This is a genomic window from Acinetobacter sp. D009 (genome assembly GCF_038562025.1).
Lineage (GTDB): Bacteria > Pseudomonadota > Gammaproteobacteria > Pseudomonadales > Moraxellaceae > Acinetobacter > Acinetobacter pittii.
The window spans coordinates 2764446-2822116 of the sequence record NZ_CP151886.1 but is presented as its reverse complement, the minus strand read 5'-3'; the positions used below and the strand labels follow the sequence as shown (position 1 = coordinate 2822116).

Sequence of the window (57671 nt, the reverse complement as noted above, 5' to 3'; positions counted from 1 at the left end):
CGGCATTATTGCATTGTTACCTGTTGAATTGATCATGAATATGGGTAGCGGTGCAGGTTTCGCAATGGTTTTTGCGCTTCTTATTGCTGCGATTCTCTGGAACTTGGGTACTTGGTTCTTGGGTATTCCTGCTTCTAGCTCACATACCTTGATTGGTTCAATCTTGGGTGTGGGCATTATGAACCATCTATTGAGTGCATCGACTGGGGTAACGACCAGTGGTGTTGATATGGATCAGGTGATTAAAGTCGGTAAGGCATTATTATTTTCACCTTTAATTGGTTTCGCTTTTGCAGCGATTGTATTCTTGTTGGTTAAAACTATTTTTAAACGCCAATTAGAATTATTCCAGCCACCTGAAGGGAATAAACCACCACCAGCAATCATTCGTGCAATTTTGATCTTTACCTGTACAGGTGTGAGTTTTGCACATGGTTCTAATGACGGTCAAAAGGGTATGGGACTCATCATGCTGATTTTGGTTGGTCTAGTGCCGTTGGCTTATTCATTAAATAAAAATCTTGATACTCAGCAAGTTCAATCATTCCATCAGCTTTCTTCTCAAACTGCCGTATTTTTGAATCAAAATCAGCCAGAATTAACCGATGAAAAAGCACGTGTTATTCTGACTAAATATATTCAAACCAAACAGCAAACTCCAGAAGTTGTGCCTGCATTGGCAAGTATGACTGATCACTTGGGTGAGCGAGTTTCTAGCTATAGCAACTTAAAAGATATTCCTGAAGCTGCAATTAGCGAAATTCGTAATGACATGTATTTAAGTACCACAACGTTTAAGCGTTTGGATAAAGCAGAGGCTTTACCAAAAATGGATGACTCACAGAAAAAGCTTGTGAAAGAATACCGTAGTAGCTTAGATTCATTCTTACAATACATTCCGACTTGGGTAAAAGTGGCTGTTGCTTTAGCACTTGGTCTAGGCACAATGGTGGGTTGGAAACGTATCGTTGTGACTGTAGGTGAGCGTATTGGTAAGCACCACATGACTTATGGTCAAGGGATGTCTGCTGAGCTTGTTGCAATGAGTACAATTGCAGCTGCTGATGGTTTAGGTATGCCAGTTTCAACAACACACGTTTTAAACAGTGCTGTTGCGGGTACGATGGTCGCGAATAAATCAGGTTTAAACTTTAATACTGTGAAGACAATTCTCTCTGCATGGGTATTTACTCTTCCTGCAACAATCTGCTTGTCAGGTGGTTTGTACTGGTTATTCTTACAGTTTGTATAAAAGCATTTAAAAAATTAAAGCCACTGTTCACAGTGGCTTTTTTATTTGTTTAGTTTTTAAAGTTGAGACTATTTTTCATGTACATTCATCTATAAATTAATAAGTTGTTATAGGCCATCAAACAGCTTTATAGGTTGGGCTTAAAATTTTATATCAGGATATATTATGAATGCGGTTCAAATACATCAGCTAAAACAACAATTTCCACTTATTGAAACACTTCAAGCCTATCAAGAAACATTTTGGTTTACACCTCATCGATATCCTTTAAAAGAAGCTTTAGAAAAAGTTGGACTAACTGCTAAGGATGTAAGTGAAGCAGAAGCAAGACTAGCGCGTTTCGCACCTTATTTGGCAAAAGTATTTCCTGAAACTCAAGCACAACATGGAAAAATTGAATCAGATATTGTTGAAATTGCTCATATGCAAAAAGCACTTTCTTCAGCAAAACAAGTACAGCTTAATGGAACATTCTGGCTGAAAAAGGATAGTCATCTACCTATTTCAGGCTCCATTAAAGCACGTGGTGGTATTTATGAAGTGCTCACACATGCTGAAAAACTTGCCATGCAGGCAGGGTTACTCAAACCAGAAGATGATTATAGTAAATTAGATCAAGATTCATTTAGGGCATTCTTTTCTAAGTATCAAATTGCAGTAGGTTCTACGGGCAATCTTGGGCTTTCTATTGGTATTATGAGCGCCAAACTCGGCTTTAGAGTTACTGTTCATATGTCGGCTGATGCTAGACAGTGGAAAAAAGACAAACTACGTTCACTCGGCGTTAACGTTGTAGAATATGCCAGTGATTACGGCGTAGCTGTTGAAGAAGGACGAAAAGCCGCAGAGCAAGATCCACACTGCTTTTTCATTGATGATGAAAACTCAACAACATTATTTTTAGGTTACGCCGTTGCAGGAATACGCTTAAAACAGCAATTTGAGCAAAAACGCATTAAAGTCGATGCTGAACACCCATTATTTGTTTATTTGCCATGTGGCGTCGGTGGTGGGCCTGGTGGGGTGAGTTTCGGACTAAAACTGGCTTTTGGTGAGCATGTACATTGCATCTTTGCAGAACCAACACATTCGCCCTGTATGTTACTTGGTGTCCACACAGGTTTGCATGATCAGATTTCAGTTAATGACATTGGCATTGATAACGTTACTGCGGCAGATGGGCTTGCGGTAGGGCGTGCTTCAGGTTTTGTCGGGCGTGCTATGCAACAATTAATCGATGGCTACTACACCATTCATGATGAACGTTTATATGAGCTCATTGCGCTTTTAAATCAAACTGAGAATATTCAGCTTGAGCCTTCTGCAGTAGCAGGCATGATGGGGCCATATTATCTACAGACGAGTCCTGATTACTTGGCTTTACACCAATTTACAGCTGAGCAGTTGCAACAGGCAAATCATGTAATATGGGCAACTGGAGGTGGCATGGTGCCATCTGATGAAATGCAAAAATATCTATCACACTTTCAAGGTAAATAAAGACACTTTAGAAAAAAGCCCAATTCTAAGATTGGGCTTTAATCAAATTATCTTTTAGATGATTTTCTAAAAGGGAGTTTCTCGGTAGCAAAACCATAAATTGCCGCAAAAGGCAGGGCAGTTCGTGCTAAATAAGCGACACGCCATAATCCACCATGATTGGCACCTTCCATCATAAGTTCAAGCGGATGGTCTAAGACAGTTTCAGGATTCGCCACAGAAGACTCATTTCTTAAGTCATGAATCCAGAGCGCCGCCATAATGGCATTGGTGGTTTCAGGGCTAAATGCTTCTACATCGAAAAGTTCTGCGCCATTAAAAGCTGCTTTCAATAATGGATTTTTAGTCACTGAATGAGTGGTTGTCGATGGTGCAATATTAATGCTGACACGTTGTCCTTGATGGCGGGCCAAAATAGCACGCCATTGTTGAATACGTTTTGCTAAAGCATAGTTTGGACCTTGTTCAACCACTAAGCAGTCGGCAATACCATAAGTTTTTCCATTTTCACATGTAACCAAGTCTTGGTATGGCGCTTGAAAAAAACGATTGAGCGAAAGAGCAGAAACGCCTTTTACTGCCAATTTTTGCATTTTTCTGCGGGATTTAAATTTCTCTTGAGCAGCCTCTGCAACTTCTTTTGGTACTGCATAAACATCGGTTGGAGTACACATAAACATAAGGCTTGTATCAGGCTTATGCTCGCTCACAAATTGCATAATGCTATCCATTGCCATGGAAACGCGGACATGCTTTTCACCATCTAAATAGGCGATTGCTGCCAAATCTAACTTTTGTGGAAACTGCACCAGCCACTGCGCTATTTCTGGTAATTGAGTCAGTAAATTTGCACCCAGCTTATCTTTTAACTCCGAAGCTTTTGCTGACGAATCAACGGCTTCAACACATGGTGCAATGAGTGTTGCATTCCCTTGTTGAATCGTATTTAAGATTTTGCCCCAGACTCGTGAGTTTGGTAAATCTACAGCAACAATATTTGCTTTCCATTTGGCTAACCAAGGCAGTGGTCCTGCTTCTGAGGCTGCACCAAACAGCACCATCGTACGGTCAGACAAATCGAACCATTCAGGATGAGCAATAGCTTCACGAAGTGCTTTTGCATGACTTGGCTCAATAATACCAGCCTCTTCCCAGCGTTGAATTTGGTCCAGTAAGCTTTGTCCACTCAGCTTTTGTCCTTTGTAAGGAACATACCACTCTGGTGCTGCCTCACTTTCACCTTTAAGTTTTACTGTATAAAGAGGAGTAGATGAAGCAATATGAACGGCATCTTTTAAAAGGTAGTGTTTACCATCACGATAATAATCAAAAATATGGTGAGCTTTATGCAACCCTTGCTTCGCAATAGTAATTGGGTTGTTGATATTAGAAATCCCTTGTTTAACAAGAGCTTTAAAATATAAAGGATAGTTTTTTCGCCAGTTTTTTTCATTCAACACTTGTTGTGCGGTTTTATTATCTACAATAGATAAAGCCTCTGACAAAATCTCTTGGCCTGTAAGAGATGTACTTTGTTTTTTTGTTGAGGCGTGTACCGGAAATTGTAGACCTTCGACTTGACTTGTGCTGGACATAAAATATCTCGTTTATACGACTGGGTTAATATACATGTGTATACATTATCTATGCCAATGAAAGGAAACGAGTGGCAATAACTGACAAAATAATATTGATTATTTATGTGATGAAACGTGAAAGAGAAAGTTATTATGATAAATTCATCTCATTTTGGCCTTAATTTTTTTCACATTTTTAGAACATTTTTATAGACTTACGTTACATAAATGTTTATTTTGTATTAAGCAAATACATCAGTATTAACCTGAAGGTAAAATGTTCAAAATGTATCAATAATAGAGATACAGAAATGATTAAAAACTAGACTTTTTTCTTAAGCGGTAAGAAAAGTCAAACGGAATAAGAAAGAATTGGGGTGAAACTAGATAGAAGACAACGTAAGATTGTCTTTTAAAAATCTTGGGGATATGGTGATTTTTTACACCATAATTTTCTAGTTTCATCCCATCTATTTTTGGGCTGGAACCCTCCATTTAGTATTCAATTCATCACTTGATTGAAGCCTGTTTCTTTAGAGTAACTTCAAAATTACTTTAAAAGAGGGTATTTCTAACAACGTCCTTTTTTAGCTTGTCCTGGTGGGCAAAAGCCTCCTGGATGTCCGTAATATGGTGAATCAGGGTCAATCACAATACTACCTTCAGGTGTATGAACCGCACAGGCTGATAGTGACATTGTGAAAATTGCTGCGGCACAAAGAAGTAAAGTTTTCATCTTGTTCTCACTTTTTTATCATTCTCATTTGTACTATAAAAATATTTTGATTATTTTTCGACCTAATTTTGGTTAAAAAATATCTTTAATCAGTCGAATTAAGAAGAAATTAAGGAGACCGTAAAATAGTCCGAAATCCAACATGTGTTGCAGCTAAATCAAAATCTTGTGGATAACGGCTACTGCTACGATAACGTGAACAATAATTTTGTGCACAAAGAAAAGATCCACCTTTAATTACATATTGAGTGCTGGTGATTTCTTGTTGACGTAAATCAGAATAATTTCCCATATGCTGGTCATGAGCACCTTGATAAGGAGAAGATGTCCATTCCCATACATTTCCAATCATATCAAATAGTTTGAATTTATTTGCCGCAAAACATCCAACGGGTGCAACACCTTTAAAGTGATCTTGATTTAGGTTTTGAAAAGGGAATTCGCCTTGCCAGTAATTGGCTTGCGGATGTTGATGTTCATCAGTAGGGGCCTGATGTAAAGGGGTATCAGTTTTTGAATTGGCTTTAGCTGCATATTCCCATTCTAGTTCTGTTGGTAAATCATGTCCTAGCCACACTGCATAATGTTCAGCATCATTTTTACTTACATACCTTACAGGCTCCTTAGGATTTGCTATAGCTCCAGTACCGCCGTTTGGCGTTTTCCATGTATACCCTGATTTTAGCTGCCACCATTGCTGTGAGTGATGAGGGTCTGGTGAGAAAACAGCAGCCTGTTTTTGTTTTTCGGCATCGGTAATATAGCCAGTTGCTTTTACAAAACTTGCAAACTGAGCGACCGTAACTTCAGTTTGGTCAATCCAAAATCCTTTGACTTCGCGCTGCTTTTTTCCAAAATTAAGTTCATCGGGATAGGCCTTTTCAGAACCAAAGTTAAAATCTCCATCGGCAATTAAAACCATTCCTGCTGTAGGCTGTTTGAGCCAACCCTGAGGCAGACCACTATAGTTTTGACACTTTTCAATAGACCCTAAATCAGCTAAAGATGTTTGCTGTTGCGTCGAAGGCCTAGATTCAGAAAATTTTGAAGATTGGCTACAGCCCGTCATAATAGACAGGCTGATTGTGGTAATTAAAAATGGCTTCAATTTCATTTGGCGTTATATTCCTGCACACCATTTTTTTCAGTATATTTTTGATAGACCGATAAGAGTTCTTGAACTTTTGCAGGATAAAGCTGAGCAACGTTTTGTCTTTCACCGCGATCTAATTTAATGTTGTATAGCTCCCAAGTCCCTGTGCCTAATTCAGGCCGCCCTTGAAGTGCGATTTTCCATTCACCTTGTTTTGCATATTTGCTGCCATGTAACTCATCGGCAAAGCTAAAATTTGCAGGGCGAATAGTATCGGTTTTGTTTTCAAGCAAAGGTTTCCATGAAATTCCAGATGGCGTATTAATGGCCCGGCCATTATATTGACCTTGTGGTACTGGAATATGAGCATATTCTAGTAAGGTAGGGAAAACATCGAGTACAGATGCAAAGCTATGATTTGTCTCTTCCGCTTTTTTCTGATTTGGTAATTTCACAATAGCAGGGGCAGTCGTTGCGCCTTCGCCCGCTGTATCTTTCCATAAGTGGAAAGGTGCGGCACTGACTTCGGCCCAACGTGGCCCGATATAGTGGTACGAACTAGGTGTACCTACGTTTGCTACAGAGTTATCAAAACCAGATTCACTGCCATATCCGCCACGTACAAAACCTTCTGCACCATTGTCTGAAACAAAGAAAATTAAAGTATTGTCATAAAGATTATTTTGTTTGAGATATTGAATAATGCGGCCGACATTGGCATCAAGATTTTCTACCATACCCGCATAGATTTCCATCTTACGAGCTTCTAGTGCCTTTTGTTCGGCTGTTAACTCATCCCATTTCCCATATTTTTGTGGAGCATTTTGAGTCGCAATTGGTTCTGCTGCATCAAAGTTTGCAGGAATAATTCCAAGCTGTTTTTGTCTAGAAATGCGGGCATTACGAATTGCATCGTAACCTACATCATAAACTCCGCGATATTTTTCACGATATTCGGCTGGGGCTTGAATTGGCCAGTGAGGCGCCGTATAGGCAGCATAAGCAAAGAACGGTTTGCCACTATTTTTGCCTGAATCTAAGTAGCTGAGTAATTTGTCGGTAAAATAGTTGGTAGAGAAAAAGTCATCAGGCAATGCCGAAATTGGAATAATTTGCCCATCTTCTGTATAAGTTGAATTTCGTTTAAAGGCACTTGGAGCTTGTTTAAAATGATGGTCTAAACCTTGTAATAAGGTAAATGAATGATCAAAACCCTTAGCATGTGCATTGCTTTCAGGGGTTAAGCCTAAATGCCATTTACCACTAATATACGTGCGGTAACCATTGTCTTTAAGTACTTGGGCAATCGATAAAGAACGTTCGTTTAAATAGCCTTCATAACCTGGTTGTCCCTTCAAATGCTCTGGGGTGAGTTCCGCCATTGCACCGATACCAGCTAAATGATGATCAGTACCGGAAATGAGTTGAGAGCGTGTTGGAGAACAAGTCGGGGCAGTATGATAATCCGTTAAAAGGCGACCTTCTTGAGCCAAACTATCAATGTTCGGGGTGTGAATTTCGCCGCCAAAGGCCCCTAAATCTGAATAGCCTAAGTCATCAGCCATAATAAATAAGATATTCGGTTGCTTAGGCGTGCTTACGACATTTTGTTGATTATCGTTGTCATTACATCCAGCCAGAGATAAGCTAAATAAGGCAATAGAAAGGCTAGATAAAATTGCTTTGTACTTCATTGTATCATCTGAATTATTAAAAGAATTGGCACGAGTTTAATCAGATGGTTTTTGCAAACAAAACAAGGAAATGATCAAAGAAAATCAGAAAAAAGACTGAGAATTTATGCAGATAAATAAATCAGAAAAATAGAAAAGCCCATAACGGGCTTTTTCTTAGATTTATATGCTTCAGAAAGGAAGGCGAGTAAGTTGGTCTAAGAAATGTGGAATAACTTTAGGTTCAAGTAAAATGGTTACGATGATTCCGTAAGCTGCCCCCCATAAATGTGCACTATGGTTAATATGGCTATTACCGCGCTTACCAGCCCAAATACTATACGCCACATATAAAATTGCAAAAATAATAGCGGGTACAGGAATGAAAAATACAAAAATCAGTTTCCATGGCTGGAACAAAATATAAGCAAATAAAACTGCTGAAACAGCACCAGAAGCGCCTAGGCTTGCCCAATTCGCATCATTTTTATGTTGTAAATAGCTTGGCAAAATCGCGAAGATTAAGCCCCCTAAGTAAAACAACACAAAACCCATGTCGTAAAAATATTGGCGATAAAAGCTTTCAATAATACTGCCAAAGAAAAATAGGGTAATCATGTTGAAGAGTAGATGTGTTCCATCAGCATGAATAAAGCCATGAGTAATGAATCGATCAATTTGTCCACGTTGCATTGCAGGCGGCCAAAAAATCAATCGGTTCATTACATTTTGATTGCTAAAAGCAAGTAAAGAGATAATGACCGTAATAATAATAAGAGTAACTGTATGGTTAAACGGCAAATGCAACATAAGAAATATTTAAAAAATGATCAATACTGAGGTCAATAATGCCATTAAAAACTTAACTTGAAACCCTGTTGTGTATAAATCCGACAAATTTAGTTGATTTTTTTTAAATCTACCTCATCTTCGGTTAATATAAAGGCATCAGCTTGAGGAATATTGTTATGTCGACTGAGAACACCAACACTGCTGTTGCAGAAGAAATTCCAAACCTTTTGATTACACCATCTGCACAAGAGTATTTGCACGATTTATTAACGAAGCAAAATACTCCGGGAATTGGCGTTCGAATTTTTGTTGAGCATCCGGGTACGCCACGTGCCGAATGCTGTATGGCATATAGTGCGCCAGAAGAAGTGATTCCGACGGATTATAAACAGGACTATCCTGATTTTCCTGCGTATATTGATGCGCCATCTATTCCTTATCTTTTAGATGCCGTAATCGATTACAACAAGGACCGTTTTGGTGGTCAGCTCACTTTCCGTGCTCCAAATTCTAAAGTTCCACGTGTTGGTCCAGATGCTTCGATTGAAGAACGTATTACTTACATTCTTCAAGCAGAAATTAACCCAGGTCTTGCAGGGCATGGCGGAAATTGTAGCTTGGTAGAAGTACAAGATGATCCAGAACACGGTTTAACTGCTGTATTGAAATTTGGTGGTGGTTGCCAAGGTTGTTCAGCAATTGATGTTACTTTGAAACAAGGTGTAGAAACTACTTTAAGAGAGAACATTCCTGAGCTTCAACGTGTGGTTGACCAAACTGACCATACGCAAGCAGAAGGTGCTTATTTCAAATAATCAAATTATTTGAAAAGTGAAATAAAAAAGCCTCGCAATGAGGTTTTTTTATGGTCTTGCAATTGAAAATAATTATCAATATTATTTATTTTTGTATTTAAATTTGTTACATTTGTTTAAGCAAAACTTAATATTTATTCATAATTTAATGTGTTGGAGTAGGGTATGACGAAGAGTATTTTCCAATCTGTATTATCAATTTCGGTACTTACAGTAATGTTTCCTGTGGCTTATGCTGCTGAAAGTGAAAATATTTTAGTTGATTCTTCCATAAAAAATAAAAAAGAAAGTGAAGTGGCACAATTAGAAAAAATTGTCGTAACAGCAAGTGGTTTTGAACAAAATATAAAAAAAGCAGCAGCTTCTATTTCTGTTTTAACTCAAGATGAAATTAATAAAAAAGCATATCGTGATGTAACTGATGCACTTAAAGATGTACCTGGTGTGGTTGTTACAGGTGGTGGAAGCTCATCTGATATCAGTATTCGGGGAATGGGAAGTGCATATACCGTTATTATGGTCGATGGTAAGAAAGTAAATACACGTTCTGTGCGACCAAATAGTGATAATTCAGGTATTGAACAAGGTTGGTTACCGGGAATCGAAAGTATCGAACGTATTGAGGTTATTCGTGGTCCAATGTCTGGGTTATATGGTTCAGATGCGATGGGTGGTGTGATTAATATCATCACTAAAAAAGTTGCAGATGTTTGGAACAGTTCTGTTAAGTTAGATACAACAATTCAAGAAAATAATAAATCTGGAAATCTTTACCAAGCTAATACTTATGTGTCGGGACCATTAATTAAGAATTTACTTGGATTAAAAGCCAATGGTACATTTTCACAAAGAGATGAAGATGAAATTATTGGTGGTTACCACAAACAAAAAATTCGTGCAGGAGGGGCGACTTTAAGTTTGACTCCTAATGATCAACATACCATTGAGCTTGAATACCAGCGTTCTATCCAAAATCGTAATGCCACAATAGGTAAAACAGTTTCACCAATTCAAACTGGACGTAATCCACCAGCAGATTCATTAACAGACTATTACCGTACAGAATATAGCTTAACGCACCGTGGTGACATCGGTCCTGTAAAGACTCATTCTTATATTCAGCGCGAAGAAAATAAGAATCCATCTAGAAATATGGAAGCTGTAAATACTACATTTAACACGCTTAACCAGATCACACTCGCAAATCATGCGCTTAGCGTGGGCGGAAGCTATTTAAAAGAAGAATTAGACGATTTAGGTAACCAGTTAAAAGTGGGTGGTTCACAACAACCTGTTTCTAATTTAGATCGTTATAGCTGGGCGTTATTTGCAGAAGATGCATGGAATATTATTGATCCTTTCACTTTAACAATGTCATTACGAATGGATCAGGATGAAAAATTTGGAGATCATTTCAGTCCTAAAGTATATGGTGTATGGACTTTAAATGATAACTGGATTATTAAAGGCGGCGTATCAACAGGTTATAAAACACCTGCACTACGAGCGACCGTAGCCGAATGGGGGCAAGCTACAGGTGGTAGCAGTTCTGCTGGAGTGATTGTTGGTAATCCAAATTTAAAACCAGAGAAAAGTACTAACTATGAGCTGTCATTCGCGTGGGATAATTTAGATAACTTGAATGCTGGCTTAACGATTTTTAATAGTGAATTTAAAGATAAAATTACAGAAGTTAGAACGTGCTCAGGAGATGCAGGTGCTCGCGAATGTAAGTGGTTAGGTCTAGATTTTGATTTTGTGAGTCAACGCACAAATGTAGATAAAGCCAATATGAGAGGTGTTGAAGCGACATTTGGTTGGTTAATTTCACCAGATTTAAAAATGAATGCCAATTATACGTATACCGATACTGAACAAAAAAGTGGTCAATTTAAAGGTCAACCTTTAAATGAAATGCCGGAACATATGTTTAATACTACTTTGGATTGGCAAGTTAATGACTTAGTCAATATGTGGAGTCGCTTGAATTTCCGTAGCAAAACTTCTGAATATTTAAGCCGTACCTCAATGGCTGAAGGAAAGCCTGCTTATGGACTGGTTGATGTTGGTATGAACTATAAACCGACTGACAAAATCCAAGTTGCGGCAGGCATTTATAACTTATTTGATAAAGACATTGATGTAGCAACTTATAATTATGTCTTAGACGGACGTCGTTATAATTTAGGTATTATTTATAAATTTTAAATAGTTAAATAACAAAGGCGCTTTAAGCGCCTTTGTTATTTAAGATATCTAATGCTTTTTCAGAATAATAAAACTTTTCTAGATAAACACGAGCACGGCGTCTTAAATGTCCAGTTGTGACTAATTGTTGTAGTACAGGTACAAGCAATGCGGTCAGTTCATGCTTCACTAAACTTTCGTCAATATTGAGGTCACGTAGTAACAAGTGAAAATTACGTTCCTGATTACGTACATACCAAGTGTAAATGCCATCATGTACTTGTTGTTTTAAATAATAGGTTTGACGAATGTGGTCCCAGATTTCATGTCCTAAACCTACTGTTTTTGTTAGATCTTGAACTTCTATATAATTTTTTAAAACAGACAGCGGCATCGTTTTAACTTTATGCCAAACATTTGCCTGAAAATGGTAGAGCTTATCATTGTCAAAATGTTGATTTAAAACCCGCTCACTCATCTGGCTCAGTTTTAAAATATTCTTTTGCAAATAATGATTAATCGTATCGTCCAGATTTGAATCAGTTACTGTTTCTAAAACAGATTTACCCATTTTCATGAAACGACCTACACCTGGTACACGCTTTGACATTGATTCATCTAAATAATCATGCATTGTTTGCTGAATCAGTTGCGTTAGCAGGGCTGAAAAGGCAGGGTTATTCACAATCGTTTTAATCAGCTTTTTACGGTGCTCTTCCTTACTTGCAACGTACTGTGCAATTCGGTCAATCGTTAAAACAGGAATAACGTCTTCAACAGTTGTTGTATCATTTGCAGGATGAATCAAAGCAAAGCGAATATGTTCAGCAATTTGTTCAATCAGAAAATCAGAAGCAGGCGTGTCTAAAATCTGCTTTTGAATCAGCTGTTGAATCGGTTCAAAAGTCCAAATGTGTTGTAATTGCCGACTTCCCAACCAATGATAAAACTGCTCAAACTCTTGTTGAATCACCTGAGTCTGAGCAAATTGCTCATCTAAAAAATCTAGATGAGCTTCAATAAGTTTTTCAATGAGGGGTTGGGTAGACATAAGGTCTCACAAATTAAAAGTTTTATTTAAGGCGTAGTCGTTTTTAAAGACTGGTTTGCTTCTACTTTCAATAAAAACGGTACATATTGTTGAATGACCAACTGTTCAGCTTCCAATATTGGCATATGGCCTACGTTTTCCAAAATAACGGGAGGCTCAGCCTTCTTTAAAAGCCGTTTCAGTTCATTTGCGACTTCTACATTAATAATTTTATCTTGTTTACCCCATAAAATGAGCGTCGGTGCATCAATTGTTTTGGTAAGTACGGCAAATGAATCTGGCGTATAAACCTTATTAAGTGCAATCAGTTGATCAACCAATTTTTGTGTTTGAGGCGCCTGATCAATCATCAATTTTTCTTGAGCTTGCAAAAACTCTTTAGGAATAAACGGAGGATTAAACATGGTTTGTTTTAATAAATAATTAAAGTCACCTTTTTTAGACACTAAAAGCTGTTTTAGGTAAGCAGGATCTTTTAAATAAATTGTGTTGGCTGAGCGAAAAATACCGCCGCTATCCACCAAGAATAGACTTTTGGTTTCAAATGGATATTGTCCAGCATAGAGTAGGGCAATAGATCCGCCGAGTGAGTGCCCAGCAATATGAATTGGACCTTTTAAATTTGCCGCCTCAACAAACCGACGTAACTTTTCAGCAAGATTTGGTACCGAATAATCGAAGTCTTGGGAAACGATAGTTTCGCCACTACCTGGCAAATCAGGAATAATGACATGATAATTTGTGGTGAGATAACGAGCCACTCGGTTCCAGTTATCACGGCTACCCGCTAAACCATGAATAAGGAGTAAAGTCGGTTTTGTTGTAGAGCCGCCTTCGCTATATGACCAAGTCACATCACCGACTTTTAAGCTTTTGCTTTGTAGGCCTGCCCAGCTACGTTCTTGCTGTAATACATTCTGGAATGTCACATCAATATTATCGGCTGCCTGTGTTTGAGAAATACTCATCACTGACAATACGCTACAAGCCAAAGTCAGTGCGGTAGCAGTTTTTTTCATAGAGGCCTTAATTGATGTGGACAGCCTTGTCATAGATTTCATCCTTGAAGCTTAAGCGAGTTTGAAAAATTATTGAAAAACTTTGCCAATGAGTCATTTGCCAAATGTTTGGAATGAAGAAAATTATAGTCAATCCGAGAACCAAAGTATGTCTATTTTTTCACTAAACAGTAGCGAATATGCAGTGAGCTCTACATTAAAGCAGGTTAAGTATTTTTAATTTTTTTCATAGAAAAGGATTTATTTTTTGTCAGTGACATTCAAATTTTGACACATTAAAATGATTTCCAACCTTGAAAAAACAATGGAAATATAAAATGCCTACTGCGCAAGAAGTTTTAGATCGTCTGAAAGCCGGTAATCAACGATTTGTAAATGGAAATACTTCCCTTGCAAAAACCTTATCTCATCAAGAACGCGCTGAAATGGCAAAGGATCAAAATCCGTTTGCAATTGTACTTGGCTGCTCAGATTCTCGTGTTCCAGCAGAGATGGTATTTGACCAAGGTCTTGGTGACTTATTCGTAATTCGTGTAGCTGGTAATGTGGTTGCACCTTCACAAGTCGGTAGTGTTGAGTTCGCAGCAGAGCGTTATGACTGCCCAGTTGTAGTTGTATTAGGACACAGCCATTGTGGTGCGATTCAAGCAACAATTGATACGTTAATGAATCCTGATCACCCGCCATCATCTAACCTAATGTCGATTGTGAACCGCGTTCGTCCATCAGTTGAAATTTTAATGCAGACTGATTTAAAAAATGATTTGAAAAAACTTTCATGTCATGCGGTACGTTCAAACGTTTTTGCTTCCGTAAATCAATTACGCCATGGTTCAGCGGTGTTAGAGAGCCTGATTGCAAAAGGTGAATTAATTGTTGTCGGTGCAGAATATTCACTAGAAACTGGTGAAGTTACTTTTTTTGATTTCTGATCATATTAAAAAAGAATACTTAAAGATAAAAGGTGCCTATAGGGCACCTTTTATATATGGGTAAGCTAAATTAAGTAGTTTTGACTGCGCTTGAGCATTGGGATGAATTAAATCATTTTGCATAAGCTGTTTTTGACCAGCAACACCATCTAGAAAAAACGGTAGTAGTTTCACCTGATATTTTTGACTTACAACTTTATAATTATTTTCAAAAGCTTTGCTATACGCAGCCCCATAATTTGGCGGAATCTTCATGCCAAAAAGAATAACTTTGGCTTTTTGTTTCTGGCTTAATTGAATGAGCTGATCCAGATTTTTTTGAATCATTTGAGGTGGTTGCCCACGCAAGCCGTCATTTCCACCTAATTCAATCACGACCACATTCGGCTTATAGGTCTGCAATAACTTAGGTAATCGGGCTAAAGCGCCGCTTGTTGTTTCTCCACTAACACTTGCATTGACCACTTTGTGTTGTTTGGGATACTGTTGGTCTAAGCGTTTTTGCAGTAATTGTACCCAACCTTGTTTGGGATCAATTCCGTAACCGGCACTAATACTATCTCCTAAAATTAAAATAGTTTTCGCCGATACAAGCATAGGCAGCATACTTAATGAGATGAGCATGATGCTTTTAGAACCAATCAAAAAAGATTTAGACATTTGTACTTCGACCCTGATTCTGAATACATAGGACTTTTCACATCATGCCACAACCCATCATTGCTGCCCATCAAGTTACACAAACTATTCAGATTAACCAAAATCAGTTTACGATTTTAAAAGGTATTGATTTAGAGATTTTTGAAGGGGAACAGGTAGCAATTACGGGACGTTCCGGCTCAGGTAAATCAACCTTACTAGGAATTTTGGCGACTTTAGATCAACCGTCTGAAGGAGAAGTCTGGTTGTGTGGTCAAGCTGTTCATCAGTTAACAGAGGAACAACGTGCCCAAATCAGAATGCAGCATATTGGTTTTGTATTTCAGTCTTTTCAACTTCTGCCTCAGTTGAGTGCGCTTGAAAATGTGATGTTACCTTTACGATTACGTAAAGACTTTGATTATAAAACAGCGGAGAAAAAAGCTTTAGATTGGTTGCATCGAGTAGGGCTGAGTCGTCAAGTTGAACAAACGCCTAAAGTCTTATCTGGTGGCGAGCAGCAGCGTGTAGCCATTGCACGCGCTCTTATTGCAGAACCACAAATTATTTTTGCGGATGAACCGACTGGAAACCTAGATGGTCAGACAGCACAAGAAATTGAAAGCTTGCTCTTTGATTTAAACCGAGAGTTAGGTACGACTCTGATTTTGGTGACCCATGATCGTAATTTAGCATCCCTTTGTCAGCGTCATGTTGAGTTAGATGATGGCCGACTAAAGACAGTACAGGGTGGTTAAACTATGCGTAATCTTCTCAAACCACTTTTTCTACAAAGTTTTCGTACGGGTGGATTATATCTACTCATTATTGCTCTATCGCTTGCGATCAGTGCAACAACTGCCCTGAAATTTAGTAACGACCAAGTTAAAAATGCAGTCAGTCTGCAAGCTTCACAAATGCTGGGTGCGGATTTGGTTCTGTCAAATAACGAGCCTATCGAACAGTCGTGGAAAAAAAGAGCAGAACAGCTGGGTTTAAAACAAACTAATGTCACTATATTTAGCTCGATGGCTCATACCCAAGATCAGTTTGTCATGGTGAATGTAAAGGCAATTGAGCCTTTATTTCCACTCAGAGGACAGTTGGAAATTGAACCAAGCGCTAAAGCGACTCAATCTGGGGAAGTTTGGCTAAGTCAAAGAGCAGCCGATTTACTTAAAGTAAAGCTAGGAGATACTGTTTCTATTGCTGATGGTACCTTCCGTTTTAGTGGCGTGATTGTGCGTGATTCAAATCAGGAACTTGGTTTTTCAGGCTTTTCGCCAACCGTTATTATTCATCAAGCCGATATTGCTAAGACTCATGCGATTCAGACAGGCAGCAGAATTGACTATCGTTTATTAATGGCAGGTAGCCCTGAACAGGTTCAGTCATTTTCAAAGCAATTTAAGCAACAGCATCAACCTTCTAAAGATGTAGATGAAACGGCTGGCTTACGTTTACGTGATGCAAGTGAATCGAATAGTAGGTTATTACGTCCGCTTGAAAATTTAGATACCTTTTTGCAATTGGCCAATATTTTAACGATTTTGTTGTGTGGTATTGCCATCGCTTTAACGAGTCAAAGATATGTTCAACAAAACCAAGATCATATTGCACTTATTAGATGCTTAGGCGCCAGTAAGTTCCAAATTTTATGTGCCTATATTGGATTGCTTTGTATTGTCAGTGCGATTTCAATTGTGATGGGCAGTCTATTAGGTTTAGTCATGGGTTATGGCCTGCTGCAACTTATGCTGCAATTGATTCCTCAATTAGAGTTAAGTTTTTCGGTTGTACCACTTTTACTAGGGCCTTTACCAATTGCGATTTTTACCAGCGTGATTGTGCTGCTTGGTTTTATTTTGCCAAGCATTTGGGAATTGTTAAATACTCCTCCCATCCGTGTTATTCGCGAGCAAGCCAAATCTCGAAAATCTTTATTCTTTATGTTTTTTGCAGGCATTAGTAGCCTGATCGTTTTTAGTTTGGTATTGAGTGAAAACTTAATGCTCAGCATTTTGGTGTTGGCGGCAATTATTGTTCTTTGTATTTTGCTTTATACCGTTGTTTGGCTATTGCTTCGTAGCTTAAAAAAGCTGAAAAATCGTTTGTCTTTTTATATTCGTTCGCCATCACAAAGCGCCTTACAAATTACTGCATTGGCTTTAGGCTTAAGCCTCATTACGGTACTCAGTGTATTAAGAACAGATTTATTAGAGCGTTGGCAGCAACAACTTCCAGAAGGAACACCGAATCAATTTGTTTATGGATTGCCTCCATTCGATTTAAAAGCATTTGAGCAACAATTAAAACAGAATGGCTGGCAAAGCACGCCGTTATATCCAAATATTCGTGGCCGATTGTTAGCTAAGAATGATGTGCCTTTTTCAGAAGAGGCTATAAAGCAAAATAATTCTTTGCGCCGTGAACTGAATTTGACTCAATCAAATCTACTACCAAATGACAATGTCATTACAAATGGTCAAGCCCAGTTTAATGGCGTAGGGCAAGTTTCAGTCGAAAGTAAAACTGCCGAAAGTTTGGGAATCCAAATTGGAGATAAGCTTACTTTTAGTTTGCCCGAAGGCAACTTACAGGCCAAAGTTGTGAATTTTCGGAGTGTCGAGTGGGAGAGCTTTAGCCCTAACTTTTTCTTTATTTTTTCACCTAAAACCTTAGACGAAAATGCTGGAAGTTATTTAGGTAGTTTCTATGTGCCTAAGCAAGATCAACCAAAAATGATCAATATTATTCAGCAGTTCTCAAATACCGTATTTATTGATGTTGACCGGATTTTAGATGAAGTAAAGCGCTTAATGAATGTTCTAGTCAAAATAGTAACTGTTCTAGCGGCATTAGTTGGTTTTTCTGGAATACTCGTTTTAATTGCTTGTCTAAATTTATTAATGGATGAGCGACGCCGTGAAGTTGCTTTGTTACGTTCATTTGGTTTATCTAAAAATAAAATGAAGCAAATGCTCAGTTTTGAGATTGGGTTTTTAGGTCTGTTAGCAGGCATAGTTGCCTGCTGTTTTGCAGAAGTGATTAGTGCGATCGCAAGTTATAAAATGAATATGGCAATACAATGGCATATTGAAATCTGGCTAATTTTACCTTTTGGCATGATGCTGGTTTGTGCTTTGATTGGTCGTTATCGACTAGGCTATCTCTGTAATTTACCACCTTTACAAAGTTTAAGAGAATTAAACCAATTGTAGTTTAAGGAATAATATCAGGGTTCTGGATGATGATTTCATGCCATAGTGGAAGTAACGGTGAGTTGATTTGTACACAGTACATATAAAAACCACCAGTAATGATTACTGCACCTAATAAGCCTAAAATTTTAAGTATGGTTTTTAACTTGCTGACATAGCTTAAGTACCACATCAGTGCAAGGAATGCTCCAATAATCATGCCGCCAATATGCGCGGCATTATTAATACCCGTTGCGACAAAACCAAAAATAAGGTTGATGACCATAACCATTAATAAAGCTTTTTTATCGAGTATGTAGGCTTGATCTGGAAGCGGGGGAAATAGAGAAAGTACTGTTAATGCAGCACCTAATCCCATCACGGCACCCGAAGCACCTGCACTGACATGAGGAAGTAAGCTTTGATCGAAATGTTGCAGTAATTCATGTCCATTTTGAATAGTCATATAGCTACTGAGAAGGCTGCCAAATAAGCCAGCAAGTAAATACAGGCTTATAAAATAGAAGCGACCAAATAGTGACTCAGCAACATTACCGAAAATATAGAGGGCCCACATGTTAAGCATGAGGTGAACAAGACCAAAATGAAAAAACATGCTGGTAAATAAGCGTTCGGGCTGCCCAGTAAAAGTAAGTGGTGTAAAATCTGCACCCCAATGAATAGCATCTTTCATGGCTGGGTCGCTAATATCGACACCAATTGCAATTTGCCAGACAAACAAACCTACATTAATCAAGATCAATAAGGCGGTCAGCCACCAAGTTTGTACATTGAGTTTACGATTAATGTGCGGAGGCTGATATTGAGTCATGCTATGCTTTTGTTATATATGAACATGCTTAACAGCTTAACATGAAAAAAGTTGAATACAGGAGATCAGGACGAACATGAAAGCTTTTATTGTTCGCGTGTTGTTAATTTTTATAGGGGCAATTCTCCTTATTCAGCTTTGGATTTTCTCAAGTTTGGTTTGGTGGCGTACACATGAAGTTGATACCACCATGTTTATGCGAATTGATTATTGGTCAGATACCTCAGAGCCGATCATTCATGAATGGCTTGACTATGATGATATTAGCGACAATTTCAAACATGCGATTTTAGCTGGGGAAGATGCAAAATTTATTCATCACCATGGTTTTGACTGGGATGGTATTCGTTTTGCTCTAGAGCGGAATAATGAAGAAGGCGAAGTAGTTGCTGGTGGTTCTACTGTGTCTCAACAATTGGCAAAGAACTTGTTTTTATACAATAAGCGTTCGTTTATTCGTAAAGGCCAAGAAACTATCGCAACTTGGATGATGGAGCGGATGTGGTCAAAACGCCGAATTCTTGAGGTATATATGAACTCTGTTGAATTTGGCAAAAATCGATATGGTGTAGAAGCAGCCGCGCAATATTATTATGGTAAAAGTGCGAGAAGCTTAACGCGCGAACAAGCTGCTTTTTTAGCCGCATTATTGCCTGATCCGAAATATTATCAAGATCACCGCAACGATCGTAAACTACAATATAGAAAACGCGTTATTCTACGTTATATGAATAGCACCCAGATTCCTGAATAATGATGTTTTAAAGATGTGTAAATTTTTTAGTTTTTACCAAATTGTCATATTTTTGCAGCATACTGTTTTATAGAGATTTTGGCTGGATAGAGAATTGAGTTAGACATGAATACAGCGATTACACCAACGACCCCAACAGAATATAGTTATAATGACCGTTATATAAATCGTGAATTGTCTATTCTTGACTTCCATTTGCGTGTATTGGAGCAAGCGGTAGACCCTTTACATCCATTACTTGAGCGAATGAATTTCTTGCTCATTTTTTCTCGTAATCTAGACGAGTTTTTCGAAATTCGTGTTGCGGGGGTGATGGAGCAATTTTCTCTGGGCAATGAGAGTCGTAGCCCTGATGGTTTGACGCCAAGACAAGTCTTACAAAAAATCTCTGAAACTGCTCACGCTGCGATTGAACGTCAATATCGTATTTTAAATGAAGAAATCTTACCTAAGTTACGTGAAGAAGATATTTGCTTCCTCCGTCGTGGTGAACTAACGCCAGCACAGTCAGCTTGGATTAAGAAGTATTTTCAAGAACAAGTTGCACCTGTATTAACCCCAATTAGCTTAGATCCAGCGCATCCGTTCCCACGTCTCGTAAACAAGAGCTTAAACTTTATTATTACCTTAGAAGGTAAAGATGCTTTTGGCCGTCAAATTGATTTAGCTGTGGTTCCAGCCCCACGTTCATTACCTCGCGTTGTCCGCCTGCCAGATGAGTTAACAGGTGGTAAAGAACATCACGTCATGCTATCTGCAATTATCCATGAACATGTGTCCGATTTGTTCCCTGGCATGACAGCAACTGGATGTTATCAATTCCGTGTTACACGTAATGCAGACTTGGCATTAAATGAAGATGTTGAAGATTTAGCTAAAGCTTTAAAAGGTGAATTAAGTTCTCGACGTTTTGGTCGTGCGGTTCGCTTAGAAGTGACTCATAACTGTCCACAGCATATTTATGAGTATTTATTGGAAGAATTTGATTTAACCGATGAGCAGTTATACAAAGTTGATGGACCTGTAAACTTAGCTCGTCTGGTTTCAAATTTTAAACGCCCTCATTTGCGTTATGACTCACATACGCCGGTTGTACCTAAAGTGTTTAAAAAGACCGAGAGCATTTTCTCTGCAATGCAGAAGCAAGACATTCTGCTTCATCATCCGTTTGAATCTTTCGCTCCCGTGATTCAGCTACTTCGTGAAGCTGCTCGCGATCCACAAGTATTGGCAATCAAGCAGACACTTTACCGTAGTGGTGCTGACTCTGAAATTGTACAGATTTTGGCGGAAGCTGCGCGTAATGGAAAAGAAGTGACCGCGGTTATTGAATTGCGTGCCCGCTTTGATGAAGAGTCAAATATTGAAGTAGCTAACGTTTTACAAGAAGCGGGCGCTGTCGTTGTTTACGGTATCGTAGGTTATAAAACTCACGCCAAAATGATTATGGTGGTGCGCCGTGAAAACAACAAACTTGTGCGTTACGTTCATTTAGGCACTGGTAACTACCATGCAATGAATGCTCGAATTTATACCGATTATGGTCTCATGACGACCGATAAAGATCTGTGTGAAGATGTGCACCGTATCTTCCAAGAGTTGACTGGTATGGGCAAAATGGCGAAATTGAAAAAGCTATTACATGCACCATTTACCTTACATGCTCAGCTCATCAACTTTATTGATGAAGAAATTGCCAATGCTAAGGCGGGGCGTAAAGCTCAAATTATTGTGAAAGTAAATGCCTTAACGGAAGTTCAATTAATCAATAAATTATATGAAGCATCTCAAGCGGGTGTTCAGATTGATCTGATTATTCGTTCTATTTGCTGTTTACGTCCAGGTTTGCCTAACTTATCAGAAAATATTCGTGTACGTTCAATTGTAGGACGTTTCCTTGAACATACTCGCGTTTATTACTTTAGCAATAATGGTGATGCACGTATTTACTGCTCAAGCGCAGACTGGATGGATCGTAATTTATTTAACCGTGTTGAAGCATGTTTTCCTGTGGAAGATCCTGCATTGAAAAAGCGTATTTATCAACAAGGCCTAGTGAACTATTTGCAAGATAACCAGCAAGCTTGGTTGTTACAGTCAGATGGTACTTGGGTGCGTGCTGAGCCAGCAGAGGGTGAAAAATTGCATAATGCTCAACGGGCACTATTAGAAATGATTAAATAATAAGTTTTAAATTTAATTAAAAAAGCCGACAAAATGTCGGCTTTTTTAATTCACTGAAATTCAAAATAATTTAATTAGTTTTTCTAAATGGTTGTTGGGTAAACGATAATAATTTGAAGCACAGCAAGATGTTTTTAAAATATGTGATTTTCCCCATAAAACATTGAATTTTAAAAATATACAAATCATGTGAAATCTACTTTAATACGCCACATTAAATATACTTAACTTCGGTAAATGAATAAGATGCAATGCTTTATTAGAAATTTACTTATTAGAATACTTTTGGGGATAATGCCAGTGGCGGCCTACGCAGATCAGAAGTGTTATGGGGATATCATCGTATTTCAAAGGTTTGATGATCAAGCGATATATCCTTATTTTGCGCCCGTTTCCAATGATAAAACTAAAAAGAGTGAGGTAAGGAATAAAACAATAATCATCCAAAAAAGAAAACAAAAGCAGGAGGAATTTTTAGCGCAAAAGAAAAATGAGGAAGTTCACACAAAAGAAGAAAAGAAAAATTCTGATAATAAAAAACAACTTGATGCTGCGATCGCTAAAGAAATTTTAGAAAATGGTGAAAAAAAATGGATGGTACAAGTTGCGCTAGCTTCTAATCAAAATAAAGCAAATAGGATTCAGTCACAGCTTGAAGCAAAGGGCTATAAGGTTGTAACCAGCTCAACGACTAAAGGAATACGAGTCATGATAGATCCAGCCAACGACTATGCTATAGCACAAATTATTAGAGAAAAAATTATTTCTGATAATAGTTTGAATATGCAATCTGCTTGGGTGTTTAAGTGGGCATCCCTTACACCTCAATAAAATAAAAAGGAGTCCGAAGACTCCTTTTTTTATTCATGTAGGTTTGTCGTGATTTTCTGCATAATTTGCAGTAATACGTCAAATTCACTTTGTAGCGGCGTACTTTTACGAGTGACTAATGCTAAAGTGCGGCTTGGGGCATCTTCAATTGGTTTTGCAGTAATTTGATCATTAAACTTGATCATACTATTTTCAATTGCAATTTCTGGTAAAAGCGTAAAGCCTAAATCAGAAGAAACCATTTCAACTAAAGTTGGTAAAGAGCTTGCTTTTAAACGGTTATCGTTTTTACGTTCACCGATAGGGCAGGCACTTAAAACGTGGTCACGTAAACAGTGACCTTCTTCAAGCAAAATTAATCTTGATAAATCAAGATCATCTAGAGAGTTCGCTTGAAGAGCATTTGTATCTTGCTTACTACATACAAGGTACAAATTTTCTTTCGAAATTTCAGCGACTTTTAGGCCTCTAGTATCAAACGGTAGAGCAAGAACAATCATGTCTAGATTACCGTGTTCTAGACGCTCTACAATTTTTTCACTTTGAGCTTCATGCAGATGCAACTGAATTTTAGGTAACTGCTGATGCACTTCATCAAGTAACCGTGTCAGGATAAAAGGTGCAATGGTTGGGATAACTCCCAAATGCAAATCGCCTGTTAACGGTTCACTCATTTCACGGCTCAAACGCATTAAATCTTGAGCATCTGCTAGTAGTACACGGGCACGAGCAACAACTTGTTCACCCAATGGTGTTAAACGCACATTCTGACGGTCACGCTCTACCAGAACGCCACCTAACAATCGTTCAAGCTCCATGATGCCGCCTGATAACGTCGATTGCGTGACAAAAGAGCGGCGTGCTGCTTCAGTAAAATGCAAAGTTTCCGACAACGTAACTAAATATGATAGCTGTCTTAGTGAGGGTAATGCAGCCATAGTGTCCTAGTATGATGATTTAAAATGATGCGCAAATAAACCGCTAAGCTGAGGAATAAAATGTGCAGGGATATCATGCCCCATTCCATCAATTAATTCAAACTTAGCACCGGAAATTGCTTTTGCTACAGCCTTACCATGACTAGGTGGAAGTAAACGATCACGAGAGCCATGTAAGACTAACGCGGGTTGCTTAATTTCACGGTCCAGTTGAAGTAAGGAGCCTGTACATAATATTGCTAAAAACTGTTGAAGTACACCAGCAGGATAATAGCTACGTTGATAAAGTTTGCGTGCAGTTTGCATTGCTTCAATCTGGTTGACGTAACCAGGTGAACCAATCAATTGAAATAATTTTAAACTGTGATTAACAATACCATCTTCGTCACGTGACTCAGGTTTGCCAATTAAACTCAAAAGCTGTTTCGGAAAAGGAGGGGGTAAAAAAGGCTGATTATTACTGGTAAACATGAGCCCCAATTTCTCAACCTTTTCAGGATATTTTGCTGCAAGAATTTGAGCGATCATCCCGCCCATTGATGCACCAATGACATGTGTTTTAGTCACGCCTAAGCGGTCAATGAGCATTGATACATCATCTGCCATATCATGCAGAGTATAAGGCGCTCCTTGGTTACTTAACCCCAGCGCAAAGCGACCCATCAATTTAACCGTATTTAACCGTTTACCTTCATGACGTACTTTTGAAGAAAGGCCAATATCACGGTTATCAAAACGAATAACACGAAAACCTTGATCAATGAGTGATTTACAGAAGAAATCCGGCCAGAAAAGCATTTGAGCGCCAAGACCCATAATCAGCAAAATGGTTGGATGTTCCGGTTTTCCACCTACTTCTACATGTAGCTCAATACCATTGCCTAAGTTGACTTTGGTTTCTTGCATGAAAGATGTATACGGCGAAACGTTAAACTGTAAGGCACTATTCATGTTATCCATTCCTTAAAGGAATACTCACAAAAGAGTATTCCTGATTCAAATCTTATGCTTGGGCTGGAATAAGATCTGGAACAAGCTTTGTTAAAGTTAAGCGTTGTTTACCTGCTGTTGCACCTAACAATACGAAACCACGCAATGTTCCATCATTGTCAATTGCTTTAGCAAGCATACCATCGTCGAACTCTTCTGTTTCCCAGTTCACTTCTACATCCACTGGAGCTGGTAACACTGTAAGTGGAGCTGCAGGAGTTTTTACTGCAACTGGCATAGCAGGGTAGTGCACGGCAGTTTGTTGTCCGCTGAGGGTTTTTGCAAGAGCACGAGCTTGCTGCATAATTGGCATTACATACGGAAGTAGCGTGCCATTTACTTCAGCGCAATCGCCAATCGCATAAATATCGGCTTGATTTGTTTCAAGTAAACTATTGGTAATAATTCCACGGCTTGTTTGAATATCTGCACTTTTAGCAAGTGAAATATTTGGCTGTAAACCAATTGCTGAAAGAACAATATCGGCTACCAAAGTTTGGCCGTTTGCGAGTGTAATCGCATAATCTTCGCCATTATTAATTTTGCTGACTTTTTCAACGGTTGTGCCTAAAGCAAATTTAACACCAGCCTCTTCGAGATTTTGCTGGAATGCAGAAGCAATATGACCTGGCAATAAGCGACCTAATGGCTGAGGTGCCAAATCAATGACAGTGATGTCATATTCACTGTGAAGTAAGTCATTGGCGAATTCACAACCAATTAAGCCAGCACCTAAAATAACAACACGTTTGTCTTTACGTTGAGCTAGATTTTCACGGAAAGCACGGTAATCAATCAGCGAGTTCACTACATGAATGTCATCGCTACCATCGCCTGCAATTGCAAGACGAATTGGGTTAGCACCAACCGCTAAAATCAGTTTTGAATAGGGTTGATTCGAAGTTACCCCATCTTTCTCAAGAACAAGCTCATGACGTTCAGCTAAAATTTCTTTTACAAAAGTGAAAGGCTCAATACGCATATTGAGTTGGGTACCCATTTTAGCAGCATCACCTAAAGCAATCTGTTCAGGTGCTTTTTTACCTGCAAATGCATTTGATAATGTTGGTTTTGCATAATTCACTGCATCATCCGCACAAATCATCACAAGTTCTTGCTCTGGGCTAAGTTTACGAAACTCACGTGCTAAGGTATAACCCGCCATGCCTGATCCGATAATGACGATAGGATGCATTTTTCTCTCCAGAGTTAGAATTGTTTATTTAATACGGTAATGGGTAATATTCGTAAAAAAGACCATGTCAATCATGGCCTTTTGCTTTAAATCATTAGATTTCGATCATTTCGAAGTCAGCTTTTGAAACGCCGCAATCAGGGCAAGTCCAGTCATCAGGGATATCTTCCCATTTTGTTCCAGCTGCAATGCCGTCTTGTGGCCAACCTTCTGCTTCATCGTAAATCCATCCACAAACGATACATTGATATTTTTTCATGAGACTCTCCGCACTGATAAGTTTGCTCAAAGCTGCCTTTCAGTAAAACTATTCCATCTATTAATAATGTAACCACGATCCGGTCAATAATAACCAATGTGCCTTTGATCGGATATCAAATTTTTACGCAGTTCTACATTTAATGTAAAGCAAATAACGGAGTTTAATCATTCGTAAGCAAAGATGAATGGCAGGTTAGGACAAATAAGTGGTTTTTTAGGCAAAACTTGAGCATAAACTAATAATAACTAATACATTCTTAACGTTAATTTTAAACTTAATGTTGTTTGTGAAATTATTGAGAAATAAAAAGTGTCTGCTCATTTAAAAGATTTATATAATAAGAAAGCTAAATAACAACAAATAAAGATTCAACAGATGTCATTATTAAACGCGAAAATTAAAATTCGACAGTATAAGAACGGAATAAATCAGGGAACTTAAGTATGGAAAATTTAGTATACGAAGTAGAAATTGAGGCGCCTATAGAAAAAGTATGGGAATTACTTTGGAATAACGAGACATATAATGCTTGGACAAAATTCTTTGCCCCAGACTCTTCAATGCGTACCGATTGGCAAATCGGTGGTAAAACTTATTTTCTAGATGGTGAAGGCAATGGCATGGTCTCCACCATTGAAGAATTGAAAAAGCCGGAAATATTGATTTTTAAACATTTAGGAATGATTAAGGACGGTAAGGAAGATTTAGAAAGTGAAGAAGTTAAAGGCTGGAGTGGTTCCCAAGAAAAATATTTTTTGAGCCAGCACGATAGTGTAACTACTTTAAAAGTCGAATTAGCCACCTTACCTGAATACATGGGTATGTTGAAAAGTGGCTTCGTTCAAGGATTTGATGTAATCAAGAAATTGGCAGAAGGAAAATAGGCAATCGGCATCAATTTAAGCCAAATATTTTTTATAAATTTTCATAATCAAATCATTGAGGCGAGAAGGATAGGCCAAACGATGATGTCCGCCTTCAAACGTTTCAATATTCATGTAGGGCGCAAGTTTTTCTTGAACCTGATACATATCAAGTTGCTCATCTCCTAATTCTAAATAAGCCATTTTAGGATTAGAGAGGGTAAGTTCTTCTTCGGAAAGCTGAGGATAATCAGGTCGAAAGCTAGGCGTAAGACTTGGATTTGCCACAATCACAGCTAATTTATGTTGAGCGGCAGTTTTTAAGGCCCAATATCCTCCAAGGCTGTGACCAACCAGTAAATCTGGTTTAATCGTCTGAATAGCCTGATGATAAAAGTACTCAACAGACGCATAACTTAGGTTACGATAATCAACGTCAATACAAAATTTTTCAGGATGTAAAATGGCGTGGAACTTTGTCGATTCACGAGAAGAATCCAAGCCATGTAAAAATAGAATTTTCATTATTTACGACACAATCTCATTGATAAAATACAAGGCAAATAGGGCCTTTGAATATCGAGGTTATTTGGATTTTTTTATATTTTACTAAAAGCTTTAAAAAATGATCTTAGCGATTGGTCTAAGTCATTTTGCCTTTAAAAAGTACGGCTCGTTTCCATAAATTGTCTTTTTTCATTTTTGTTTGATTGAAATCATTCGAAAAACTCCTGCAATCTGTTAAGCTATGCCACTTCATTTTTACTTAATCGAGGCAGAGATGACGCAACAAAACGCTCAATCGACTTCTGAACCAACTATTTCCGAAAACGATTTAATTGCACAGCGTCATGCCAAATTAAAGCAAATCCAAGATGTTGCGAAGGAAACTGGAAAGAGTCCTTGGCCAAATACTTTTAAGCGTGAACATTACGCAGCTGATCTACAAGAACAATTTAAAGATCAGTCGAAAGAACAAATTGAAAGCGCTGAGCATGTCTATGTAAAAGTGGCCGGCCGTGTCATGTTAAACCGTGGTTCTTTCATGGTGATTCAAGACATGACAGGTCGTATTCAGTTATATGTTGACCGTAAAGGCTTACCAAAAGATATTCTTGAAACCATTAAAGGTTTAGATCTCGGTGACATTATTGCTGCCGAAGGTTATATCGGACGTTCAGGCAAAGGTGACTTATATGTTCATCTTGAAGGTTTTGAACTTCTTACAAAATCGCTTCGTCCGTTACCAGATAAATTTCATGGCTTAAATGACACAGAAGTTAAGTACCGTAAACGCTACCTTGACTTAATTGTGAATGAAGAAACACGTAAGACTTTTGAAATCCGTGCCAAAGTTGTTGCAGGTATTCGAGCATTCTTAAACAATGAACGTTTCATGGAAGTTGAAACGCCAATGATGCATGTGATTCCAGGTGGTGCTTCTGCACGTCCATTCGAAACACATCACAATGCTTTGGATATGCCTTTATTCTTACGTATTGCACCTGAACTTTATTTGAAGCGTTTAGTGGTTGGTGGTTTTGAACGTGTGTTCGAAATTAACCGTAACTTCCGTAATGAAGGGGTGTCAACACGTCACAACCCTGAATTCACGATGATCGAGTTTTATCAGGCATATGCTGATTATAAAGACTTAATGGCATTGACTGAAAATATGCTTGAAAAGTTGGCTTTGGATATTCTAGGTACAACTGATGTTCCTTACCAAGGTGAAGTGTTTAGCTTCAAAGGACCATTCAAAAAAATCTCTATGTTCGATGCGATCTTAGAGAATAATCCGCAGTTCACACCTGAAAATGTAGGTGATCGCGAGTTTCTTGCAAAATTTATTCGTGAAGAGTTGAAAGAAGAGGTTAAGCCAGGTTTTGGTTTAGGTAAGCTTCAAACAATCGTATTTGAAGAAACTGTTGAAACTAAACTTCGTCAGCCAACATTTATTACTGATTACCCAGCGGAAACTTCTCCATTGGCGCGCCGTAATGATGACAATCCACACGTTACAGATCGTTTTGAATTCTTCATCGGTGGTCGTGAGTTAGCAAATGGCTTCAGCGAGTTAAATGACCCAATCGATCAAGCTGAGCGTTTCCAAGCGCAAGTTGCTGAAAAAGACGCTGGTGATGATGAAGCAATGCATTACGATGCAGAGTTTGTTGAAGCACTTGAATATGGTTTACCTCCAACAGCAGGTGAAGGTATTGGTATTGACCGTTTGGTTATGTTATTTGCTGACGCACCAAGTATTCGTGATGTAATTTTATTCCCGCATATGCGCCGTAAAGAAGGTTAATCTTCTAAGATGCAAAAAGGCAGTATTTATACTGCCTTTTTTATTACCTTTTATATCTAGAAACTTACCTACTTATACTAATCTTAAGATAGCGTTAAAAAATGTAATTGCACAGTTTAACAATTGCAAAGTTGTGATAAAAAATTTAAGGTGTTGCTCATAAATAACTTTGAGAATTGGCTGGCATGTTTCTAAGAAAAACACTTTCGATTGCAATATTGGCAACTGCTTCATCCGCTATTTTTGCACAAGGTTTAGTGCTAAATAATGAAGACTTACGTACCGACTTAAACTGGTTAAATCAACAAGGTGTTATCAGTATTAGCACCTCAACTTGGCCGTTAAGTGGTGATGAAATTCAAAGAGCACTTTCTCAAGCAAAAGTGACGCATCCAGCTCAACAAAAAGTTATTAATTCAGTACTTAATGCATTAAAAGCAGATAACAATACAGTTAAAGTGGGTGCTTTTGCTGAAACTGATATCAAAAATATTCCTCAAGCATTCGGTGATAACCAAAAAGCTCAATATCAAGGTTCGTTAGAGTTTAATGCTGGCGGTGAAAACTGGGATGCTAAAATCCGAGTAAATGCAGAAAAAGATCCACAAATTGATAATGGGCAAGATGTCAATGTTGAAGGTTCATATGTCGCTGGTAAACTTTGGAATCAATGGGTAGTTGCAGGTCAAATTCCGACATGGTGGGGGCCTGGACACGATGGTAGCTTAATTCGCGGTGATGCCAGTCGACCAGTTTATGGGGTAACTGCACAACGTGCTGTGCAAAATGCTTTTGAGACAAAATGGTTGTCTTGGATTGGGCCTTGGCAATACCAAGCATTTGCTGGTCAATTAGATGATTATAAAGCAGTACCTGATGCTAAATTAATTGGATTACGTTTAACTGCACAACCATTACCATATATCGAGTTAGGTGCATCGCGTGCTATTCAGTGGGGTGGAGATGGCCGTCCTGAAAGTCTTAGTTCGTTATGGGATGCATTTGTTGGTAATAAAGATAATGGCGGAACTGGCGAACCAGATCCATCAAACCAAATTGCTGGCTTTGATGGTCGTTTATTGCTGCAACCGCTATTCCAAGTTCCAGTCAGTTTATATGGACAGTATGTAGGTGAAGATGAAGCAGGTGGTTTACCTTCTAAGAAAATGTACTTAGCTGGTGTGGACTATTCATCTAGCTACAATAACATGCCGTACCAACTTTATGCAGAGTGGGCAGATACGCGTACTAATGGTGATGTAAGAGGTATCTCTTATGCTCATACTTCAACATATAAAGATGGCTATTACCAACATGGTTTCCCGTTAGGCCACGCGATGGGCGGTGATGGGCAAATGTACTCAGTGGGGGGCGATATCCGCTTTGATGTCATGAACCGTTTAAGCGGTCGCGCTATGGTGGTTAAAGTTAACCAATCTAACTTGGCAATCAATAAAGCATTCCCTAAAGATGATGAAATTAAAGCACTTGATTTAACTTGGACACATTTCATCAAACCTGATCTTCCATTAAAAATTAATGGATGGGTAAGTGATTCGGATCTTGAGGGTAATGATGCAGGTGCATCTATTGGTATTGAAATTCCATTAGAACGTAAAATGTTTGGTTTCTAAGATTAGATCATGTTTTAGAAAAGAGAAGCGATTAATGCTTCTCTTTTTTATGGCTTTTAAAGAAAACTAAAGACTAGAACATGATTTGCTTAAGTTGACTACACAAGCTAGGATTACAAAGTTATACAAGTGAATCAGCATATTACATGTATATGATTAAATCGAATATCAATATGAAAAAACAAGCAAAAGGAATCGGTTTTAAATCACTATAATGCATAACTAATGCTATAAGCCATATAAAGGCTTGTGGTTGGATTATCTATCACGAAAAATTGGAGTTGTTATGGCACTCGTTCCTCCACATGGTCTTCTAGGTGGTGGTTTAATACTACTTCTAGATTTTATGGGCAAAATGGATAGAGAAGGACGTGTTCATGACTGAATCAAGACTCACACATCTCAAACAGCTTGAAGCGGAAAGCATTCATATCATCCGTGAAGTTGCTGCAGAATTCGAAAACCCAGTCATGCTTTACTCAATTGGTAAAGACTCGGCTGTTATGCTTCATCTTGCATTGAAGGCATTTTATCCAGCTAAACTTCCATTCCCTTTATTACATGTAGATACGGGTTGGAAATTTAAAGACATGATCGCGTTTCGCGATAACATGGCAAAAACTCATGGTTTTGACTTAATTGTTCATCAGAACAAAGAAGGCCGTGAAGCTGGGATCAACCCATTTGATCATGGTAGTTCAAAATATACAGATATTATGAAAACCCAAGCTTTAAAACAGGCTTTGGATAAATATCAATTTGATGCTGCTTTTGGTGGTGCACGTCGTGATGAAGAAAAATCACGTGCAAAAGAGCGTGTATATTCATTCCGTGATAGTAAACACCGTTGGGACCCGAAAAACCAACGCCCTGAACTTTGGAATCTTTACAATGGTAAAGTGAACAAAGGTGAAAGTATTCGTGTATTCCCTTTATCTAACTGGACTGAGTTAGATATCTGGCAATATATTTATTTAGAAAATATTCAAATCGTTCCTCTTTATTTCTCTGCTGTTCGTCCCGTAGTAGAGCGTAGCGGTACGTTAATCATGGTTGATGATGAGCGTATGCGTCTAAAAGAGGGTGAAGTTCCACAGATGAAGTCTGTACGTTTCCGTACGCTTGGCTGTTACCCGTTAACTGGTGCAGTTGAGTCTGAAGCAGATACGTTACCTGAAATTATCCAAGAGATGCTTTTAGCCACGAGTTCTGAGCGTCAAGGTCGTATGATTGACCATGATGAAGCGGGCTCAATGGAAAAGAAAAAGCAAGAAGGCTATTTCTAAGACAATTTCTAAATTTGTGGAGTTTGAGCAATGTCTCATCAATCAGAATTAATCAGTCAAGATATCTTGGCCTATTTAAAGCAACATGAACAAAAAGACCTTCTACGCTTTTTGACTTGCGGTAATGTAGACGATGGTAAAAGTACGCTTATTGGACGTTTACTCTACGATTCAAAATTGATTTATGAAGATCAATTGCAAGCAGTAACGCGTGACAGTAAAAAAGTAGGAACTACGGGTGATGCACCAGACTTGGCGTTACTAGTAGATGGCCTTCAAGCAGAACGTGAACAAGGTATTACCATTGACGTAGCTTACCGTTATTTCTCAACAGAAAAGCGTAAGTTTATTATTGCGGATACTCCAGGGCATGAGCAATATACTCGTAACATGGCAACAGGTGCGTCAACTGCTGATTTGGCAATCATCCTGATCGATGCGCGCTATGGTGTACAAACTCAAACTCGTCGTCATACGTTTATTGCGAGTTTGCTTGGTATTAAAAATATCGTTGTTGCAATCAATAAGATGGACTTGGTTGAATATTCACCTGAGCGTTTCACTGAAATTCAGATTGAATATGATGCTTTCGTAAGCCAATTAGGTGATCGTCGTCCAGCCAATATTCAGTTTGTACCAATCTCTGCTTTAAATGGTGATAACGTTGTAAATCCGTCAGCTCATACGCCGTGGTACAAGGGTCAAACCTTGATGAGCATTCTTGAGTCGGTGGAAATCAGTCGTGAATCGAATAAACACGAATTCCGTTTCCCTGTTCAGTATGTAAACCGTCCAAATCTTGATTTCCGTGGTTTTGCGGGTACCGTTGCTTTAGGTGAAATCAATGTTGGTGATGAGATTGTTGCACTGCCATCAGGTAAGCGTTCAACAGTTAAAGAAATCGTTACTTTTGATGGAAACCTTGAGCAGGCTGTAGCGGGTCAAGCGGTTACATTGACCCTGAATGATGAAATTGATATTAGCCGTGGTAACGTTTTGGTACGTGCTGGCGAGCAACCGTTAATTTCACGTAGTGTTCGTGCTTCAGTGGTGTGGATGAATGAACATCCGCTCGTGAAAGGTAAGTTATACAACGTTAAGATAGGTACCCAGACTGTTCCTGCTAAAGTGACTAACATTCACTATCGTGTGAATGTGAATACACTTGAACATACTCATGTGGAAGAGCTTGAGTTAAATGCAATTGCAGATGTTGTAGTTGAGTTCGATGCGCCAGTTGTATTTGATCAATATCAAGATTCTCGTTATACAGGTTCATTCATTTTCATTGACCGCTTAAGCAACGTAACTGTTGGTGCTGGTATGGTTGAAGCTGCTGTTGAATGGACTGCACATAGCAATCCTGTAACAGCTGAAGATCGTGCTGCACGTTTGGGCCAAAAGCCAGCGGTGATTGGGATTTCTGCACAGTTAATCGAGAAAGCTCAAGTTTTAGAAAGTTTATTGATCCAACAAGGTGTAGTTGCGATTGCAAAAGCCAACTTAACTGCTGAGCAAATTACTTTATTGCGTGAGACGGGTGTTGTAGTTATTACTACGGCTGTGGATGGTACAGATACAGAAGTTACTGCTGAAACCGTTGAAGAGGCAGCTGAAAAAGTTGTGGAATTAGTTCGTCTTTAATAGACTGAATTGATTTTGAAAAAACCCGCGTAAGCGGGTTTTTTATTGGGTTTAGAAAATACTTTGAGTTTTTAAAGTTAAATATTCTCTTAAATCTTTGGGATAGCTCTGAATCATCTTTAAAAATATATCTCGATCACCTTGATATAAGGCACGTGTTGCTTCTTCGTAATTTGGCATATTGCCCAACATAGCAGACATAAAACGGTCGATGGCTTGTTTAGCGAGCATAATATTACCTTCAGAATTTGGGTTATTTAACTCTTTATCAATTAACTTACGAATTACTGCTGATGCACTCGCACTTTGTTGATCTAACCAATCCCAATGTTTTTTCTGTAAAGTGATTTCACGAGAAATTACTCCGAGTTTAGGTCGTCCAACTTTTTTAATTTCTTCCGGTTCACCATAACGTTGATGAAATTCTTGTTCCGAACCAGAAAGATCAAGATCAATTTGTTGACCTGTTTGATCATTAAAAATCAGAATATTTTCCGTTGTTTTCGGAAGATCTTTGAGTTTTTTTGCAAGTTCAATGAGGGAGTCACTCGCAATAAGCGTGCTTCCAGTGAAGGCAGTATAGGTGATTTTAGTATTCATTTTAGCCATATATTTTTATCTGGGTAAAATAATATTATCAGGGTAAAATTAATTTGGCAAATAATTAAAATTATAACCAAAGAATTATTTGATTTTATGAGTGTAGTCTATGAAGTTAGGACTATAAAAATAGTCAAGATAATGGGCTATTTAAAATTTTACTCTGCTTTAGTATCGCTTTTATGAGAGAATACGCCTTTAGTTGTATGTATAGAGACTCCTATGTTTGAGCAATCTCCTGAATCTTTAAGCGATATCGAAATTTTAGACATTTTACAGTCGATGAAAAAAGATAAGCTAGATGCGGAAGCAAATGAGATCATCCGTAACGGGGGAAAAGCAGGACGTCAGGAAGCACATAAACAGGCTTTAGTGGCACTGAATACAAATTTTGAAGAAAAGTTTGTAGAGGCAGTTACTCTTGCACTAGGTTTAAATGCAGCTCAAGCTAAAAAAATTCGCTATAAAAAAGATCGAATTCGTATTTTAAAAGCGCGTGGTATTGATTATTTAGCTATTGATGGTGCAGAAACAGCGCAAGTTTTGGCACAAATTTCACAAGCGATTGTTCGAGAAGATGCAATAGTTACTCATGACTTACATGACATCTTCCCATTTTGGAAAGAAGGTTGGCCAATGGTGCAATTTGATAATGCCTATAAAATTTTAGAAGAAGATATTAGCTTGCACTTTCATGCATTCTTAGACGCCATGATTGAGTATATAAATAAATAAAAATAAAAGCCCCGTTTGGGGCTTTTATTTTTAGGGGAATAATTAAAGTGTACTAAAGAGCGGGAAAACGCCAATCACTAATGCAGTGCCCATCAAAACCATACATGTTATAAATGCCCATTTAAATGTGAACTTTTGATGATCTGCAAAGTCAACTTTAGCAAGACCGCATAACAAGTAAGTTGATGGAACAAGAGGCGATAGTAAGTGTACTGGTTGACCTACAATTGATGCACGAGCAATAGCTTCTGGGCTAATACCGTAATGTGAAGCCGCTTCAGCAAGAATTGGTAAAACACCATAGAAGAATGCATCATTTGACATAAAGAATGTCAAAGGCATACTGACTAAAGCGGTAATCGGTGCAAGATATGGACCCATGCTTGGAGGAATCATTGCGACGAATTCTTTAGACATCGCCTCAACCATACCTGTACCAGATAAAATCCCTGTGAAAATACCTGCAGCGAAAATTAAACCTACAACAGCCAAAATACTATCTGCATGCATTGCGATACGCTTTTTCTGCATATCAACATCTGGATAGTTAATCAGCATTGCAATACAGAACGCTAGCATGAATAGCACTGACATTGGCAAAATGCCTTTGATTAATGCAATCATGAGAATAATAGTAAGTACCATATTTACTTTGCGTAAATGTGGACGCGTCGCTTCAGGGTCTTTCGACACGGTAATATTATCACCATGATGACTTTCAAGCTCGATCACGCCTAAACGTTTTTGCTCATAACGACCATATAAATATGCCAAGAAGAATAACCAACCAATACTAATGATCATTGGAAGGATCATTGGTACGAAAATATGGCTTGGATCAACTTGTAATGCACTTGCAGCACGAGCAGTAGGACCACCCCATGGCGTTAGGTTCATTACACCACTACATAACAGCATAAGCGCAGTCATGATGAGTGTGTTCATTCCTAGACGTTGATAAAGTGGCAACATTGCAGCCACACAGATCATATAAGTGGTTGAGCCATCACCATCTAAAGAAACGAGAGTGGTTAAAAAGACAGTTCCTAGAGTAATTTTTAAAGGATCGCCTTTAACTTTTTTCAAAATCCATTTAACCGGTGGGTCGAAAAGACCTGCATCGATCATTAAGGCAAAATACAAAATTGCGAATAAAAGCATTACGCCAGTTGGCGCTAATTTTTTGATGCCATCCAGCATCATCTCACTGAGACCTTTAAGTTCAATGTGACTTAAACTTTCAAAGTAATGACCTAGGCCCCAAGCAATGAGAGAAAAAATAAACGGGATGAGAATTAAAGCAATAATAGGGCTTAAACGTTTGGACATGATCAAGTACATGAAGCACAAAATCATGCCAACACCAAGTAATGTCAGCATACAATCAATCCTTTGCCTATAGTTTTACTGAACAAGTTTATTCAAAACTCTGACCTTGGTTATTCTTATTAATTTTTATTAAAAAGACAAATAATATATTTAGTTTATTTGGTTAATATATATTCGTTTGGATGGGTATATTTAGATGAAATACTGAACATATATATTAAGGTTATAATGGTTTTATAATAAATGCATATCATTATAAAACAATATAAAGGTATTATAAAAATAAAAATTATATGGCATTTTTTTTAATTATATATATTTTGATGAGTGAAATGAGAAGAAGAAGCATTTAGGGCTTACTTTGAGCTAAGTTACATAAGTTTATTTGCAATGTAAATGGGGCTTAATCACTTTATAGGCAGTTAAGAGATATAGATTATTTTATTAATTTTCAGTATTTAAGCTTTAATAGAGTTGTTAAATAAAATAATAATACTTTTAGATTAAAAGAGCAAATTGAATAAATGAATCTAAAATAATTATTACATATATTTAAAAAAGTTATTTAGTTTTAAAAAAATACCCCAGCTAAATTGTGGGGCATTTAAATTAATAACGATTAGTTTTCATCAATTGATGAGTGTGTTTCGGTTTGTTCTAAAATTCGAGTTACAAGAAGTTGGTCAATTTTAAAATGGTCGACATCGACAACTTCAAATTTATATCCACCAAATTCCACAAAATCTGCTGGACGTGGAATTTTGCGTAGACGGTACATCATGAAACCTGCGAGCGTCTCATAGTTTTCTTCATCAGGCATTTCATCAATTTCAAGAGCATGTCTTAGGTCATCAATTGGTGTGCTGCCATCAATTAACCATGAGTTATTATCACGTTTAATGATTTGCTGTTCTTCTTCAATAGGAGTAACCCAATCACCCATAACTGTAATCATAATATCGCTTAATGTAATCACTCCGACAACGAGTGCATATTCATTGATAACGACAGCAAATTTTTCTTTTGTAGAACGAAAACGGTCAAGTAGTTCAGAGAGTGTGAGGGTGTCGGGAATCATGAGTACAGTACGAATGGTAGACTCATTTAATTGAGTTGGTGATTGATTATTTAAAATACGTACTAAGAAATCTTTAGCATCAACATAACCAATAACCTGATCAATATTTTCATTACACACTAAAAATTTTGAGTAAGGATATTCTGCTAATTTTTGACGAATACTATCTTCATGTTCGTTTAAGGTGAAATAAACGACGTTCTCGCGTGTCGTCATGCTTGAAGGTACGGTACGTTCTTCTAGTTCAAAAACATTCTCAATAAAGTGGTGTTCTTGTTTTTGAAGTACGCCAGCTTGAGCGCCTGCATCCATGACCGCTGAAATATCATCAAAAGTAATGTTATCTTCGCGTGTTGTATTGACTTTAAACAAGCGAAATAACAGATTCGCAATAGCATTAATTCCCCAAGCTAAGGGTTTACACACCTTAATAAAAACTTGAATCGGGTTAATAACGCTAATTGCAATTTTTTCAGGTGCAATCATTGCCAAGCGCTTTGGCATAAGATCGGCAAATAAAATAAATAGAGAAGTTACTAAAGTGAAGGAGAGGGCAAAACCGATAGTTTGTGTCCATGGACCTTCATAAAAGCGGTCAACTAAAGTGACAAAAAAGGGACGAAAAGCAGCTTCACCCAAAATACCGCCTAAAATTGCAACTGCATTTAGGCCAATTTGAGAAGCTGCAAAAAAATCGGCAGATTGTTCTTGTAGATCAAGTACTTGTTGGGCACGTTCTTCGCCAGCTTCGGCTAAAATTTTTAACTTTACTTTTCTGGCACCAGCCAATGCAATTTCAGTTAAAGATAAAAAGCCTGCTGCGATGATGAGCAGTACGATGATAATGATATTTTGAAAGAGACTCACAAATCACCCGAGGTTCATCATTATTATGACTATGTTTTAACACAAAAAAGCGCTGAGGTAATCAGATTGATTGCTCAGCGCTTGAAGATAATGTCTAAAATCGACAATTAAATTAAAATTTATTTAATAGTGAGAAAATTGTGAATTGTTGGTTAGAAATTCACGATTTTCTTCTTCAATCATTTGACGAGCAACAAATAAAATAAGTTGGCGCAACCAGCGATGAGCTGGATGATGATGTAATAACGGGCACCAAGCCATCTTAAGTTCAAATTCTGGAATATAAAAAGGAGGATCTTTTATAACCAGTTTTGGATTTTGAGTTTGTAGGCGTGCCATTCGAGTTGGAAGGGTGGCAATCAAATCAACATTTTGAGCAAGTAATGCTGGCATTTGGTAGTGACGAGTAAATACAGAAATTTTACGACGTTGACCAATACGTTCTAATGCCTGATCGATCCAGCCTAAACCGCCTTGTTTGTCTGGATTTACACCAAAACCTACACCCATACCCGTTTTAGAAACCCAGATATGTTGCGCATCTAGATAACTTTTGAGATTCAAATGGGTTACAGCAGGGTGTTTGTCATTAAGAATACAGCTGAAACTATCACGCCAAACTAACACTTGGTGGAAACTTTGCGGTATTTCATTAAATCTATTAATCGCAAGATCAACTTTACCTTGTTCCATGTCTCTATAAGACACATCGCTTGGTGTAAGAAAGTCGAGTACAACATTTGGAGCTTCAGAGCGTAGAGCTTTGACAAGACGAGGGACTAAAGTTGCCTCGGCATAGTCAGATGTCATAATGCGGAAAACGCGATTACTTGTATAAGGGCGGAATTCGGTACGGGGTTCCAAAATCATGGAGAGATCAGAAAGGGCATCTCGAATACGAGGTTGTAATTCAAGTGCACGTTCTGTCGGGGTCATCCCTTCGGAGGAACGGATAAGAAGCGGATCATTAAATAAATTACGTAAGCGACGTAAAATATTACTCATTGCAGGCTGAGTTACCCCAAGCTGTTCGGCTGCGCGCGTAACATTTTTTTCACGAAGAAGTACATCAAGATATATTAATAGATTAAGATCTACTCGCTCCAGATTCATAAAAAAAATACCGAAAATAAAACCCTGAAATTGTTTCAAATTATGCCATATTTAATAATCATTGTGTGAAAAAATGATGAGAAAAGCGACATTTTTTGTAGGAATTAAGTAGGGTGGAAAGACGTTTCAAAGGCACGTTTTTACTGTCTTTGCTCAGTTTTGAATGAAAGAAATCTAAATAGAATATATTTATGAATAACTTCTTAATTTCTAGCATATCAATTGACTTTTTGCATTGGCAAAAATAGCCTAATTTACAATTGACTTTTAGATTTAAAAATGAGTGGAAAATCTCCAAAAATTGTATAAAAATAAGACTTAGTGAGTTTTTAGAATAAAACTCTATACTCCTTTAGGATAATTTTATTTTTATAAACAAAGTGTTAAAGTTTTTGGTTTTATCTATAATATCGATTTATTGGTATATTTTTTAAATAAATACTGAAGATTAACAAAGGATATTGGATTAATTGATTGGCTAAGTCTAAGCTGTGTTCATGAGGAAGCAGCTGGTGTCATAAGAAATTTAAGTAACGTGACTCTAGGCTTCAATCGATGAAATCCTAAAATGAATACAGGACAATATCATGACTACATATCAAACAGCGATTGATGCAGTACGTCAATTAAAAGCAAAATTCGGCAATACTTGGGCAGACATTAGCCCAGAAGATGCTGCTCGTATGCAACTTCAAAACCGTTTCAAAACTGGTTTAGATATTGCTAAGTATACAGCTGCGATTATGCGTCGTGATATGGCTGAATACGATGCTGACTCAAGCAAATACACTCAATCATTAGGTTGTTGGCATGGTTTCATCGCACAACAAAAAATGATTGCGAACAAAAAATATTTCGGTACTACAAGCAAACGTTATATCTACCTTTCTGGTTGGATGGTTGCTGCTCTTCGTTCTGAATTTGGTCCACTTCCTGACCAATCTATGCACGAAAAAACTTCTGTTCCTGCATTGATCGAAGAAATCTATACTTTCTTACGTCAAGCTGACGCAAAAGAATTAAACGATTTATTCCGTGCGCTTAAAAAAGCACAAGAAGCTGGTGATACTGCTAAAGCAGCTGAAATCACAGCTCAAATCGATAACTTTGAAACTCATGTTGTACCAATTATTGCGGACATCGATGCTGGTTTCGGTAACGAAGAAGCAACTTACTTACTTGCTAAGAAAATGATCGAAGCTGGTGCTTGTGCGCTTCAAATCGAAAACCAAGTATCTGATGCTAAACAATGTGGTCACCAAGCTGGTAAAGTAACTGTTCCACACGAAGACTTCATCGCTAAGATCCATGCATTACGTTATGCATTCTTAGAAATGGGTCTTGAAGAAGGTATCATTGTTGCGCGTACTGACTCTGAAGGCGCTGACTTGACTCAAAAAATCCCAGTGGTTAAAGAGCCAGGTGACATCGCTTCTCAATACATCAGCTACTTAGATACTCAAGAAATTGACATTGCTGATGCTCAAGAAGATGAAATCTTAATCAAGCGTGATGGTAAATTACACCGTCCTAAGCGTTTACCTTCTGGCTTATATCAGTTCCGTGCTGACACTCAAATTGACCGTGTTGTACTTGACTGTGTGTCTAGCTTACAAAATGGTGCTGACCTTCTTTGGATCGAAACTGCGACTCCAAACGTAGAAGAAATCGCACACATGGTTAACCGTGTTAAAGAAGTTGTTCCAAATGCTAAGCTTGTTTATAACAACAGCCCATCATTCAACTGGACTTTAAACTTCCGTCAACAAGCTTACGACCGTTGGGTTGCTGAAGGTAAAGACGTTTCTGCATATGACCGCGCTAAATTAATGAGTGCTGAATATGACAATACTGAATTAGCTGCTGATGCTGATGATAAAATCCGTACTTTCCAAGCAGATGCTTCTCGTGAAGCGGGTGTGTTCCATCACTTGATCACACTTCCGACTTACCACACTGCTGCTCTTTCTACTCATGAGCTTGCACAAGGTTACTTCGGTTCTGAAGGTATGTTGGCTTATGTTGCTGGCGTACAACGTAAAGAAATCCGCGGCGGTATCGCTTGTGTTAAACACCAAGCAATGGCGGGTTCTGACATCGGTGATGATCACAAAGAAATCTTCTCTGGTGACAACGCTCTTAAAGCACATGACGATGCTAAAAACACAATGAACCAATTCGCAGCTCACTAAGAATTGATTCATAAAAAAACCCGCTCAAATGAGCGGGTTTTTTAATTATTAAAAATTATTTTTTCAAAACATAGTGTTCAGCTAAAGAGCCTTCAACTTTTTTACCTTCCATATCTAAAGCAGTTGCAGTGTTTTCACCGATAAAGAACTTACGGTTTTGACCTTTATCATCTAACGTAATAATTGAAGTATTATCTTTGTCGAAAGTAAAGGTACCATGGGTTTCAAATGGGTTTGTATCACCTTTACCAAGATAAGTTTCGGTCAGCTCGTAGGTTTTATCATCTTTAAGTTCTAATTCGGTTTTAATACCTTCACAGTCTGCGCATGGGAGAGTGCCTTTATATGTGCCGTCCCAATCGAGTGAGTTTTCAGCTGTGTGCGCGGTATCTACAGCATTATTATTCGCTTCAGTAGTTTGCGCTGGAGCAGATGCTTGAGTTGTCGTGTCGGCTTTATTTTCATTTTTGCTACAAGCGGCAAGAAGGATACTTAAGAGTGCTACTGATAATAATGTTTTTTTCATGATGATCTAAACCTCGGAAAATAAATAAAAAACAAGTAAACAGGCTATGAAATATAAGAGCCTAATAAAAGTTTAAGTATGTAACTTAATTTTAACAAAAGGTAAAGTGAGTAAAAATTAATCAAAAAGAGTGATATAAAATTAAAAAAAGGTATCCACTAAAAAATTAAGTGAATACCTTTATATATTAAGGTTGAGAAGAAACTCCACCTAAAGAATCACAAGCTGATTTATAAAGTTGATATTGTTGCTTTAAAACTTCATCGAGCGGCATGTCGAATAATTCTTCACCATTTTTATAGCTCTCTACATATGAAGTCGCCTTTTCTTTGCTTACGGCTAAAGACTGTTGGTAGTAAGAATTAATTGAGCTTGTTGCAATCTGACTTGTCTCAACATTTTTACATTCAAAATTATGGAGAATTTTTTCTGCACGTTTGACCTCACTAGATTGGCCAAAAATACACCCAGTTAAAAAGACAAGTGGCGTTAACACGAAAAAAAGTTTCATGGAGAGCAAGTATGGAAGCAACGGTGGGCGCTATTGTATAAATAATTCCATGAGTTACTGTGGTTTTATGTTAGACATTGATTGTTTTTTAACTCATTAAAATCAAAAAATTGTATCTAATTTTATCATTTTGCTTATTTTTATTTTTGGTGCGTATTTTGCTTATAACTTTAAGCACTTATTTTGAACATATGAACCAGAATGAATCAGGTACAAACGTTTTTAAAAAACTCTTTAGCACCATTTTGGTATGCGCGATTAGAGCTCGGATTTTGTTTTGAAAATTCACGCACCATAATGAGTCATAGAAAGCACCATGGCCCTGTAAGGGTGCAAAAAATGCTCTGGCCTGAAAAAACAGGTGTATGTCATGCGATTATTGTACATCCTCCCGCAGGAATTGCAGGAGGAGACCATCTTACTTTTCAAATTGAAACCAAAGATCAAGCTCATGCAGTTGTAACGACTCCTGGTGCGGGAAAATGGTACAAAACCAATGGAAAGCAAGCTTTTCAGCATATTCATCTTCATGTCCGAGATCAGTCTATTTTGGAGTGGGTTCCACAAGAAACGATGCTGTTTGACGGAGCTCTAGCACACTCTGAAACTCATATTCATCTTGATCATGCTGCGAGTTTTATTGGCTGGGATATGTTGGTACTTGGGCGACAGGCACGTGCGGAGCGCTTTATTCAAGGGAGTTATCATAACCAGTTTAAATTGTGGCGAGAACATAAGTTATTGGTTGCAGATACATTGTATTTTGAGGGAGAAGATCGTTGGCTGAGTTCATGTTTGGGTATGAATAATCAAGCCGTAATGGGAAGCTTTTGGGCAGCCGCTCCCGAAAAGTATCGCTCAGCTTTTTATTTAGAACAGCAGTTAGAACTTATTCGTGAATTGATGATGCGTATGCAGGCACCTGTCACATTAACATTATTGGATGATGTGGTTTCGGCCCGTTTTCTAGGAAATGATGTCCGACATTGCCATGATGCATTTGCGGCAATAAGAGCAAGATTAAGACGTTATTGGTTTGATTTAGATGAAGAATTCCCAAGAATCTGGAGAACCTAAGTTACGTTAAATTGCGTATTTAAAAAACGATTAAAACAAGTATGCTGCTTTTGAGCACGTATTTTGCTTAAAGAAAGTTAGATGCTATTTAGGAAAGAGATATGGAACTCAATCCAACAGAAAAAGATAAATTACTTATTTTTACCGCAGGGCTAGTCGCTGAGCGCCGTAAAGCTCGCGGCTTAAAGCTAAATTATCCGGAAGCTATCGCTTTTATTTCTGCTGCTTTGCTTGAAGGGGCGAGGGATGGTATGACGGTGAGTGACTTGATGCATTACGGAACAACTTTATTAAAGCGCGAAGATGTGATGGATGGTGTGCCAGAAATGATTGCTGAGGTTCAGGTCGAAGCAACTTTTCCTGATGGCTCGAAGTTAGTCACTGTTCATCAGCCAATCGTATAAAAGGAACGCTTATGATCCCCGGTGAAATCATTACTCCAGATGCAGACATTGAGCTGAATATTGGGCGACAAACTTTAAAAATTGTAGTTGCTAATATTGGCGATCGACCTATTCAGGTGGGTTCTCATTTTCATTTTTATGAAGCAAATGATGCATTACAGTTTGACCGTGAAACAGCGAAAGGCTTTCGATTAAATATCGCTGCAGGCACGGCAATACGTTTTGAACCGGGACAAAGTCGAGAAGTAGAGCTTGTTGCTTTAGCGGGGAAGCGAGAAGTATATGGTTTTGCAGGTCGTGTCATGGGACGTTTGGATGAAAATGTTGATTAGAAAAGCAACGAAAGATGACACAGATACTATCGTTGCCATAATCGCTCCATATGTAGATCAAGTGATTGCAAATGACGAAGGGCGCTCACGCTTTAAACCAGAAGTTATACAAACAATTTTTGATCGAGAAGATATTCATTATTTTGTTGGAGAGATTGATCAACAGATCGTGGGTATAGTCGCTTATATGGAACCCTCACATTTAATGCATTTTTTTATTAAAAAAACACATTTGAAACTAGGTCTAGGGCGACAGCTTTGGGATTTCATAGAAGAAAAAATTAAAAATGAAAATATAGATGTTGAAAAAATTACGGTAAATTCAAGTTTTTATGCTCAAGATATCTATGAAAAATTTGGTTTTATTGTAAGTGGTGATGCTGCTGAAAAATGGGGAATCCGGTTTATCCCGATGACAAAATATTATGCTTTGCCATCAGAAAAATAAGGAACTAATCGTATGAAAATGTCACGTCGTGCATATGCTGAAATGTTTGGTCCAACGGTTGGTGATCGTATTCGCTTGGCTGATACAGAGCTTTTTATTGAGGTTGAGCAAGATTTAACAACTTATGGTGAAGAAGTTAAGTTTGGCGGAGGCAAAGTCATTCGTGATGGAATGGGGCAATCTCAACTTTTAGCTGATGAAGTTGCTGACACAGTGATTACCAATGCTTTGATTGTGGACTGGTGGGGGATTGTAAAAGCTGATGTTGGCTTAAAAAATGGTCGAATTTGGAAAATAGGGAAAGCAGGAAATCCTGATATTCAACCTGACATTACCATTCCTTTAGGTGCTGCAACAGAAGTGATTGCGGGTGAAGGGCAAATTTTAACGGCAGGTGGTATTGATACTCACATTCACTGGATTTGCCCACAGCAAGTTGAAACTGCACTTATGTCGGGTACAACAACAATGGTGGGTGGCGGAACAGGACCTGCGGCAGGTACTTCGGCAACGACAGTGACTCCAGGACCTTGGCATATTGCGACTATGTTGCAGGCGATTGATGATTTGCCTATGAACATTGGACTGTTAGGCAAAGGTAATTTGAGTTTGCCAGACCCAATTCGAGAGCAAATTAAAGCTGGGGTAATTGGGTTAAAACTACATGAAGACTGGGGCTCAACACCGGCAGCCATCGATAACTGTTTGAGTGTGGCAGATGAGTTTGATGTGCAGGTCGCGATTCACACAGATACTTTAAATGAAGGTGGGTTTTTAGAAGAAACTCTAGCTGCATTTAAAGATCGCACGATTCATACATACCATACCGAAGGCGCTGGTGGTGGACATGCACCCGACATTTTAAAGGCAATTGGACAAAGTAATGTCTTGCCGTCTTCAACTAATCCAACACGTCCTTATACGATTAATACCATTGATGAGCATTTAGACATGCTCATGGTTTGCCATCATTTAGATCCGGCAATTGCTGAGGATATTGCATTTGCTGAAAGCCGTATTCGCCGTGAAACCATTGCTGCCGAAGATATTTTGCAAGATTTAGGCGCAATTGCCATGATGTCATCTGACTCTCAGGCGATGGGGCGCGTGGGCGAAGTGATTTTACGTACTTGGCAAACTGCTCATAAGATGAAAATTCAACGTGGCCCGCTTGAGGGTGATAATGAGTTTCATGATAACAATCGCGTTAAACGCTACATTGCTAAATATACAATTAACCCAGCCATTACCCATGGTCTAAGCCATGAAATCGGTTCGATTGAGGTCGGAAAACTTGCTGATTTAGTGTTATGGAAGCCTGCGTTTTTTGGTGTAAAACCTTCCATGATTATTAAAGGTGGCATGATTGCAGCGGCACCGATGGGTGACATTAATGCTTCCATTCCGACACCTCAACCCGTGCATTATCGCCCAATGTTTGGTGCTTATCCGCGTGGTGTGCATAACACCTGTATAACCTTTTTATCTCAAATCGCAATTGATGAAAAAGTTGCTGAGAAACTAAATCTTAAAAAGTTAATTAGTCCATGTAAAAACACTCGTTCAATTACCAAAGCCGATATGAAGCACAACACATATTGTCCAGTCATGCATGTTCATCCTGAAACTTATGAGGTGCGGGCTGATGGTGAATTATTAACGTGTGAACCTGCAGACGTATTACCCATGGCACAGCGTTATTTCTTATTTTGATGAATTTTATAGAGATGATATGTCTCATTACTCTAGATATGAAAGAAATAAATAAGGAGAGAAAAGCTAAATGAAAATTTACACACAACGACTTGAAGGTATTTCTCCTGATCAGGCATTTGAAACGGTTGAACTGACTTTTGATACTCGTCAAAAATCACGGTTCCGAGCGGCTTTAGCGAGTGGCGTCGATATTGGTGCTGATTTACCGCGTACTGGCATTTTGCGTAGTGGTTCATATATTGCAACGCAAGAGGGCGATGTATTACGTGTTGATGCCAAGCCTGAGCGATTAATGCAAGTCACTGCTCAAACCGATTTTGATTTACTTAAAGCTGCCTATCACTTAGGTAATAGACATGTACCGTTAATGTTGACCCCTACAGCTTTGTATTTTGAGCCTGATCATGTGCTTGCAGAAATGGTAGAAGGTTTAGGACTTACAGTTTCAGAAACTGATCATCCGTTTGAACCTGAAAGTGGTGCTTATGCGCAGCATAGTCATGATCATCGTTTAAGCCCAATCAAAGCTTTACATCATGTCCATTCATAGTGCCGCGCAATTACTGCAACTGCTGACACTGTCTTCTACGGCATTGCCAGTTGGGGCGTATTGTTATTCACAAGGGGTGGAAACGGCGATTGATATTGGCCTAATACATGACGAAACCTCAGCAATTGCTTACTTTGAAGAAGTTCTTGAAATGCTGTTAGTACGGTTTGAGTTGCCCGTATTAAAGCGTCTCATGCAGCATCATGATGACTCAGAACAGTTTCTGGTTTGGGCAAATTTGTATAAGGCAAGCCGAGAAAGTAAAGAACTTTTGGCAGAATCTCAACAGCTGGCATTTTCTTTAAATGCGTGGATTAAAGATGTTTTAAAAAAAACAGTTGAGGTTAAAAAGCAGTTTGGTTTCGTACCAGTCTATGCACAGCTTTGTGGCCGACTCGAACTCAACGAGATGGATGTACTTACGGCTTATACCTTCACTGTTTTAGAAAATCAGGTTTTAGCTGCAGTAAAAACTGTTCCTTTAGGACAGATGGCTGGGCAAAGAATTTTATGGCACTTGCATGGTTTGGTACCACAAGCGGTAGAGAAAGCTTTGAAACTCAAAGATGAACAATTGAGCAGTGCTTTACCGCGCTATGCCATGCTGAGCATGAAACATGAAACACAATATTCACGGTTATTCAGATCTTAAGTTTAGGAAAAAAGGATAAAAATCATGACAGAACGTAGTCCATTACGAGTTGGAATTGGCGGACCAGTGGGTTCGGGTAAAACAGCACTTACACTTAATTTATGTTTAGCCTTGCGTAATAAATACAATATGGCTGTGGTGACAAACGATATTTACACCAAAGAAGATTCAAACTTCTTAACCCGTAATGAGGCGATGTCACCAGATCGTATTGTGGGGGTGGAAACTGGTGGTTGCCCGCATACAGCTATTCGTGAAGATGCTTCAATTAACTTGGCTGCAATTGATGATTTGTGTGAAAAATTCGAAGGCTTAGAACTTATTATCATTGAAAGTGGTGGTGATAATTTAGCTGCAACTTTTAGCCCTGAACTTTCTGATTTAACTCTATATGTGATTGATGTGGCTGGTGGTGAAAAAATTCCTCGTAAAGGTGGGCCGGGCATTACCAAGTCAGATTTACTCATTATTAATAAAACTGACCTTGCGCCAATGGTAGGTGCAAACCTTGATGTAATGGACCAAGATGCGAAACGCATGCGCGGAGAAAAGCCATTCTTATTTTCAAACATGAAAACACAAGATGGTCTTGAAGAAATTATCCAATTTATTGAGAAACAAGGGCTGTTTAAAGCTTAAGGAGAGATTATGGACTTCATGAAAAAATGGAGTGTAGTGCTCCTTTCATTATTGCCAGCACTTGCAATGGCTCATCCGGGACATGACCATGCACATTCTGGTTTTATGGCGGGCTTTATTCATCCCTTTACTGGGTTAGACCATTTAGTGATGGCTTTAGGTTTTGGTGTCTTGTTGTGGTCAGCTGCTAAACAGTGGAAAATTGCTGGAGTTATTGCCTTAAGTATTACCTTAATTATAGGCTTTTTAGTAGGTGCTCAAGGTTTGGTACCAGTTAATATGGCTGAATACGGCATTGTTGCTTCTTTAGTTATTACAGCAATTGCCCTATGGACAAAATCCAATAAAGTTTTACCAATTGCCGCGGCATTACTTGCAAGCTTCCATGGTATGGCTCATGGTGTTGAGTTAGCACATGCGGGGCATATTGTTGCATTAGTAACTGGTATGGTTGCTGGTATGGCGCTCATCTATTTGGGGGGATTGGTGTTGGGTGCTGTGCTTACTCGATATGTGCCATATGGCAAAAAAATTGTTGGCGCCTGTGCAGCAGTTGTTGCAGTGATTGGTTTAAGCTAACTAAAACTTTGCAAAGAAAAAGGTAGCTTTAAGCTACCTTTTTTATTCGTTTACTTTCTGGTAAAGCCCCGCGTGAACTGTACCCGCTTTAGTGGTTTTAACTTGTTGCCATGTTGCTGGAAGATGAAGCTGGGATAAATCTCGGTCAGCTTCAACATAAATATATCCATTTTTTTTAATATGAGGCTCGGCCAAGTTCGAGAGTTCTTGCCATAAATCAAGACTATAAGGTGGATCTAAAAAAACCACATCGAACTGTTCTTTTAAGCGGGGTAGGGCTTGTTGAGCCGTTGTATTAATTAGATGACAGTTTTGGGCTTTTAATAGTTCAATATTATCTTTTAAAAATCGTACCTGAGTTTTATCGGGTTCAATCATATAAACAGATGCAGCACCACGTGACAGAGCCTCAAAACCTAATGCACCAGAGCCTGTACAGATGTCGAGAACTTGAGCATTTTGAATATCCCACATGAGCCAGTTAAATAGAGTTTCGCGTACTCTATCTGGGGTTGGGCGTAAGCCATCAATGCTAGCGAAAGGCAGTACTCGTCTTTTCCATTCGCCGCCAATTATACGTAATTGATTTTTCATTATTCATCGGCCTCATTGGTAGCAGGACGAGCAGGAGCAGCTTGCGGTGTTGATGCTGCTGGTTTGTTTGTGGTAGCTGTAGCCGATGCTGGACCAGAACTTTCACCGCCGCTTGGAAGTTCACCTGGTTTAATACCTGCTGTCATTAACCCGCCATTGACTTGGTGATTTGCTGGACGAATCGGGTTTTTCTTACGAGTTAATAGCCAGTAATCAAAGACAGGTCTTGCAAGTTGAGCAGCTGAACCACCATGACGACCATTTTCCCAAATGACTGCAATCGCAATTTCAGGTTTTTCAGCAGGGGCAAACCCAACGAATAAACCATGGTCAAGTTGACGTTCACTCAAGGCTGCTTCGTTATAGCGTTTACCCTGTGCAATACTCTTAACCTGTGCTGTACCTGTTTTCCCTGCAATTTGGTAGAGGGGAGTACGAATACCGCGGCCAGTACCTGATTGAATTACATCAATCATGGCATCACGCATTTGAATCCAGTCTTCATCCGTGCCGTTGAATTTGATTTTGCCATCAGGCGCATTACGTACTGTAAATGGTTTTGCACCATGCGTTGCGCGTAAAACATGAGGCGTTACATGAGAACCATGATTTGCCGTAATTGCTGTTGCCATCGCAAGCTGTAATGGAGTGGCTGTAAACGCGCCTTGACCAATACTGACAGAAATAGTTTCGCCCTTCATCCATTTCGCTTTACGCGTACGCAATTTCCATTCAGGACTTGGATAAAGGCCTTCACTTTCACTTGGTAAATCGACACCTGTTTTTTGACCAAATCCAAATTGGCGCATCCATTGGTTCATTTGATCAATACCCATTTGATGGGCAAGAATATAAAAATAGGTATCACAGGATTGCACAATCGCTTTATGCATATTCACGATGCCATGACCAGATTTCTTCCAGTCACGGAACTTATGTGAATCACCAGGTAGATGGAAATAACCAGGATCAGAAATTGCTGTTGACCAGTCTACAATACTGTAGTGTAAACCACCCATTGCTTCCATTGGTTTAATGGTAGAACCAGGGGGATATACACCCTGCACAGCACGGTTATAAAGAGGTTGGTCTAAATTGTCACGTAGTGAACTGTAGTCAGTATGACTAATGCCTGTCACAAACAAATTAGGGTTAAAACTTGGACTAGACACTAAAGCTAGAATTTCACCTGTACGAGGATCAATAGCGACAATAGCTCCACGACGACCTGCGAGCTGCTGAGATGCAACTACCTGTAAACCGTAATCTAAAGATAAATAGAGGTCGTTACCGCGAGTAGGGTCTTTACGACCTAAATGACGTAATACATTACTATGTGCATCTGCTTCAACAGATTCATAACCGGGTGTTCCGTGCAATAGGTCTTCATAGCTTTTCTCAACACCAATTTTTCCAATTAGGTTGGTCCCAGCATATAAGTCTTTATCAATACTTTTTAATTCTTTATCGTTGATACGCCCGACATAGCCAATCACATGAGCAAATAACTCACCGTGTGGATAATAGCGAGTCATTTGTGTCTCGATTCTTACACCTGGAAACTTATATTTGGCTTCACTAAATTTAGCAATATTGGCTTCAGTTAGATTAAGTTTAATCGCGACGCGTTCAGTTTTACGGGCAGTTTTTATACGGCTTTTAAAACGGTCAATATCTTCTTGTGTTAAATCTAAAATAGGTTGTAATTGCTCAATGACACTATCAACATCTTCTACATCTGTTTTACTTAAAGTTGCTGTAAAAACAGGATAGTTATCTGCTAGTAATACACCGTTTCTGTCATAGATATAGCCACGAGCAGGCGGAAGCGGCTGCAAGCGAATTCGGTTTTTGTCGGATGCAGTCGAGAATTCGTCGTAGTGAAAAATTTGTAGATAAGCGTATCGGCTAATTAAGACTAATAAGCAGATGGTCACGATCCCTACGGCAAAAAAGATACGACCTCGATAAATGCGCTTTTCTTGCTGGATATCTTTTAAAGGAAAGTGCTGTTTCATAAGGATCGACTTAATGACATAGGGTAGAAAAATAGCTGCTTATTCTAACGCAAGAGCACTTAAAATATTGCATAATTTTCAAAGTTTCATTGCATTTTAATAAGATACTTTTTGACTTTGCAGACAACAAAATTGTAGATACTTGTATATAAGAAGCAAAATAATTCTGTTAAAGTCTCTCATTCAATAGAATAGGGTTGTTCTCACCATACGATTAGGGAAAATGGAGAAAATAATGAGAAAAATTTATCCCTTACTTGCAGTTTTGACAGTAAGTAGTTGGGCCCATGCTCAAGACTATTCGTTTCTTCCGGAAGCAAAATTAGCAGGACATAATGCATCTACCTGGAATGTGGGTGCAGGTGTTACTCAAAAATTATTACATCTTAACGGTGAGTGGGTAAATCCGTATGGTATTGCCTATGCGAAAGCCGGTGCATTTTTGAATGGTGACAAAACCGCTGGTGGTCAAGTTGGCTTCCGATATCCTTATTATCTTACTGGCACAGACAAAAATGGTTACTATATCGGTTTCTATGCTGGTCATCTTGACAGTAAAGAGGTCGATGGTGATTTTAAATCCCGTTTAGGTGCGGGTGTTGATTTGGCCTATGTGTGGTTAAATTCAGAAAGAATTAGCACTTTTAGTGTGGGTATCGGTGCGGCTGAAAAATTAACTGACCAGAACGGAAATGTTGCTGCAGATACTAAACCACAAATTCAATTTTCTTATTCTCTAAGTTTTGGTTTATAAAACAAAGCAGTTTATCGTTAACTCGCCATAAGCAGAGCACAAATAAATACGAGAGTCTTACATGTTAGAGTACGTCAGTGGATTGTGGCAGACCTTTTTACACAGACCTGATTTTTGGGCCGTTTTGAGTATTATTCCCGTAACGGCTTTTGTCACATGGGCACATGTGTGGATGGCTTTAAAAATGGTATTTTACCCAATTAAATTTTGGGGATTCCATTTAGGACCATTGCCAGTAGGTTGGCAAGGTATCGTGCCACGTAAAGCAGGACGTATCTCTGGGATTATTACCGATAACACTTTATCTAAATTGGGTTCATTGCGTGAATTTTTAGAAGCAATGGATCCTGAAGATATGGCCCGTATTATTGGTGAACAAGTCGGTTTTGAACTTGAACATCTTATTGATGAAGTCATGATCGATCGTAATGCTGTGCTTTGGGAAAATCTACCTTATTCAATTAAACGCCGTATTTATGCTCAAGCACATAAGCAATTGCCGGGTGTGCTAAAAGAATTAGTGACTGAGCTGACCATGAATGTAGAGTCACTGGTTAACATGCGTGAAATGGTCGTGAGCCAGATGGAAGGTGATCGCCGTTTAATGGTACGTATGTTCTTAAAGGTGGGTCAAAAAGAAATTAACTTTATTTGGCATATTAGTGCACTGATTGGCATGTTCTTTGGTATTTTCCAAATGGTGGTTTGGTTTGTAGTACCATGGCACTGGACAGTACCATTTTGGGCTGCAATTTGGGGCTTTTTAACTAACTGGATCGCAATCTGGATGGTATTTAACCCAATTGAGCCGCATTATATTCGTTATCCACAGATTTTTAGATTAACAAGAGATCGTAAGTTTCCATGGATTGTACCAGTTCTTCGAATTGGGACCTATAATGTCCAAGGCGCTTTTATGAAGCGTCAAGAGGAAGTATCTGATGTGTTTTCGAGCGTAGTCACAGAAGATTTGATCACGTTAAAATCGATTATGACCGAAATGATGTATGGGCCGCGTAAAGATAAAACGCGCCGCATTGTTAAGCGTCATATTAACGAAATCATGGAAACCCCGTTAGTTCGCACCTCTTTACAGCTTTCTTTAGGGCCAAGAGAGTACGCAAGATTAAAGACGGACTTGATTGATCGTTCAATTGAAATTACGATGGGACCCGTATGTGACCCAGCACTGAACGCAAGCCGGGCACAGAAGATTTTTCAAATGTTTAAAGAGCGTATTCGTGAACTAACACCAAAAGAATTTCAGAATTTATTACGTCCTGCATTTCAGGAGGATGAGTGGATTCTTATTGTACTAGGTGGGGTAACCGGATTTATTGCTGGTACAATACATTTGTTTGTGGCTTTCTTATAATTCGATGTCAGGCAGGATCTATTGAAGATTAACGAGACTTTTTCTGCCGGACTTCATATTCATTGTTTTAAATGAGGATGTTTTTTATGCGCATTATTTTACTCGGACCACCTGGAGCAGGCAAAGGGACTCAGGCTCAGTTGATCTGTAAGCGCTACAATGTCCCACAAATTTCAACCGGTGATATGCTCCGTGCTGCGATTCGTGAAGGTACTGAATTAGGTCTAAAAGCCAAAAGTGTAATGGAATCTGGTGGTTTGGTTTCAGATGAACTTATTATCGGTTTAGTAAAAGAACGTATTGCTCAACCTGACTGTGCAAATGGCTGCATTTTCGATGGTTTCCCACGTACTATTCCACAAGCTGAAGCTTTGGAAAAAGAAGGGATTAGCATCGATCACGTGATTGAAATTGATGTTCCTGATGAAGAAATCGTAAAACGTCTTTCTGGTCGTCGTCAGCATCCAGCTTCTGGCCGTGTTTATCACACTGTATACAATCCACCTAAAGTGGAAGGTAAAGATGATGAAACTGGTGAAGATCTTGTTCAACGTCCAGATGACCAAGAAGAAACAATCCGTAAGCGTTTAGCGTCTTATCACACTGAAACAGAGCAACTGGTTGGTTTCTACCAAGGCCGTGCTGCTTCTGGTGAAAATGCTCCAACTTATGACAAGCTTGATGGCTTGCGTACAATTGAAGATGTACAAAAAGATTTGTTCAACATCTTAGACAAATAATTTAATATTGTTTGTGATAATGAGCCCTCTTTGTGAGGGCTCATTTCTTTCATTAGGTGCAGGAGAACAATATGAAAATCATATTGATTTTGGTGGTATTGCTGAGTCTGGCACTAGTAATATTTTTGGCTTTTCAAAGCTACAAAATGCTAAGACAGGTTCAAAAACAAGCAAAAGAAGAGCGTAATGAAAAAAAGCGACTAAAGTAAGTTTGATTGGGTATGATCCCTATACCCAACCATATTTTTAAGCTTCAATATTTTTAATGGCAATTTGCTTTTGTGCGCCAAATTCAAAGCGATCAGGCCAGTTACAGACATCTGCAACAACACATTCTGCACATTTCGGTTTACGGGCGATACAACAATAACGACCGTGTAATATGAGCCAATGATGTGAATCTAAAATAAATTCTTTAGGAATGACCTTAATTAAGCGGTGCTCAACCTCAAGAACATTTTTACCTACTGCTAAACCAGTTCGATTTCCTACTCGGAAAATATGAGTATCGACAGCCATGGTGGGTTGTCCGAAAGCCGTATTTAAAACCACGTTAGCTGTTTTACGCCCGACACCCGGTAAAGCTTCTAAATCTTTTCTGTTGCTTGGAACTTCGCCGTTAAATTGTTCCATTAAAATCTTACAGGTCTTGATGACATTTTCGGCTTTTGCGTTATAGAGACCAATTGTCTTGATATATTCCTTTAACCCATCTACGCCCAAGTTATAGATTTTCTCGGCTGTATTCGCCACAGGGTAGAGTTTATCAGTTGCTTTATTAACACTTACATCGGTCGCTTGAGCTGACAACATAACTGCAATAAGTAGCTCAAATGGAGATGAATATTTTAACTCGGTTTGAGGTGAAGGTCGTTGTTCGCGAAGGCGTTCAAAGAAAATTTGAATCTGCTTTTTCGTCATATTCTTGACGGCCATTCAGACCTCCTGTAATTGCATGAGTTGCTGTTGAAGTTCTTCAAGTTGAAGACGTTTTTTAGTATCTTCACGTACACTGAGCTGTTTTTCCAACTTTTTAATTTGCGTACGAATTTTCGCTAACTCAATTGTAGTTTTTGCATCAGTTGACACAACTTCTTTGGGTTTCTCGATGAGCTCGATTGAAGGTACTTCATCAAGTGCCTGAGAGAACTGGGCAAACAGTTGGGTATCAATTTCAGCGCGTACTACAGGTCCTTTACGGTGAGTACGACGTTTTTCTTCGCGCTGAATGTGAGCGTAATAACGTTGTCTTAAATCATTTTGTTCAGCGATACGCTGTTGCTCATTTGGTAATACTTGCGTGTCTTCGACCAAATCAATGCAATCTACCGGACAAGGTGGAATACATAACTCACAACCTGTACATAAGTCAGTCAAGATGGTATGCATGAGCTTACCACTTCCAATAATAGCATCTACAGGGCAAGCACTAATACATTTGGTGCAACCAATACATTCATCTTCCCGAATAATTGCTTTCATTCGCTGGGGACGACCATCGGCCTGTACAGGCCATACGCTAGTTTCAGCGGTTAACACAGGACGATTTAATAGATTTGCGAGTGCATCGGCTACAGGCTGACCACCTGGAACACATTTATTTGCTTCTTCACCTTCAGCAATCGACTTTGCGTAGGGTAGACATCCATCACGATGTCCACATAAACCACACTGAGTCTGTGGTAATAACGCATCAATCTCGCGTATGAGAGAAATAGATGAATTCATAGTGGGCAAATAGCTTGGTTAAAACGATGCGATAATGAAGAAAAACCTAAGTAAGGTCAATGGATTTTAACGAATTTATCGGGTTTTTAATTGACCTAAAATGTAGCTAATATTGCACAATAATAGATCAATAAAAATGAAAAGATAAATTAATATTTCTTATTTTTAAGTAGTTTTTCTAAAAATAACTTTTTGATAATTAAGGTGAATAAAATAATTTAAAATAAGTATTGTTAAAATTGATGGAAAGGGATTTAATATTTTGCTGCTAAATGATGCATTTAAAAATGTATTGCACCAATTTAATTCATTACTATGCTGAGGACCGTGCATTGAAATACAACAACCTGAATGAATTCCTGAATTACGTGCAAGCGCGTGATCCGCATCAACCTGAGTTTTTACAAGCTGTCGAAGAAGTCATGACGAGTTTGTGGCCATTCATTGAAAAAAATCCGGAATATGCAGAGCATGGATTGCTAGAACGTTTGGTTGAACCTGAGCGTGTGATTCAATTCCGTGTTTCATGGATGGATGATCAAGGCCAGACTCAAGTTAACCGTGCTTTTCGCGTTCAATACAATTCAGCAATTGGTCCATTCAAAGGTGGAATGCGTTTCCATCCATCGGTCAATCTATCAATTTTAAAATTTTTAGGTTTTGAGCAGACTTTTAAAAACTCACTTACCACCTTACCAATGGGTGGAGGAAAAGGTGGTTCAGATTTTGATCCTAAAGGTAAATCTGATGCTGAAATTATGCGATTCTGTCAGGCATTAATGATTGAGCTTTATCGCCATTTAGGACCAAATACGGATATTCCTGCGGGTGACATTGGTGTGGGTGCGCGTGAAGTCGGTTATATGGCAGGCATGATGAAAAAGCTGAGTAACGACACCGCTTGTGTCTTTACCGGTAAGGGAA

57 protein-coding genes (2 of these 57 cut by a window edge) are annotated in these 57671 nt (G+C 38.6%); 32 read left to right on the top strand and 25 right to left on the bottom strand.

What is annotated here, in order from left to right:
- Positions 1–1252, top strand: the 3' portion of a protein-coding gene (locus AAC388_RS13490) for an inorganic phosphate transporter (RefSeq protein WP_276124080.1). The gene continues 380 nt to the left of window position 1, outside the view; 1252 of the gene's 1632 nt are visible here — the last part of the coding sequence; its start codon lies beyond the left edge, outside the window; it ends in the stop codon at positions 1250–1252.
- A gap of 165 nt (positions 1253–1417) precedes the next feature.
- Positions 1418–2752: a D-serine ammonia-lyase gene (locus tag AAC388_RS13485; RefSeq protein ID WP_342370791.1), complete on the top strand. Its 1335-nt coding sequence runs from the start codon at positions 1418–1420 to the stop codon at positions 2750–2752.
- A 47-nt stretch (positions 2753–2799) separates the two neighbouring features.
- Here the strand turns inward: AAC388_RS13485 and AAC388_RS13480 are convergent, their stop codons facing one another.
- From AAC388_RS13480 to AAC388_RS13460, 5 genes are all read right to left on the bottom strand, one after another.
- Positions 2800–4347, bottom strand: coding sequence for a hypothetical protein (locus AAC388_RS13480; RefSeq protein ID WP_068930650.1), 1548 nt, complete (start codon positions 4345–4347; stop codon positions 2800–2802).
- Between the two features lie 553 nt (positions 4348–4900).
- On the bottom strand, positions 4901–5065 hold the full coding sequence (locus AAC388_RS13475) for a hypothetical protein (RefSeq protein ID WP_000854552.1): 165 nt from the start codon (positions 5063–5065) through the stop codon (positions 4901–4903).
- A gap of 109 nt (positions 5066–5174) precedes the next feature.
- Entirely contained in the window at positions 5175–6179 is a 1005-nt protein-coding gene (locus tag AAC388_RS13470) for a formylglycine-generating enzyme family protein (protein WP_342370790.1), read from the bottom strand.
- Positions 6176–7852 (bottom strand): arylsulfatase, encoded by a 1677-nt coding sequence (locus AAC388_RS13465; protein WP_342370789.1) that lies wholly within the window; start codon positions 7850–7852, stop codon positions 6176–6178. The genes AAC388_RS13470 and AAC388_RS13465 overlap by 4 nt, the downstream gene beginning before the upstream one ends.
- Before the next feature lie 171 nt (positions 7853–8023).
- Entirely contained in the window at positions 8024–8641 is a 618-nt protein-coding gene (locus AAC388_RS13460) for a rhomboid family intramembrane serine protease (protein ID WP_002117778.1), read from the bottom strand.
- A 158-nt stretch (positions 8642–8799) separates the two neighbouring features.
- On the opposite strand from AAC388_RS13460, the gene nfuA reads away from it, so the two are divergent.
- Both nfuA and AAC388_RS13450 read left to right on the top strand, forming a co-directional pair.
- Complete coding sequence (gene nfuA, locus AAC388_RS13455) at positions 8800–9438, top strand: Fe-S biogenesis protein NfuA (protein ID WP_002117617.1); 639 nt, start codon at positions 8800–8802, stop codon at positions 9436–9438.
- Positions 9439–9603: 165 nt separating this feature from the next.
- Positions 9604–11646, top strand: coding sequence for a ligand-gated channel protein (locus AAC388_RS13450; RefSeq protein WP_342370788.1), 2043 nt, complete (start codon positions 9604–9606; stop codon positions 11644–11646).
- Positions 11647–11668: 22 nt separating this feature from the next.
- Here the strand turns inward: AAC388_RS13450 and AAC388_RS13445 are convergent, their stop codons facing one another.
- Together AAC388_RS13445 and AAC388_RS13440 are read right to left on the bottom strand one after the other, a co-directional pair.
- On the bottom strand, positions 11669–12676 hold the full coding sequence (locus AAC388_RS13445; RefSeq protein WP_342370787.1) for a hypothetical protein: 1008 nt from the start codon (positions 12674–12676) through the stop codon (positions 11669–11671).
- A 26-nt stretch (positions 12677–12702) separates the two neighbouring features.
- Positions 12703–13728, bottom strand: coding sequence for an alpha/beta hydrolase (locus AAC388_RS13440; RefSeq protein ID WP_342370786.1), 1026 nt, complete (start codon positions 13726–13728; stop codon positions 12703–12705).
- 284 nt (positions 13729–14012) lie between these two features.
- Here AAC388_RS13440 and AAC388_RS13435 point away from each other — a divergent pair, with 284 nt between their 5' ends.
- Entirely contained in the window at positions 14013–14627 is a 615-nt protein-coding gene (locus AAC388_RS13435) for a carbonic anhydrase (RefSeq protein ID WP_002117769.1), read from the top strand.
- A 36-nt stretch (positions 14628–14663) separates the two neighbouring features.
- Here the strand turns inward: AAC388_RS13435 and AAC388_RS13430 are convergent, their stop codons facing one another.
- Positions 14664–15287: an arylesterase gene (locus AAC388_RS13430; protein ID WP_005129345.1), complete on the bottom strand. Its 624-nt coding sequence runs from the start codon at positions 15285–15287 to the stop codon at positions 14664–14666.
- A 44-nt stretch (positions 15288–15331) separates the two neighbouring features.
- Between AAC388_RS13430 and AAC388_RS13425 the strand changes: the two genes are divergently transcribed.
- Both AAC388_RS13425 and AAC388_RS13420 read left to right on the top strand, forming a co-directional pair.
- Positions 15332–16024 carry an ABC transporter ATP-binding protein gene (locus AAC388_RS13425; RefSeq protein ID WP_005129343.1) on the top strand — a complete coding sequence of 231 codons (693 nt, stop codon included), beginning with the start codon at positions 15332–15334 and terminating at the stop codon, positions 16022–16024.
- A gap of 3 nt (positions 16025–16027) precedes the next feature.
- Entirely contained in the window at positions 16028–18487 is a 2460-nt protein-coding gene (locus AAC388_RS13420; RefSeq protein WP_342370785.1) for an FtsX-like permease family protein, read from the top strand.
- A 1-nt stretch (position 18488) separates the two neighbouring features.
- Here AAC388_RS13420 and AAC388_RS13415 read toward each other — a convergent pair whose 3' ends face one another.
- Positions 18489–19298 carry a rhomboid family intramembrane serine protease gene (locus AAC388_RS13415; protein ID WP_342370784.1) on the bottom strand — a complete coding sequence of 270 codons (810 nt, stop codon included), beginning with the start codon at positions 19296–19298 and terminating at the stop codon, positions 18489–18491.
- 76 nt (positions 19299–19374) lie between these two features.
- Here AAC388_RS13415 and mtgA point away from each other — a divergent pair, with 76 nt between their 5' ends.
- Both mtgA and ppk1 read left to right on the top strand, forming a co-directional pair.
- A complete protein-coding gene (mtgA, locus tag AAC388_RS13410) occupies positions 19375–20052 on the top strand; it encodes a monofunctional biosynthetic peptidoglycan transglycosylase (RefSeq protein WP_002117784.1) in 678 nt (225 codons plus the stop codon).
- A gap of 105 nt (positions 20053–20157) precedes the next feature.
- Positions 20158–22236, top strand: a complete 2079-nt coding sequence (gene ppk1, locus AAC388_RS13405) for a polyphosphate kinase 1 (RefSeq protein ID WP_002117516.1) — start codon at positions 20158–20160, stop codon at positions 22234–22236.
- 60 nt (positions 22237–22296) lie between these two features.
- Here the strand turns inward: ppk1 and AAC388_RS13400 are convergent, their stop codons facing one another.
- On the bottom strand, positions 22297–22425 hold the full coding sequence (locus tag AAC388_RS13400; protein WP_081037648.1) for a hypothetical protein: 129 nt from the start codon (positions 22423–22425) through the stop codon (positions 22297–22299).
- A gap of 57 nt (positions 22426–22482) precedes the next feature.
- On the opposite strand from AAC388_RS13400, the gene AAC388_RS13395 reads away from it, so the two are divergent.
- A complete protein-coding gene (locus tag AAC388_RS13395) occupies positions 22483–23067 on the top strand; it encodes an SPOR domain-containing protein (RefSeq protein WP_212823839.1) in 585 nt (194 codons plus the stop codon).
- A 29-nt stretch (positions 23068–23096) separates the two neighbouring features.
- Here the strand turns inward: AAC388_RS13395 and oxyR are convergent, their stop codons facing one another.
- The 4 genes from oxyR to rubA all read right to left on the bottom strand — a co-directional run bounded on the left by oxyR (position 23097) and on the right by rubA (position 26449).
- A complete protein-coding gene (gene oxyR, locus AAC388_RS13390) occupies positions 23097–24005 on the bottom strand; it encodes a LysR family transcriptional regulator OxyR (RefSeq protein WP_002117503.1) in 909 nt (302 codons plus the stop codon).
- Positions 24006–24011: 6 nt separating this feature from the next.
- On the bottom strand, positions 24012–24956 hold the full coding sequence (gene estB, locus AAC388_RS13385; protein WP_016141902.1) for an esterase EstB: 945 nt from the start codon (positions 24954–24956) through the stop codon (positions 24012–24014).
- A gap of 52 nt (positions 24957–25008) precedes the next feature.
- On the bottom strand, positions 25009–26190 hold the full coding sequence (gene rubB, locus AAC388_RS13380) for a rubredoxin reductase RubB (RefSeq protein ID WP_057068522.1): 1182 nt from the start codon (positions 26188–26190) through the stop codon (positions 25009–25011).
- A gap of 94 nt (positions 26191–26284) precedes the next feature.
- A complete protein-coding gene (gene rubA / locus AAC388_RS13375) occupies positions 26285–26449 on the bottom strand; it encodes a rubredoxin RubA (RefSeq protein WP_000760495.1) in 165 nt (54 codons plus the stop codon).
- Positions 26450–26895: 446 nt separating this feature from the next.
- Between rubA and AAC388_RS13370 the strand changes: the two genes are divergently transcribed.
- Complete coding sequence (locus tag AAC388_RS13370; RefSeq protein WP_005070606.1) at positions 26896–27336, top strand: SRPBCC domain-containing protein; 441 nt, start codon at positions 26896–26898, stop codon at positions 27334–27336.
- 15 nt (positions 27337–27351) lie between these two features.
- On the opposite strand, the gene AAC388_RS13365 is transcribed toward AAC388_RS13370, so the two are convergent.
- The gene (locus tag AAC388_RS13365; protein ID WP_032004148.1) at positions 27352–27840 is read right to left on the bottom strand and encodes a YqiA/YcfP family alpha/beta fold hydrolase; all 489 of its coding nucleotides are present in this window, start codon (positions 27838–27840) and stop codon (positions 27352–27354) included.
- 256 nt (positions 27841–28096) lie between these two features.
- On the opposite strand from AAC388_RS13365, the gene lysS reads away from it, so the two are divergent.
- The 5 genes from lysS (at position 28097) to cysN (ending at position 34190) form a co-directional block, all read left to right on the top strand.
- On the top strand, positions 28097–29626 hold the full coding sequence (lysS, locus tag AAC388_RS13360; RefSeq protein ID WP_002117806.1) for a lysine--tRNA ligase: 1530 nt from the start codon (positions 28097–28099) through the stop codon (positions 29624–29626).
- A gap of 185 nt (positions 29627–29811) precedes the next feature.
- Positions 29812–31260 (top strand): capsule assembly Wzi family protein, encoded by a 1449-nt coding sequence (locus tag AAC388_RS13355; RefSeq protein ID WP_068614590.1) that lies wholly within the window; start codon positions 29812–29814, stop codon positions 31258–31260.
- Between the two features lie 253 nt (positions 31261–31513).
- A complete protein-coding gene (locus AAC388_RS13350) occupies positions 31514–31645 on the top strand; it encodes a hypothetical protein (RefSeq protein ID WP_002117520.1) in 132 nt (43 codons plus the stop codon).
- On the top strand, positions 31638–32546 hold the full coding sequence (gene cysD, locus AAC388_RS13345; RefSeq protein WP_000140408.1) for a sulfate adenylyltransferase subunit CysD: 909 nt from the start codon (positions 31638–31640) through the stop codon (positions 32544–32546). The genes AAC388_RS13350 and cysD overlap by 8 nt, the downstream gene beginning before the upstream one ends.
- 30 nt (positions 32547–32576) lie before the next feature.
- Positions 32577–34190 (top strand): sulfate adenylyltransferase subunit CysN, encoded by a 1614-nt coding sequence (cysN, locus tag AAC388_RS13340; RefSeq protein ID WP_005070603.1) that lies wholly within the window; start codon positions 32577–32579, stop codon positions 34188–34190.
- A 51-nt stretch (positions 34191–34241) separates the two neighbouring features.
- Here cysN and AAC388_RS13335 read toward each other — a convergent pair whose 3' ends face one another.
- Positions 34242–34799, bottom strand: a complete 558-nt coding sequence (locus AAC388_RS13335) for a DUF2239 family protein (protein WP_014206078.1) — start codon at positions 34797–34799, stop codon at positions 34242–34244.
- A 213-nt stretch (positions 34800–35012) separates the two neighbouring features.
- On the opposite strand from AAC388_RS13335, the gene AAC388_RS13330 reads away from it, so the two are divergent.
- Positions 35013–35525 carry a hypothetical protein gene (locus AAC388_RS13330; protein ID WP_342370783.1) on the top strand — a complete coding sequence of 171 codons (513 nt, stop codon included), beginning with the start codon at positions 35013–35015 and terminating at the stop codon, positions 35523–35525.
- Positions 35526–35567: 42 nt separating this feature from the next.
- Here AAC388_RS13330 and AAC388_RS13325 read toward each other — a convergent pair whose 3' ends face one another.
- The 3 genes from AAC388_RS13325 to AAC388_RS13315 form a co-directional block, all read right to left on the bottom strand.
- Complete coding sequence (locus tag AAC388_RS13325; RefSeq protein ID WP_002117607.1) at positions 35568–36905, bottom strand: CitMHS family transporter; 1338 nt, start codon at positions 36903–36905, stop codon at positions 35568–35570.
- Positions 36906–37473: 568 nt separating this feature from the next.
- Positions 37474–38799 carry a hemolysin family protein gene (locus AAC388_RS13320; protein ID WP_002117726.1) on the bottom strand — a complete coding sequence of 442 codons (1326 nt, stop codon included), beginning with the start codon at positions 38797–38799 and terminating at the stop codon, positions 37474–37476.
- Between the two features lie 123 nt (positions 38800–38922).
- On the bottom strand, positions 38923–39912 hold the full coding sequence (locus AAC388_RS13315; RefSeq protein WP_004703082.1) for a LysR family transcriptional regulator: 990 nt from the start codon (positions 39910–39912) through the stop codon (positions 38923–38925).
- A 587-nt stretch (positions 39913–40499) separates the two neighbouring features.
- On the opposite strand from AAC388_RS13315, the gene AAC388_RS13310 reads away from it, so the two are divergent.
- Entirely contained in the window at positions 40500–42104 is a 1605-nt protein-coding gene (locus AAC388_RS13310; RefSeq protein WP_002117581.1) for an isocitrate lyase, read from the top strand.
- 55 nt (positions 42105–42159) lie between these two features.
- On the opposite strand, the gene AAC388_RS13305 is transcribed toward AAC388_RS13310, so the two are convergent.
- Both AAC388_RS13305 and AAC388_RS13300 read right to left on the bottom strand, forming a co-directional pair.
- Positions 42160–42630: a copper resistance protein NlpE N-terminal domain-containing protein gene (locus AAC388_RS13305; protein ID WP_002117559.1), complete on the bottom strand. Its 471-nt coding sequence runs from the start codon at positions 42628–42630 to the stop codon at positions 42160–42162.
- A 187-nt stretch (positions 42631–42817) separates the two neighbouring features.
- Positions 42818–43141: a hypothetical protein gene (locus AAC388_RS13300; protein WP_005070594.1), complete on the bottom strand. Its 324-nt coding sequence runs from the start codon at positions 43139–43141 to the stop codon at positions 42818–42820.
- Between the two features lie 201 nt (positions 43142–43342).
- Here AAC388_RS13300 and AAC388_RS13295 point away from each other — a divergent pair, with 201 nt between their 5' ends.
- The 9 genes from AAC388_RS13295 (at position 43343) to AAC388_RS13255 (ending at position 49538) form a co-directional block, all read left to right on the top strand.
- Positions 43343–44218, top strand: coding sequence for an urease accessory protein UreD (locus AAC388_RS13295; protein ID WP_342370782.1), 876 nt, complete (start codon positions 43343–43345; stop codon positions 44216–44218).
- A 101-nt stretch (positions 44219–44319) separates the two neighbouring features.
- Positions 44320–44622 (top strand): urease subunit gamma, encoded by a 303-nt coding sequence (gene ureA / locus AAC388_RS13290; RefSeq protein ID WP_002117495.1) that lies wholly within the window; start codon positions 44320–44322, stop codon positions 44620–44622.
- Between the two features lie 11 nt (positions 44623–44633).
- A complete protein-coding gene (locus tag AAC388_RS13285) occupies positions 44634–44954 on the top strand; it encodes an urease subunit beta (protein WP_119685402.1) in 321 nt (106 codons plus the stop codon).
- A complete protein-coding gene (locus AAC388_RS13280) occupies positions 44944–45402 on the top strand; it encodes a GNAT family N-acetyltransferase (RefSeq protein WP_081033634.1) in 459 nt (152 codons plus the stop codon). The genes AAC388_RS13285 and AAC388_RS13280 overlap by 11 nt, the downstream gene beginning before the upstream one ends.
- Before the next feature lie 12 nt (positions 45403–45414).
- Complete coding sequence (gene ureC, locus AAC388_RS13275; RefSeq protein WP_336939551.1) at positions 45415–47115, top strand: urease subunit alpha; 1701 nt, start codon at positions 45415–45417, stop codon at positions 47113–47115.
- 70 nt (positions 47116–47185) lie between these two features.
- Positions 47186–47668 (top strand): urease accessory protein UreE, encoded by a 483-nt coding sequence (gene ureE, locus AAC388_RS13270; RefSeq protein WP_342370781.1) that lies wholly within the window; start codon positions 47186–47188, stop codon positions 47666–47668.
- Complete coding sequence (locus AAC388_RS13265; protein ID WP_014206086.1) at positions 47655–48320, top strand: urease accessory UreF family protein; 666 nt, start codon at positions 47655–47657, stop codon at positions 48318–48320. Before ureE ends, AAC388_RS13265 begins: the two co-directional genes overlap by 14 nt.
- A gap of 24 nt (positions 48321–48344) precedes the next feature.
- A complete protein-coding gene (gene ureG / locus AAC388_RS13260; protein WP_002117800.1) occupies positions 48345–48959 on the top strand; it encodes an urease accessory protein UreG in 615 nt (204 codons plus the stop codon).
- 9 nt (positions 48960–48968) lie between these two features.
- The gene (locus tag AAC388_RS13255; RefSeq protein WP_078220361.1) at positions 48969–49538 is read left to right on the top strand and encodes a HupE/UreJ family protein; all 570 of its coding nucleotides are present in this window, start codon (positions 48969–48971) and stop codon (positions 49536–49538) included.
- Between the two features lie 42 nt (positions 49539–49580).
- On the opposite strand, the gene rsmD is transcribed toward AAC388_RS13255, so the two are convergent.
- Positions 49581–50132 (bottom strand): 16S rRNA (guanine(966)-N(2))-methyltransferase RsmD, encoded by a 552-nt coding sequence (gene rsmD / locus AAC388_RS13250; RefSeq protein ID WP_342370780.1) that lies wholly within the window; start codon positions 50130–50132, stop codon positions 49581–49583.
- Positions 50132–52150, bottom strand: a complete 2019-nt coding sequence (gene mrdA, locus AAC388_RS13245) for a penicillin-binding protein 2 (protein WP_342370779.1) — start codon at positions 52148–52150, stop codon at positions 50132–50134. Before mrdA ends, rsmD begins: the two co-directional genes overlap by 1 nt.
- 235 nt (positions 52151–52385) lie before the next feature.
- On the opposite strand from mrdA, the gene AAC388_RS13240 reads away from it, so the two are divergent.
- The 4 genes from AAC388_RS13240 (at position 52386) to AAC388_RS13225 (ending at position 55228) form a co-directional block, all read left to right on the top strand.
- Positions 52386–52904 carry a hypothetical protein gene (locus tag AAC388_RS13240; RefSeq protein WP_002117557.1) on the top strand — a complete coding sequence of 173 codons (519 nt, stop codon included), beginning with the start codon at positions 52386–52388 and terminating at the stop codon, positions 52902–52904.
- A gap of 61 nt (positions 52905–52965) precedes the next feature.
- On the top strand, positions 52966–54279 hold the full coding sequence (locus tag AAC388_RS13235) for a hypothetical protein (protein WP_262448298.1): 1314 nt from the start codon (positions 52966–52968) through the stop codon (positions 54277–54279).
- Between the two features lie 86 nt (positions 54280–54365).
- Positions 54366–55019 carry an adenylate kinase gene (gene adk / locus AAC388_RS13230; RefSeq protein ID WP_002117671.1) on the top strand — a complete coding sequence of 218 codons (654 nt, stop codon included), beginning with the start codon at positions 54366–54368 and terminating at the stop codon, positions 55017–55019.
- Between the two features lie 71 nt (positions 55020–55090).
- On the top strand, positions 55091–55228 hold the full coding sequence (locus tag AAC388_RS13225; protein WP_002117672.1) for a hypothetical protein: 138 nt from the start codon (positions 55091–55093) through the stop codon (positions 55226–55228).
- Between the two features lie 37 nt (positions 55229–55265).
- Here AAC388_RS13225 and nth read toward each other — a convergent pair whose 3' ends face one another.
- On the bottom strand, positions 55266–55955 hold the full coding sequence (gene nth, locus AAC388_RS13220) for an endonuclease III (protein ID WP_002117539.1): 690 nt from the start codon (positions 55953–55955) through the stop codon (positions 55266–55268).
- Positions 55956–56747, bottom strand: coding sequence for an RnfABCDGE type electron transport complex subunit B (locus AAC388_RS13215; RefSeq protein ID WP_130118709.1), 792 nt, complete (start codon positions 56745–56747; stop codon positions 55956–55958).
- A 272-nt stretch (positions 56748–57019) separates the two neighbouring features.
- Here AAC388_RS13215 and gdhA point away from each other — a divergent pair, with 272 nt between their 5' ends.
- Positions 57020–57671 carry the start of an NADP-specific glutamate dehydrogenase gene (gene gdhA / locus AAC388_RS13210; protein WP_017387156.1) on the top strand. It continues 752 nt past the right edge of the window, so 652 of the gene's 1404 nt are visible here — the first part of the coding sequence; its start codon is at positions 57020–57022; its stop codon lies beyond the right edge, outside the window.

Excerpts from the sequence above, each read along its gene's own strand:
- adk (WP_002117671.1), top strand. The coding sequence starts at position 54,366 with ATGCGCATTATTTTACTCGGACCACCTGGAGCAGGCAAAGGGACTCAG.
- AAC388_RS13395 (WP_212823839.1), top strand. The coding sequence starts at position 22,483 with ATGCAATGCTTTATTAGAAATTTACTTATTAGAATACTTTTGGGGATA.
- AAC388_RS13460 (WP_002117778.1), bottom strand. The coding sequence starts at position 8,641 with ATGTTGCATTTGCCGTTTAACCATACAGTTACTCTTATTATTATTACG.
- AAC388_RS13240 (WP_002117557.1), top strand. The coding sequence starts at position 52,386 with ATGAGAAAAATTTATCCCTTACTTGCAGTTTTGACAGTAAGTAGTTGG.
- rsmD (WP_342370780.1), bottom strand. The coding sequence starts at position 50,132 with ATGAAAAATCAATTACGTATAATTGGCGGCGAATGGAAAAGACGAGTA.
- AAC388_RS13355 (WP_068614590.1), top strand. The coding sequence starts at position 29,812 with ATGTTTCTAAGAAAAACACTTTCGATTGCAATATTGGCAACTGCTTCA.
- AAC388_RS13430 (WP_005129345.1), bottom strand. The coding sequence starts at position 15,287 with ATGTCTAAATCTTTTTTGATTGGTTCTAAAAGCATCATGCTCATCTCA.
- nfuA (WP_002117617.1), top strand. The coding sequence starts at position 8,800 with ATGTCGACTGAGAACACCAACACTGCTGTTGCAGAAGAAATTCCAAAC.
- AAC388_RS13420 (WP_342370785.1), top strand. The coding sequence starts at position 16,028 with ATGCGTAATCTTCTCAAACCACTTTTTCTACAAAGTTTTCGTACGGGT.
- AAC388_RS13315 (WP_004703082.1), bottom strand. The coding sequence starts at position 39,912 with ATGAATCTGGAGCGAGTAGATCTTAATCTATTAATATATCTTGATGTA.
- AAC388_RS13310 (WP_002117581.1), top strand. The coding sequence starts at position 40,500 with ATGACTACATATCAAACAGCGATTGATGCAGTACGTCAATTAAAAGCA.
- mtgA (WP_002117784.1), top strand. The coding sequence starts at position 19,375 with ATGAAAGCTTTTATTGTTCGCGTGTTGTTAATTTTTATAGGGGCAATT.
- AAC388_RS13480 (WP_068930650.1), bottom strand. The coding sequence starts at position 4,347 with ATGTCCAGCACAAGTCAAGTCGAAGGTCTACAATTTCCGGTACACGCC.
- AAC388_RS13255 (WP_078220361.1), top strand. The coding sequence starts at position 48,969 with ATGGACTTCATGAAAAAATGGAGTGTAGTGCTCCTTTCATTATTGCCA.
- rubA (WP_000760495.1), bottom strand. The coding sequence starts at position 26,449 with ATGAAAAAATATCAATGTATCGTTTGTGGATGGATTTACGATGAAGCA.
- ureG (WP_002117800.1), top strand. The coding sequence starts at position 48,345 with ATGACAGAACGTAGTCCATTACGAGTTGGAATTGGCGGACCAGTGGGT.
- AAC388_RS13215 (WP_130118709.1), bottom strand. The coding sequence starts at position 56,747 with ATGAATTCATCTATTTCTCTCATACGCGAGATTGATGCGTTATTACCA.
- AAC388_RS13400 (WP_081037648.1), bottom strand. The coding sequence starts at position 22,425 with ATGATTTGTATATTTTTAAAATTCAATGTTTTATGGGGAAAATCACAT.
- AAC388_RS13225 (WP_002117672.1), top strand. The coding sequence starts at position 55,091 with ATGAAAATCATATTGATTTTGGTGGTATTGCTGAGTCTGGCACTAGTA.
- AAC388_RS13425 (WP_005129343.1), top strand. The coding sequence starts at position 15,332 with ATGCCACAACCCATCATTGCTGCCCATCAAGTTACACAAACTATTCAG.
- AAC388_RS13365 (WP_032004148.1), bottom strand. The coding sequence starts at position 27,840 with ATGAAAATTCTATTTTTACATGGCTTGGATTCTTCTCGTGAATCGACA.
- AAC388_RS13295 (WP_342370782.1), top strand. The coding sequence starts at position 43,343 with ATGAATCAGGTACAAACGTTTTTAAAAAACTCTTTAGCACCATTTTGG.
- AAC388_RS13450 (WP_342370788.1), top strand. The coding sequence starts at position 9,604 with ATGACGAAGAGTATTTTCCAATCTGTATTATCAATTTCGGTACTTACA.
- AAC388_RS13265 (WP_014206086.1), top strand. The coding sequence starts at position 47,655 with ATGTCCATTCATAGTGCCGCGCAATTACTGCAACTGCTGACACTGTCT.
- AAC388_RS13280 (WP_081033634.1), top strand. The coding sequence starts at position 44,944 with ATGTTGATTAGAAAAGCAACGAAAGATGACACAGATACTATCGTTGCC.
- AAC388_RS13330 (WP_342370783.1), top strand. The coding sequence starts at position 35,013 with ATGTTTGAGCAATCTCCTGAATCTTTAAGCGATATCGAAATTTTAGAC.
- nth (WP_002117539.1), bottom strand. The coding sequence starts at position 55,955 with ATGGCCGTCAAGAATATGACGAAAAAGCAGATTCAAATTTTCTTTGAA.
- AAC388_RS13235 (WP_262448298.1), top strand. The coding sequence starts at position 52,966 with ATGTTAGAGTACGTCAGTGGATTGTGGCAGACCTTTTTACACAGACCT.
- AAC388_RS13435 (WP_002117769.1), top strand. The coding sequence starts at position 14,013 with ATGCCTACTGCGCAAGAAGTTTTAGATCGTCTGAAAGCCGGTAATCAA.
- ureA (WP_002117495.1), top strand. The coding sequence starts at position 44,320 with ATGGAACTCAATCCAACAGAAAAAGATAAATTACTTATTTTTACCGCA.
- AAC388_RS13465 (WP_342370789.1), bottom strand. The coding sequence starts at position 7,852 with ATGAAGTACAAAGCAATTTTATCTAGCCTTTCTATTGCCTTATTTAGC.
- ppk1 (WP_002117516.1), top strand. The coding sequence starts at position 20,158 with ATGAATACAGCGATTACACCAACGACCCCAACAGAATATAGTTATAAT.
- oxyR (WP_002117503.1), bottom strand. The coding sequence starts at position 24,005 with ATGGCTGCATTACCCTCACTAAGACAGCTATCATATTTAGTTACGTTG.
- AAC388_RS13440 (WP_342370786.1), bottom strand. The coding sequence starts at position 13,728 with ATGACAAGGCTGTCCACATCAATTAAGGCCTCTATGAAAAAAACTGCT.
- AAC388_RS13325 (WP_002117607.1), bottom strand. The coding sequence starts at position 36,905 with ATGCTGACATTACTTGGTGTTGGCATGATTTTGTGCTTCATGTACTTG.
- AAC388_RS13445 (WP_342370787.1), bottom strand. The coding sequence starts at position 12,676 with ATGTCTACCCAACCCCTCATTGAAAAACTTATTGAAGCTCATCTAGAT.
- AAC388_RS13485 (WP_342370791.1), top strand. The coding sequence starts at position 1,418 with ATGAATGCGGTTCAAATACATCAGCTAAAACAACAATTTCCACTTATT.
- lysS (WP_002117806.1), top strand. The coding sequence starts at position 28,097 with ATGACGCAACAAAACGCTCAATCGACTTCTGAACCAACTATTTCCGAA.
- ureC (WP_336939551.1), top strand. The coding sequence starts at position 45,415 with ATGAAAATGTCACGTCGTGCATATGCTGAAATGTTTGGTCCAACGGTT.
- AAC388_RS13370 (WP_005070606.1), top strand. The coding sequence starts at position 26,896 with ATGGAAAATTTAGTATACGAAGTAGAAATTGAGGCGCCTATAGAAAAA.
- AAC388_RS13285 (WP_119685402.1), top strand. The coding sequence starts at position 44,634 with ATGATCCCCGGTGAAATCATTACTCCAGATGCAGACATTGAGCTGAAT.
- mrdA (WP_342370779.1), bottom strand. The coding sequence starts at position 52,150 with ATGAAACAGCACTTTCCTTTAAAAGATATCCAGCAAGAAAAGCGCATT.
- cysN (WP_005070603.1), top strand. The coding sequence starts at position 32,577 with ATGTCTCATCAATCAGAATTAATCAGTCAAGATATCTTGGCCTATTTA.
- ureE (WP_342370781.1), top strand. The coding sequence starts at position 47,186 with ATGAAAATTTACACACAACGACTTGAAGGTATTTCTCCTGATCAGGCA.
- AAC388_RS13415 (WP_342370784.1), bottom strand. The coding sequence starts at position 19,298 with ATGACTCAATATCAGCCTCCGCACATTAATCGTAAACTCAATGTACAA.
- AAC388_RS13305 (WP_002117559.1), bottom strand. The coding sequence starts at position 42,630 with ATGAAAAAAACATTATTATCAGTAGCACTCTTAAGTATCCTTCTTGCC.
- rubB (WP_057068522.1), bottom strand. The coding sequence starts at position 26,190 with ATGCATCCTATCGTCATTATCGGATCAGGCATGGCGGGTTATACCTTA.
- AAC388_RS13475 (WP_000854552.1), bottom strand. The coding sequence starts at position 5,065 with ATGAAAACTTTACTTCTTTGTGCCGCAGCAATTTTCACAATGTCACTA.
- estB (WP_016141902.1), bottom strand. The coding sequence starts at position 24,956 with ATGAATAGTGCCTTACAGTTTAACGTTTCGCCGTATACATCTTTCATG.
- AAC388_RS13470 (WP_342370790.1), bottom strand. The coding sequence starts at position 6,179 with ATGAAATTGAAGCCATTTTTAATTACCACAATCAGCCTGTCTATTATG.
- cysD (WP_000140408.1), top strand. The coding sequence starts at position 31,638 with ATGACTGAATCAAGACTCACACATCTCAAACAGCTTGAAGCGGAAAGC.
- AAC388_RS13300 (WP_005070594.1), bottom strand. The coding sequence starts at position 43,141 with ATGAAACTTTTTTTCGTGTTAACGCCACTTGTCTTTTTAACTGGGTGT.
- AAC388_RS13335 (WP_014206078.1), bottom strand. The coding sequence starts at position 34,799 with ATGGCTAAAATGAATACTAAAATCACCTATACTGCCTTCACTGGAAGC.